This is a genomic window from Pseudomonas sp. RL_5y_Pfl2_73, assembly GCF_963970515.1.
Lineage (GTDB): Bacteria > Pseudomonadota > Gammaproteobacteria > Pseudomonadales > Pseudomonadaceae > Aquipseudomonas.
Genome location: NZ_CAXAPD010000006.1, coordinates 115,343 through 171,796 on the forward strand (window position 1 = coordinate 115,343; position 56,454 = coordinate 171,796).

At 60.7% G+C, this 56,454-nt stretch carries 55 protein-coding genes (2 of these 55 only partly in view); 20 read left to right on the plus strand and 35 right to left on the minus strand.

What is annotated here, in order from left to right:
* The 3 genes from AACY42_RS07940 to AACY42_RS07950 form a co-directional block, all read left to right on the plus strand.
* Positions 1–449, plus strand: the 3' portion of a protein-coding gene (locus AACY42_RS07940; RefSeq protein WP_339478389.1) for a circularly permuted type 2 ATP-grasp protein. Its footprint begins 2,038 nt before the window's first position; 449 of the gene's 2,487 nt are visible here — the last part of the coding sequence; its start codon lies off the left edge, out of view; the stop codon is at positions 447–449.
* Positions 449–1,342 carry a transglutaminase family protein gene (locus tag AACY42_RS07945; protein WP_339478390.1) on the plus strand — a complete coding sequence of 298 codons (894 nt, stop codon included), beginning with the start codon at positions 449–451 and terminating at the stop codon, positions 1,340–1,342. The genes AACY42_RS07940 and AACY42_RS07945 overlap by 1 nt, the downstream gene beginning before the upstream one ends.
* A 127-nt stretch (positions 1,343–1,469) precedes the next feature.
* Positions 1,470–1,847, plus strand: coding sequence for an NUDIX hydrolase (locus tag AACY42_RS07950; protein WP_339478391.1), 378 nt, complete (start codon positions 1,470–1,472; stop codon positions 1,845–1,847).
* A gap of 66 nt (positions 1,848–1,913) precedes the next feature.
* Here the strand turns inward: AACY42_RS07950 and AACY42_RS07955 are convergent, their stop codons facing one another.
* Together AACY42_RS07955 and AACY42_RS07960 are read right to left on the minus strand one after the other, a co-directional pair.
* Positions 1,914–2,102 (minus strand): hypothetical protein, encoded by a 189-nt coding sequence (locus AACY42_RS07955; protein ID WP_339478392.1) that lies wholly within the window; start codon positions 2,100–2,102, stop codon positions 1,914–1,916.
* A gap of 68 nt (positions 2,103–2,170) precedes the next feature.
* Positions 2,171–2,758, minus strand: coding sequence for an LOG family protein (locus AACY42_RS07960; RefSeq protein WP_339478393.1), 588 nt, complete (start codon positions 2,756–2,758; stop codon positions 2,171–2,173).
* A 340-nt stretch (positions 2,759–3,098) separates the two neighbouring features.
* Here AACY42_RS07960 and azu point away from each other — a divergent pair, with 340 nt between their 5' ends.
* Positions 3,099–3,545 carry an azurin gene (gene azu, locus AACY42_RS07965; RefSeq protein WP_339478394.1) on the plus strand — a complete coding sequence of 149 codons (447 nt, stop codon included), beginning with the start codon at positions 3,099–3,101 and terminating at the stop codon, positions 3,543–3,545.
* A gap of 176 nt (positions 3,546–3,721) precedes the next feature.
* Here azu and nadE read toward each other — a convergent pair whose 3' ends face one another.
* The 3 genes from nadE to AACY42_RS07980 form a co-directional block, all read right to left on the minus strand.
* Positions 3,722–4,549, minus strand: coding sequence for an ammonia-dependent NAD(+) synthetase (gene nadE / locus AACY42_RS07970; RefSeq protein ID WP_339478396.1), 828 nt, complete (start codon positions 4,547–4,549; stop codon positions 3,722–3,724).
* A 4-nt stretch (positions 4,550–4,553) separates the two neighbouring features.
* Positions 4,554–5,780 (minus strand): nicotinate phosphoribosyltransferase, encoded by a 1,227-nt coding sequence (gene pncB / locus AACY42_RS07975; protein ID WP_339478398.1) that lies wholly within the window; start codon positions 5,778–5,780, stop codon positions 4,554–4,556.
* A gap of 199 nt (positions 5,781–5,979) precedes the next feature.
* Entirely contained in the window at positions 5,980–6,888 is a 909-nt protein-coding gene (locus AACY42_RS07980; protein WP_339478400.1) for a LysR family transcriptional regulator, read from the minus strand.
* Between the two features lie 178 nt (positions 6,889–7,066).
* Between AACY42_RS07980 and amaB the strand changes: the two genes are divergently transcribed.
* From amaB to AACY42_RS08020, 8 genes are all read left to right on the plus strand, one after another.
* A complete protein-coding gene (amaB, locus tag AACY42_RS07985; RefSeq protein WP_339478401.1) occupies positions 7,067–8,557 on the plus strand; it encodes an L-piperidine-6-carboxylate dehydrogenase in 1,491 nt (496 codons plus the stop codon).
* Positions 8,558–8,710: 153 nt separating this feature from the next.
* Positions 8,711–9,994 (plus strand): L-pipecolate oxidase, encoded by a 1,284-nt coding sequence (gene amaA, locus AACY42_RS07990; protein WP_339478402.1) that lies wholly within the window; start codon positions 8,711–8,713, stop codon positions 9,992–9,994.
* A 371-nt stretch (positions 9,995–10,365) separates the two neighbouring features.
* Entirely contained in the window at positions 10,366–11,505 is a 1,140-nt protein-coding gene (locus AACY42_RS07995; RefSeq protein ID WP_339478404.1) for a branched-chain amino acid ABC transporter substrate-binding protein, read from the plus strand.
* Positions 11,506–11,668: 163 nt separating this feature from the next.
* Positions 11,669–12,583, plus strand: coding sequence for an ABC transporter permease subunit (locus AACY42_RS08000; protein WP_014336328.1), 915 nt, complete (start codon positions 11,669–11,671; stop codon positions 12,581–12,583).
* A 2-nt stretch (positions 12,584–12,585) separates the two neighbouring features.
* A complete protein-coding gene (gene livM / locus AACY42_RS08005; RefSeq protein WP_339478407.1) occupies positions 12,586–13,866 on the plus strand; it encodes a high-affinity branched-chain amino acid ABC transporter permease LivM in 1,281 nt (426 codons plus the stop codon).
* Positions 13,863–14,735 (plus strand): ABC transporter ATP-binding protein, encoded by an 873-nt coding sequence (locus AACY42_RS08010; RefSeq protein ID WP_339478409.1) that lies wholly within the window; start codon positions 13,863–13,865, stop codon positions 14,733–14,735. The genes livM and AACY42_RS08010 overlap by 4 nt, the downstream gene beginning before the upstream one ends.
* Positions 14,732–15,448, plus strand: coding sequence for an ABC transporter ATP-binding protein (locus AACY42_RS08015; RefSeq protein WP_339478411.1), 717 nt, complete (start codon positions 14,732–14,734; stop codon positions 15,446–15,448). The genes AACY42_RS08010 and AACY42_RS08015 overlap by 4 nt, the downstream gene beginning before the upstream one ends.
* An 849-nt stretch (positions 15,449–16,297) precedes the next feature.
* Entirely contained in the window at positions 16,298–17,062 is a 765-nt protein-coding gene (locus AACY42_RS08020; RefSeq protein ID WP_046064353.1) for an SDR family oxidoreductase, read from the plus strand.
* A 119-nt stretch (positions 17,063–17,181) separates the two neighbouring features.
* On the opposite strand, the gene AACY42_RS08025 is transcribed toward AACY42_RS08020, so the two are convergent.
* From AACY42_RS08025 to AACY42_RS08095, 15 genes are all read right to left on the minus strand, one after another.
* Positions 17,182–18,315, minus strand: a complete 1,134-nt coding sequence (locus AACY42_RS08025) for an AGE family epimerase/isomerase (RefSeq protein WP_339478412.1) — start codon at positions 18,313–18,315, stop codon at positions 17,182–17,184.
* Between the two features lie 172 nt (positions 18,316–18,487).
* Positions 18,488–19,060 carry a HupE/UreJ family protein gene (locus AACY42_RS08030; RefSeq protein WP_339478414.1) on the minus strand — a complete coding sequence of 191 codons (573 nt, stop codon included), beginning with the start codon at positions 19,058–19,060 and terminating at the stop codon, positions 18,488–18,490.
* A gap of 31 nt (positions 19,061–19,091) precedes the next feature.
* Positions 19,092–19,706, minus strand: coding sequence for an urease accessory protein UreG (gene ureG, locus AACY42_RS08035; protein ID WP_053155587.1), 615 nt, complete (start codon positions 19,704–19,706; stop codon positions 19,092–19,094).
* 9 nt (positions 19,707–19,715) lie between these two features.
* Positions 19,716–20,405, minus strand: coding sequence for an urease accessory protein UreF (locus AACY42_RS08040; RefSeq protein WP_339478418.1), 690 nt, complete (start codon positions 20,403–20,405; stop codon positions 19,716–19,718).
* Positions 20,402–20,902 carry an urease accessory protein UreE gene (gene ureE / locus AACY42_RS08045; RefSeq protein ID WP_339478420.1) on the minus strand — a complete coding sequence of 167 codons (501 nt, stop codon included), beginning with the start codon at positions 20,900–20,902 and terminating at the stop codon, positions 20,402–20,404. The genes AACY42_RS08040 and ureE overlap by 4 nt, the downstream gene beginning before the upstream one ends.
* Positions 20,903–21,126: 224 nt before the next feature.
* Positions 21,127–21,510, minus strand: a complete 384-nt coding sequence (locus AACY42_RS08050) for a DUF6124 family protein (protein ID WP_339478422.1) — start codon at positions 21,508–21,510, stop codon at positions 21,127–21,129.
* A 465-nt stretch (positions 21,511–21,975) separates the two neighbouring features.
* Complete coding sequence (locus tag AACY42_RS08055) at positions 21,976–22,539, minus strand: hypothetical protein (protein ID WP_339478424.1); 564 nt, start codon at positions 22,537–22,539, stop codon at positions 21,976–21,978.
* 161 nt (positions 22,540–22,700) lie between these two features.
* The gene (locus tag AACY42_RS08060) at positions 22,701–23,087 is read right to left on the minus strand and encodes a hypothetical protein (RefSeq protein ID WP_339478426.1); all 387 of its coding nucleotides are present in this window, start codon (positions 23,085–23,087) and stop codon (positions 22,701–22,703) included.
* Positions 23,084–24,490, minus strand: coding sequence for a PAAR domain-containing protein (locus AACY42_RS08065; RefSeq protein WP_339478428.1), 1,407 nt, complete (start codon positions 24,488–24,490; stop codon positions 23,084–23,086). Before AACY42_RS08065 ends, AACY42_RS08060 begins: the two co-directional genes overlap by 4 nt.
* A gap of 160 nt (positions 24,491–24,650) precedes the next feature.
* A complete protein-coding gene (locus AACY42_RS08070; protein WP_339478430.1) occupies positions 24,651–25,034 on the minus strand; it encodes a hypothetical protein in 384 nt (127 codons plus the stop codon).
* Positions 25,035–25,514: 480 nt separating this feature from the next.
* Positions 25,515–25,904 (minus strand): hypothetical protein, encoded by a 390-nt coding sequence (locus AACY42_RS08075; protein ID WP_339478432.1) that lies wholly within the window; start codon positions 25,902–25,904, stop codon positions 25,515–25,517.
* Entirely contained in the window at positions 25,901–27,310 is a 1,410-nt protein-coding gene (locus AACY42_RS08080; RefSeq protein WP_339478434.1) for a PAAR domain-containing protein, read from the minus strand. Before AACY42_RS08080 ends, AACY42_RS08075 begins: the two co-directional genes overlap by 4 nt.
* Positions 27,307–27,837 (minus strand): hypothetical protein, encoded by a 531-nt coding sequence (locus AACY42_RS08085; RefSeq protein ID WP_339478436.1) that lies wholly within the window; start codon positions 27,835–27,837, stop codon positions 27,307–27,309. The genes AACY42_RS08080 and AACY42_RS08085 overlap by 4 nt, the downstream gene beginning before the upstream one ends.
* Before the next feature lie 278 nt (positions 27,838–28,115).
* The gene (locus AACY42_RS08090; RefSeq protein WP_014336338.1) at positions 28,116–28,748 is read right to left on the minus strand and encodes a TetR family transcriptional regulator; all 633 of its coding nucleotides are present in this window, start codon (positions 28,746–28,748) and stop codon (positions 28,116–28,118) included.
* A 157-nt stretch (positions 28,749–28,905) separates the two neighbouring features.
* Positions 28,906–29,319, minus strand: a complete 414-nt coding sequence (locus tag AACY42_RS08095) for a hypothetical protein (RefSeq protein ID WP_339478440.1) — start codon at positions 29,317–29,319, stop codon at positions 28,906–28,908.
* 377 nt (positions 29,320–29,696) lie between these two features.
* On the opposite strand from AACY42_RS08095, the gene AACY42_RS08100 reads away from it, so the two are divergent.
* The gene (locus AACY42_RS08100; protein ID WP_339478441.1) at positions 29,697–31,772 is read left to right on the plus strand and encodes an AsmA family protein; all 2,076 of its coding nucleotides are present in this window, start codon (positions 29,697–29,699) and stop codon (positions 31,770–31,772) included.
* Positions 31,773–31,891: 119 nt separating this feature from the next.
* Here the strand turns inward: AACY42_RS08100 and AACY42_RS08105 are convergent, their stop codons facing one another.
* Both AACY42_RS08105 and AACY42_RS08110 read right to left on the minus strand, forming a co-directional pair.
* Positions 31,892–32,422 (minus strand): ferritin-like domain-containing protein, encoded by a 531-nt coding sequence (locus AACY42_RS08105; protein WP_339478443.1) that lies wholly within the window; start codon positions 32,420–32,422, stop codon positions 31,892–31,894.
* A gap of 227 nt (positions 32,423–32,649) precedes the next feature.
* Positions 32,650–33,570: a LysR substrate-binding domain-containing protein gene (locus tag AACY42_RS08110; protein ID WP_339478444.1), complete on the minus strand. Its 921-nt coding sequence runs from the start codon at positions 33,568–33,570 to the stop codon at positions 32,650–32,652.
* Positions 33,571–33,706: 136 nt separating this feature from the next.
* Here AACY42_RS08110 and AACY42_RS08115 point away from each other — a divergent pair, with 136 nt between their 5' ends.
* The 4 genes from AACY42_RS08115 (at position 33,707) to AACY42_RS08130 (ending at position 36,949) form a co-directional block, all read left to right on the plus strand.
* Complete coding sequence (locus tag AACY42_RS08115) at positions 33,707–34,345, plus strand: FMN-dependent NADH-azoreductase (protein WP_339478445.1); 639 nt, start codon at positions 33,707–33,709, stop codon at positions 34,343–34,345.
* A gap of 112 nt (positions 34,346–34,457) precedes the next feature.
* Positions 34,458–35,348 carry an esterase/lipase family protein gene (locus tag AACY42_RS08120; RefSeq protein ID WP_339478446.1) on the plus strand — a complete coding sequence of 297 codons (891 nt, stop codon included), beginning with the start codon at positions 34,458–34,460 and terminating at the stop codon, positions 35,346–35,348.
* A 96-nt stretch (positions 35,349–35,444) separates the two neighbouring features.
* A complete protein-coding gene (locus AACY42_RS08125; protein WP_339478447.1) occupies positions 35,445–35,717 on the plus strand; it encodes a PsiF family protein in 273 nt (90 codons plus the stop codon).
* A 218-nt stretch (positions 35,718–35,935) separates the two neighbouring features.
* Positions 35,936–36,949 (plus strand): AI-2E family transporter, encoded by a 1,014-nt coding sequence (locus AACY42_RS08130; RefSeq protein ID WP_339478449.1) that lies wholly within the window; start codon positions 35,936–35,938, stop codon positions 36,947–36,949.
* Between the two features lie 131 nt (positions 36,950–37,080).
* On the opposite strand, the gene AACY42_RS08135 is transcribed toward AACY42_RS08130, so the two are convergent.
* Positions 37,081–38,355: an Hsp70 family protein gene (locus AACY42_RS08135; protein WP_339478451.1), complete on the minus strand. Its 1,275-nt coding sequence runs from the start codon at positions 38,353–38,355 to the stop codon at positions 37,081–37,083.
* A 296-nt stretch (positions 38,356–38,651) separates the two neighbouring features.
* On the opposite strand from AACY42_RS08135, the gene AACY42_RS08140 reads away from it, so the two are divergent.
* From AACY42_RS08140 to AACY42_RS08150, 3 genes are all read left to right on the plus strand, one after another.
* Positions 38,652–39,590 carry a DnaJ C-terminal domain-containing protein gene (locus AACY42_RS08140; RefSeq protein ID WP_339478452.1) on the plus strand — a complete coding sequence of 313 codons (939 nt, stop codon included), beginning with the start codon at positions 38,652–38,654 and terminating at the stop codon, positions 39,588–39,590.
* A gap of 168 nt (positions 39,591–39,758) precedes the next feature.
* Positions 39,759–40,058: a chaperone modulator CbpM gene (locus AACY42_RS08145; protein ID WP_339478454.1), complete on the plus strand. Its 300-nt coding sequence runs from the start codon at positions 39,759–39,761 to the stop codon at positions 40,056–40,058.
* A 111-nt stretch (positions 40,059–40,169) separates the two neighbouring features.
* On the plus strand, positions 40,170–45,209 hold the full coding sequence (locus tag AACY42_RS08150) for an NEL-type E3 ubiquitin ligase domain-containing protein (protein ID WP_339478456.1): 5,040 nt from the start codon (positions 40,170–40,172) through the stop codon (positions 45,207–45,209).
* A 90-nt stretch (positions 45,210–45,299) separates the two neighbouring features.
* Here the strand turns inward: AACY42_RS08150 and ureC are convergent, their stop codons facing one another.
* From ureC to AACY42_RS08210, 12 genes are all read right to left on the minus strand, one after another.
* Complete coding sequence (gene ureC, locus AACY42_RS08155) at positions 45,300–47,000, minus strand: urease subunit alpha (RefSeq protein WP_339478458.1); 1,701 nt, start codon at positions 46,998–47,000, stop codon at positions 45,300–45,302.
* A 123-nt stretch (positions 47,001–47,123) separates the two neighbouring features.
* Positions 47,124–47,432: an urease subunit beta gene (locus tag AACY42_RS08160; RefSeq protein WP_339478460.1), complete on the minus strand. Its 309-nt coding sequence runs from the start codon at positions 47,430–47,432 to the stop codon at positions 47,124–47,126.
* Entirely contained in the window at positions 47,429–47,962 is a 534-nt protein-coding gene (locus AACY42_RS08165; RefSeq protein ID WP_339478461.1) for a GNAT family N-acetyltransferase, read from the minus strand. The genes AACY42_RS08160 and AACY42_RS08165 overlap by 4 nt, the downstream gene beginning before the upstream one ends.
* Before the next feature lie 7 nt (positions 47,963–47,969).
* Positions 47,970–48,503, minus strand: a complete 534-nt coding sequence (locus AACY42_RS08170) for a GNAT family N-acetyltransferase (protein ID WP_339478462.1) — start codon at positions 48,501–48,503, stop codon at positions 47,970–47,972.
* A gap of 9 nt (positions 48,504–48,512) precedes the next feature.
* Complete coding sequence (ureA, locus tag AACY42_RS08175; RefSeq protein WP_003197350.1) at positions 48,513–48,815, minus strand: urease subunit gamma; 303 nt, start codon at positions 48,813–48,815, stop codon at positions 48,513–48,515.
* 151 nt (positions 48,816–48,966) lie between these two features.
* Positions 48,967–49,818, minus strand: coding sequence for an urease accessory protein UreD (locus AACY42_RS08180; RefSeq protein ID WP_339478466.1), 852 nt, complete (start codon positions 49,816–49,818; stop codon positions 48,967–48,969).
* Between the two features lie 30 nt (positions 49,819–49,848).
* Complete coding sequence (gene urtE / locus AACY42_RS08185; RefSeq protein ID WP_339478468.1) at positions 49,849–50,547, minus strand: urea ABC transporter ATP-binding subunit UrtE; 699 nt, start codon at positions 50,545–50,547, stop codon at positions 49,849–49,851.
* A gap of 132 nt (positions 50,548–50,679) precedes the next feature.
* The gene (urtD, locus tag AACY42_RS08190) at positions 50,680–51,540 is read right to left on the minus strand and encodes an urea ABC transporter ATP-binding protein UrtD (protein ID WP_339478470.1); all 861 of its coding nucleotides are present in this window, start codon (positions 51,538–51,540) and stop codon (positions 50,680–50,682) included.
* Positions 51,537–52,616 carry an urea ABC transporter permease subunit UrtC gene (urtC, locus tag AACY42_RS08195; RefSeq protein WP_339478472.1) on the minus strand — a complete coding sequence of 360 codons (1,080 nt, stop codon included), beginning with the start codon at positions 52,614–52,616 and terminating at the stop codon, positions 51,537–51,539. The genes urtD and urtC overlap by 4 nt, the downstream gene beginning before the upstream one ends.
* Positions 52,616–54,118, minus strand: coding sequence for an urea ABC transporter permease subunit UrtB (gene urtB, locus AACY42_RS08200; protein ID WP_339478473.1), 1,503 nt, complete (start codon positions 54,116–54,118; stop codon positions 52,616–52,618). The genes urtC and urtB overlap by 1 nt, the downstream gene beginning before the upstream one ends.
* A 100-nt stretch (positions 54,119–54,218) precedes the next feature.
* A complete protein-coding gene (gene urtA / locus AACY42_RS08205; protein ID WP_339478474.1) occupies positions 54,219–55,484 on the minus strand; it encodes an urea ABC transporter substrate-binding protein in 1,266 nt (421 codons plus the stop codon).
* Between the two features lie 409 nt (positions 55,485–55,893).
* Positions 55,894–56,454, minus strand: the 3' portion of a protein-coding gene (locus tag AACY42_RS08210; protein ID WP_339478476.1) for a FecCD family ABC transporter permease. Its footprint extends 450 nt past the window's final position; only the last 561 of its 1,011 coding nucleotides appear in the window; the start codon falls outside the window, past its right edge; its stop codon occupies positions 55,894–55,896.

Genomic DNA, 56,454 nt, shown 5'->3' on the forward strand with positions numbered 1-56,454 from the left:
CGGCGTTTTTGCGCAGCGATGCAGTGTTCGACCAGGCTGGGTTGGAGTGGCTGCTGGAATTGGGCAACAGCAGCATCACCTATCGTTCGCGCTACCTGGCGGTGGCGCAACTGGTCCCGGTGCTGGACCTGTTGTTGCTGGACGAGCAGAACCCCCACGCGGTGCTTTTCCAGTTAAAGCTGGTGGCCCGCACACTCAAACGCCTGAACGACGATTTTGGCGCACCGAAGGAAACGGCCTTGCCAGAATTGGTGACGCGTCTTTCTCGCTTTGATTTGCGTTGCCTGGAGAATCCCCTGTTTGGTGAAGCCAGCCTGCGCGCAGCACTCGATGGGCTGGCCGACCTGTTGCAGGAAGTGGCCGATGTCGGTGGCCAGGTATCAGATCGCCTGGCCTTGCGCCATTTCGCCCACGTCGATGACGTCAGCCAACGCACGGTGTCCGTCTGATGAACGCCCGTTACCAGATTCTCCACGACACCCATTACCACTACGACAGCCCGGTATCCCTGGCCCAGCAACTTGCCCACTTGTGGCCACGGGCCTGTGATTGGCAGCGTTGCACCGAACAGCAATTGCTGATCAGCCCGGAACCGACGACCCGCCGTGACGAGCAGGATGTGTTCGGCAACCCGCTGACCCGCCTGGCCTTCGAACGCCCCCACGACGAGCTGCTGGTCAATGCCCGCTTGAGCGTCGAGGTACTGGCCCGCCCCGCGCTGGACTTCAACCTGTCCCCGGCCTGGGAGTCGACCTGTCGCGCGCTGACCTATAGCAGCCGACCGCTTGCGGCACCACTGCTGGAGGCGTGCCGTTACCGTTTCGAGTCGCCCTACGTGCACCTCAAGCGCAGCTTCGTCGAATTCTCCGAAAGCTGCTTTGCGCCAGGGCGACCGCTGATGATTGGCGTTCAGGCATTGATGGAGAAAATCTTCGAGGAGTTCACCTTCGATGCCGAGGCGACCCAGGTGGCCACGCCGCTGGTGGAGGTGCTGGAGCGGCGGCGGGGGGTGTGCCAGGACTTCGCTCACTTGATGCTGGCCTGCGTGCGTTCTCGCGGGCTGGCGGCGCGTTACGTCAGCGGCTACCTGCTGACCCAACCGCCACCTGGCCAACCCCGGCTGATTGGCGCCGATGCGTCCCATGCCTGGGTCTCGGTGTATTGCCCGGTATTGGGTTGGGTGGACTTCGACCCGACCAATAACGTACAGCCGGCCCTGGAACACATCACCCTGGCCTGGGGCCGGGATTTTTCCGATGTGTCGCCGTTGCGCGGGGTAATCCTGGGGGGCGGTGCCCATGATCCCGAAGTGCGGGTGACGGTGATGCCGTTGGAAGCATGAATTAATACGTAGGAGCTGCCGAAGGCTGCGATCTTTTGATCTTTTGATCCTTCGCTCCAGACTCAATTGGCAGGGGAAAGATCGCAGCCTCGTTGCACTCGACAGCTCCTACACAGCGAGACCCATTATGTTCCCGGTATCCATCAAAGGCGTGCTGCAATCCCCCCAAGGCCTGGTTGTACTGATGCTCAACGAGCGGGACGAATGGGAGTTGCCTGGCGGACGGATCGAGCTGGGTGAAACGGCGCCACAATGCCTGGCGCGGGAAATCGCCGAGGAACTGGCAGTGGAGGTGAGCGTGGGGGAGCCGCTGGATTCGTACTTGTTCGAGGTCATTGCCGGCAAGCACGTCTTCATCTCCACGTACCGTTGCCAGTTGCTGGGCGGTTTCGTGCCGACCATCAGTCATGAGCACAAGGAGATCGGGCTGTTCGCGCCGGACCAATTGCCGGTGAACCTGCCTGCGGGTTATCGCCTGTCGATCATCAAGGCGCTGGGACTGTGAGGGCCGGCAGCGAGACCGCCAGCCCGAGACAGTAGGGCCGGATCGGATCATCGGGCCCTGGGGATGTCAGGCGTCGGGTGCCTGGTCTTTCGGTGCATCACCACCATCATCTTCTGCCGCCACTTCGCCTTCGTCATCCGGGTTCAGTGCCGCTTCTTCAGCTGTGGCTTTCTTGCGCTGCAGCTTTTCCTCTTTCTTCTGCTCCTTGGCCAAGTCTCTCTGACGTTTGGCGAAGGAATAATTGGGTTTGGCCATGGGCGATCCTCTGGGGTCGAAGGTGAGGTTGAGCGGCGCATATTCTGCCCTGTATCGGGGCCGAGCCGTTAGCTGGGTTTTTGTTCGGCCCACTTTGGCTGCACGGACGGTTGCCATTCGTCCAAGGCATCGAGCAGGTTCTGCGCGGATTCGCTCACTTGCAGCATGTCACGATGGGGCGCGCGGACGAAGCCTTCGCCGACGATATGATCGAGAAAAGCGGTGAGCTTGCTGTAGAAACCGTTCACTTCCAGCAGCCCCAGCGGTTTGCCGTGGTAGCCGAGTTGGCCCCAGGTCCAGACTTCGAATAACTCCTCCAGCGTGCCGAGGCCACCGGGCAGGGCGATGAAGGCATCGCTGAGTTCGGCCATGCGCGCCTTGCGGGCGTGCATGCCGTCCACCACTTCCAGGCGGGTCAGGCCGCTGTGGCCGATTTCCTTGTCCTTGAGGCTTTGCGGGATGATGCCGATGACCTCGCCGCCGGCTGCCAGGGCTGCGTCGGCGACGATCCCCATCAGGCCGACGGCACCGCCGCCGTAGACCAGGGTCAGTTTTCGTTCCGCCAATGCTCGCCCGAGGGCCTGCGCCGCTTCACGATACGCGGGATTGGTGCCAGTGCTGGCGCCGCAAAATACACAAACAGAAGCGATGGACATGCTTTACTCCGTGGTCAGTCACCGCGCCAGAGTAAAGCCTGGCCCGTGTTGCGCAAAGGATTTATACCTCGCGCTGGGGCTTTTCGTAGGTGCCGCTGGCGCCACAGGCGTAGGCGGCGAGCAAACTGCACAGCAGGCTGTTGAGGTTCATGACGATCGCTCCAGTAGGTGATGGGGCTGATGATAGGGGCGCCTCATACTTTCGGCTGGTTGATTCTGTCCATCAGGTTGATAGCCTGAAGTTGTATACAATCTTTGACTCAGGTCATAGGAACTTGCCGGAAAATCAGGCAGTCTTTTCCTTTGACCGAATTTTTTAACCATGCCTTGGAGATTCATGATGTTCGCCAAACTTGTAGCAGTATCTCTGTTGACGCTGGCTAGTAGCCAACTGATGGCAGCGGAGTGCAAGATCACCGTCGACTCGACCGACCAGATGTCCTTCAACACCAAGGCCATCGAAATCGACAAGAGCTGCAAGACCTTCACAGTCGAGCTGAAGCACTCGGGCAGCTTGCCGAAAAACGTCATGGGTCATAACTGGGTACTGAGCAAGGAGGCTGACATGCAGCCGATTGCCACCGATGGCCTTGCTGCCGGTATCGACAAGAACTACCTCAAGGACGGTGATGCTCGCATCATTGCCCACACCAAGATCATTGGTGCCGGAGAGAAGGACTCGGTGACCTTTGATGTGTCGAAACTGGCTGCCGGTGAGGCGTACGGTTTCTTCTGCTCGTTCCCGGGACATATCTCGATGATGAAAGGCACTGTTACCCTGAAGTAATCGCCGAGGCATAAAAAAAGCGCCCTCATTCAGGGCGCTTTTTCATGCCTGGCAGATTTCCCCTGTGGGAGCGAGCCTGCTCGCGAAAGCGGTGTGTCAGTCAGCAATGATGTCGCTGATGCGACGCCTTCGCGAGCAGGCTCGCTCCCACAGGGATTGTCACACCGTCGCGGTGGTTACGGGGCGTAAGGCATCACCCGCTTATGCTCAGTCTTACGATAGGTGTCACAAATGATCCTGGCCGCCTCTTCACGAACCGGTTGCCCATGCAGAAACGCATCGATCTCGGCATAGGTCACGCCGTGGGAGGCTTCGTCCGGCTTGCCTGGGGACAGGTCCTCAAGGTCGGCGGTGGGGACTTTTTCCACCAGCGACTCCGGCGCGCCGAAGTCTCGGGCAATGGCCCTGACCTGGTTTTTCACCAGGCCGCTGAGCGGGGCCAAGTCACAAGCGCCATCACCGAACTTGGTGAAAAAACCCATGACCGCTTCGGCGGCATGATCGGTGCCAATCACCAGGCCGTGCTCGGTGCCCGCGATGGTGTATTGCGCCACCATGCGCATCCGCGCCTTGGTATTGCCCAGCACGAAATCCCGCGAGACCGCTGCCTTGCCTTCGAACGCCGCGACTTGATCGGCCAGGGCCTTGACCGCTGGACCGATGTTGACGGTATGGCGCTCGTCCGGGTCGATGAAGTCCACGCAGGCTTGCGCTTCATGTTCGTCGAACTGGGTTTCGTACGGCAGGCGCACGGCGATGAACTTGTAGGCGGCGTTACCGGTGTTCTCCCGCAGTTCGCGCATGGCACGTTGGGCCAGCAGCCCGGCGGTCAACGAGTCAACGCCACCGCTGATGCCCAGCACGAGGGACTTGAGCCCGGAGTTGACCAGGCAATCCTGGATAAAGCCCACCCGCCGGGCGATTTCGGCCTTGAGAGCGGCGTCATCGGCGAACGGTGGCTGGACCTTGAGCTGTTCAGCAATCTCACGCTGTACGGCTTGCATGAATTCACTCCTTGCTTGATGTGTCTGAAAGGGCGGCAGGTACTTGGAAAACATGTCGCATATAGGCGACGAAATTCGGGTCTTTGCAGTGGGTCTTGCCGGGCTCGTCTGAAATCTTGGCCACGGGTTGCCCATCACAGCTGATCATTTTAAGCACGATGCTCATCGGCTCTACACCCGGAATGTCACACGTCAGGTGGGTGCCAATACCGAAGCTGACATTAATGCGACCATGCAATGCCCGAAAAATCTCCAGGCATTTGGGCAACGTCAGGCTATCGGAGAACACCAGGGTCTTGCTCATCGGGTCGATGCCGAGCTTGTGATAGTGGGCAATGGCTTGTTCGGCCCAGATCACCGGGTCGCCCGAGTCATGGCGCAAACCGTCGAACAGCTTGGCGAAGAACAGATCGAAATCCTTGAGGAAGGCGTCCATGGTGATGCAGTCGGTCAGGGCGATCCCCAGCAAGCCTCGGTACTCGCGTACCCAGCAATCGAGGGCGGCGATCTGGCTGTCGATCAGTCGTGGACCCAATTGCTGGTGGGCCATGATCCACTCATGGGCCATGGTGCCCAGGGGCTTCATGTCCAGCTCCCGGGACAGGTGCACGTTACTGGTGCCGACGAAGCGCCCGGGGAAATCGTGCTTGAGCACATTGACCACTTCTTCCTGGACGCGGAAGGAAAAACGCCGGCGGGTGCCGAAGTCCGCGACTTGCAGTTCGGACAGTTCTTCGGCGCTGGCGTTGGCGCTCAGCCAGTCGAACTTGCGGTAAAGCTGCTCCCGCGCCTGTTCCAGGACGATTTCACGATAGCGATAACGATTGCGCACCTCGCTGACGATGGCCAGCAGCGGCACTTCGAACAGAATGACGTGCAGCCACGGCCCGCGCAGGCGGATGAACAACTCGCCGTTTTCGATACCGGTGTGCACGTAGCGCAGGTTGAAGCGAAACAGCCCCAGGAAGCGCAGGAAGTCCGGCTTCAGAAAACTGATGCGCTCCAGGAAACCCAACTGGTCGGCGCTCAGGCTCAACTCGGCCAGACGCTCGATCTGAAAGCGGATCTCCGCCAGGTACGGGCGCAGGTCTTCGCTGTTGCGGCAGCGAAACTCCCATTCGACTTCGACGTTGGGGTAGTTGTGCAACACCGCCTGCATCATCGTCAGTTTGTAGAAGTCGGTGTCGAGCAGGTTCTGCACGATACGATCGGCAAATACGCTCTCGCTCATAGGGGTCTCCAGACAGGCCGCAGCCGTGGGTAGCGAGGTTCGGCGGGTTGTAGTCAAAGGGCTAGTGGCGCATAACCGTGGTGGGTATTGCCAGTGTTTTTTGGTCGCAGCGTCCTCTGTTGTGATGAGCGTTATTTGTGGGAAGGGGATTTATCCCCGCTGTGAGAGCCAGATTCTGTGGGAGCAAGTTCGCGGGGGGTTATGCCGGTCTATCCGGGCTGTCGATCTGCTCCAGCATCCACTCCACAAAAAGTCGCACCTTGGGCACTTCCGCCGAATGTTCCGGATAGGCCAGGTAATAGGCGTTGGTGCTGGGCATCGCGTGCGGCCAGGGGATGACCAGTTTGCCGTCGGCCAGTTCTTCTTCCACCAGAAATCGCGGCAGCAGGGCGACGCCGCAGCCGACCTGGGCGGCCCGGATGCACATGTAGAAAGTTTCGAAACGCGGCCCGTGGTAGCTGTGTTCGGTGTGATAGCCCTGGTTGTCGAACCAGTCGTGCCAGGCTTGGGGGCGCGAGGCGTTTTGCAGCAGCACCAGCCCGGCCAGTTGGGTCGGGTCGGTGAAGACCTGTTCAGGGAGGCTGCCGGGCGCGCAGACCGGTACCAGTTCTTCGCCAAACAGCTTCAGGGATTCGGTGCCGGGTCGCGAACCGTGGCCGAAATAGAACGCCAGGTCGCTGCGCCCTTGCAGCAAGTCGTCGGCCTCCTGCTCGCTGCACAGGTCCAGGTGAATGGTCGGATGTCGCAATCGCCAACCCTTCAAGCGTGGAACCAGCCAGCGTGCGCCAAAGGTCGGAGGCGTGGAAACGCGCAGGACTTCGGTGTCGCCGCCGTAGGAGCGCAGGTAATGGGTAGACATCTCCACCTGCGTGAGGATTTTTCGCACTTCCCCCAGGTACAAATCACCGGCGGGCGTCAGCTGCAAGCGTCGGCGCACGCGCCGGAACAGCAGGTGCTGCAGCAACTCTTCCAATTGCGCGACTTGTTTGCTGACGGCGCTTTGGGTCAGATTCAGCTCTTCGGCGGCACGGGTGAAGCTCAGGTGGCGGGTCACCGCTTCGAAGCATTGCAGCGCCGTGATCGACGGCAAATAGCGTTTATTGATCATGATGAGGCCTTATTTCTTGTGGCTCTGCTTATCCGGTCATGGCCAGCATGAATAAACGGAATGATATCTCGCTTAAAGGTCGTTTGTTGGCAAGTCTCGGGCCAGCTACAACTACAGGTCTGATCAGCCGTATTCGTCCGGCTGCCAATCCTTTGTCTTTTGTGTGAGGAAATTTTCCATGGTTGCTGCATTGCTTGATCGCCTGGGCGTCGACTCGACCCTGTACCAGAACGGCACACAACCGGTGCATTCACCCATTGATGGCAGTCGTATCGGCGCCGTGAACTGGGAAGGCGCGGCTGAAGTCGAGCAGCAGGTCAGCCGTGCCGAACACGCCTTCGACCTGTGGCGCCAGGTGCCAGCCCCGCGTCGTGGCGAGCTGGTGCGTCAATTCGGCGACCTGTTGCGTGTGTACAAGGCCGACCTCGGCGAGTTGGTGTCGTGGGAAGCCGGCAAGATCACCCAGGAAGGCCTGGGTGAAGTGCAAGAGATGATCGACATCTGCGACTTCGCCGTCGGCCTGTCCCGCCAGCTGTACGGCCTGACCATCGCCTCCGAGCGTCCGGGCCACCACATGCGTGAATCCTGGCATCCGCTGGGCGTGGTCGGGGTGATCAGTGCCTTCAACTTCCCGGTGGCGGTCTGGGCCTGGAACACCACGCTGGCCCTGGTGTGCGGCAACGCGGTGATCTGGAAACCGTCGGAAAAGACCCCGCTCACCGCCCTGGCGTGCCAGGCGTTGTTCGAGCGCGTGCTGAAAAATTTCAGCGACGCACCCCCGTACCTGAGCCAGGTGATCATCGGCGGCCGTGATGCTGGTGAAGCGCTGGTGGATGACCCGCGTGTGGCCTTGATCAGCGCCACCGGTAGCACCCGCATGGGCCGTGAAGTGGCACCGAAGGTCGCCGCGCGTTTCGCCCGCAGTATTCTGGAACTGGGCGGCAACAACGCCATGATCCTGGCGCCGAGCGCCGACTTGGACATGGCCGTGCGCGCCATCCTGTTCAGCGCCGTCGGCACCGCCGGCCAGCGTTGCACCACCCTGCGCCGGCTGATCGCCCATGAATCGGTGAAGGAAGAAATCGTCACCCGCCTCAAGGCTGCCTATTCGAAAGTGCGTATCGGCCATCCGTTGGAAGGCAACCTGGTCGGGCCGCTGATCGACCAGCACAGCTTCGACAACATGCAGGATGCGCTGGAGCAGGCCTTGAGCGAGGGCGGGCGCGTATTTGGCGGCAAGCGCCAGCTTGAAGAGCAATTCCCGGATGCCTATTACGTCTCGCCAGCCATCGTCGAGATGCCCGAGCAGAGTGATGTGGTGCGCCACGAAACCTTCGCACCGATCCTGTACGTGGTCGGCTACAAGGACTTTGCCGAGGCCTTGTGCCTGAACAATTCCGTGCCCCAGGGCCTGTCGTCCTGCATCTTCACCACCGACGTACGTGAAGCCGAGCAGTTCATGTCGGCCGTGGGCAGCGACTGCGGCATCGCCAACGTCAACATTGGCCCGAGCGGTGCCGAGATCGGCGGCGCATTCGGTGGCGAAAAAGAAACCGGCGGCGGTCGCGAATCCGGCTCCGACGCCTGGCGTGGCTATATGCGCCGCCAGACCAACACCGTGAACTACTCGCTGGAGTTGCCGTTGGCGCAGGGGATTACCTTCGACTGAGGTCGAGTCAACGAAGAGTGCTTCTGTGGGAGCGAGCCTGCTCGCGAAAGCGTCGGATCAGACAATATGGATGTTGGCAGATAAACCGCTTCGCGAGCAGGCTCGCTCCCACATTGGATTTTGTGTTTGTTGGGTTTCTGTTGGAGTCTGGCAATGCCGTTACGCGAAGAATGTCTGTGGGAAAAACTGACGCCGCAAAGGCCCGAAAACAGCGCGCTCACCGGCGAAGTTACGGCCGACGTCTGCGTGATCGGCGCCGGTTTTACCGGGCTGTCGGCGGCGGTGCATTTACTCGAACAGGGCAAGCGCGTGGTTGTGCTGGAGGCTCATCGGGCCGGACATGGCGGATCGGGGCGTAACGTCGGGTTGGTCAACGCCGGCCTCTGGATCCCGCCGGATGACATCGAGGCCGGGTTCGGCGAGGCGGTGGGCAGCCAGCTCAACCGCATGCTGGGGGCCGCGCCGGCCCTGGTGTTCAGCCTCATCGATAAATACAGCATTGATTGTCAACTGCGCCGCGAAGGCACCCTGCACATGGCCCATAACGCCCGGGGCGAGGCAGACCTGCGCAGTCGCGAAGAACAATGGAAACGCCGTGGTGCCCCGGTGGAACTGCTCACCGGCCAGGCCTGTGTCGATGCCACCGGCACGTCGAAAATCGCCGCGGCATTGCTCGACCGTCGCGCCGGCACGCTCAACCCGATGGCCTATACCAGTGGGTTGGCCAAGGCAGCCAGGGACCTTGGCGGCCAGTTGTTCGATCACTCACCGGTGACAGGCCTGGAGCGTCAAGGCCCGCGCTGGTCGGTGCAGACTGCCCAGGGTTCGGTGCTGGCCGAGCAGGTGGTAATTGCTTCCAATGCCTACACCGAGGGCGACTGGACCGAACTGCGGCGCAATTTCTTCCCCGGTTATTACTATCAGGTCGCCTCGGTCCCGCTGACCGACGTGGCCGCCCGACGCATTCTGCCGGGCGGACAGGGTTCGTGGGATACCCGCCAGGTGTTGAGCAGCATCCGACGGGACAAGGACGGCCGTTTGCTGCTGGGCAGCCTGGGCAACGGCAACCGCAAGCCGACCTGGTTCCTCAAGGCTTGGGCCGATCGGGTCCAGCAGCACTATTTTCCTTATCTCAAGCCGGTGGAGTGGGAGTGCACCTGGACCGGTTGTATTGCCTTCACCCCCGATCACCTGATGCGCCTGTTCGAGCCCGCTCCTGGGCTGGTGACCGTTACCGGTTACAACGGCCGGGGTGTGACCACCGGTACGGTGGTCGGCAAGGCGTTCGCCGACTACCTCTGCCACGGCGATGCCCAGGCCCTGCCGATCCCGTTCGCACCCATGCGGCCATTGGCCGGGGTGGGGTTGCGCAGTGGCTTGTATGAGGCGGGTTTTTCGCTGTATCACGCGGGCCAGTGCCTGCGGATCGTCATTTGAGTGTTGAAAAATGTTGCTGGAATCCACGTTTTCCGACGTAGCGTCTAGCCTGTTATGGTGCGGGTTGTAGCAATCGCGCACCGACAGTGTGCAGTTCGGTGACGTGGGTTGTTACACAGTGGTTGCACGCCGTTTCGTGCGATGGTTGCAATGATGGCTCACGGAGGGTTTCACCCATTTAAATAAAAGGTTGCACCTAGTGCGGTTTAGACGGTTGCACGCCCTATGAAAAAGGGCTCGAAACAGTCGAAATAACAATAAAGCAGCGACTTTTTTCAGAATAAAAAACCGATGGCACGGCCCTTGCTCTGAGCTTTATCAGTGAAATGAAGTCGCAGTGCCAACTAAAAAAAACCTTGGAGCACCACCTCATGTCCCAGACGTTTTACAAGAAAGGTTTCCTGGCCCTCGCAGTGGCAGCTGCGCTGGGTGTTTCTGCGTTTGCTCAAGCTGAAGTGAAATTTGGTGTGGCGGGGCCGATGACCGGCGCCAACGCTGCATTTGGCGAGCAGTACATGAAGGGTGCTCAGGCGGCAGCCGATGCCATTAACGCGGCGGGTGGCGTCAACGGTGAGGATATCCTGCTGGTCAAGGGCGATGACGCCTGTGAACCTAAGCAGGCCGTGGCCGTGGCCAACCGATTTGTCGACCAGGACAAGGTTCTGGCGGTGGTCGGTCACTTCTGCTCCTCCTCCACCATCCCGGCGTCCGAGGTCTACGGCGATGCCGGCATCATCTCCATCACCCCAGGTTCCACCAACCCGCAGGTCACCGAGCGTGGCCTGAGCGCGATGTTCCGTATGTGCGGTCGTGACGACCAGCAGGGCATCGTCGCGGGCGACTACATCGTTGACGTGCTCAAGGGCAAGAAAGTCGTCGTCCTGCACGACAAGGACACCTACGGCCAGGGCCTGGCGGATGCTACCAAGGCGCAGTTGGCCAAGCGTGGCGTGGAACCGGTGCTGTACGAAGGCCTGACCCGTGGTGAGAAAGACTTCAGCGCCGTTGTCACCAAGATCCGTGCGGCCGGTGGTGCCGACGTGGTCTACTTCGGCGGTCTGCACCCGGAAGCCGGCCCACTGGTTCGCCAGTTGCGTGAACAAGGCCTCAAGGACGTGAAATTCATGTCCGATGACGGCATCGTCACCAACGAACTGGTCACCACCGCCGGCGGCCCGCAATTCGTCGACGGCGTATACATGACCTTCGGCGCCGACCCGCGCCTGCTGCCAGACAGCAAGGCCGTGGTGGACGCGTTCCGTGCCAAGGGCACCGAACCGGAAGGCTATACCCTGTATGCCTACGCCTCGGTTCAGGCCCTGGCTGCCGGTTTCAACGGCGCCAAGAAAAATGACGGCGAAGCCGCGGCTGAATGGCTCAAGGCCAATCCGGTCCAGACCGTGATGGGCAAGAAGGAGTGGGATTCCAAGGGCGACCTGAAGGTCTCCGACTACGTGGTTTACCAATGGGACAAGGACGGCAAGTATCACCAGCTGGAAAAACAGAAGTAAGGGCCGAAGCGAGCGTCCACGCCTTCTTCAGAGCCGGGCAAGCCCCGGTTTCCAAGGGGCGCGCGCCGGTCGCGGCTGACATCGCTCCGACGTAAATCTGTATTTTCCTTAGAAGAACCGCACACCCCAGGGTGTGCAGGTTCTCACTGCGTGAGATTGCGTTATGGATGGTATTTTCCTGCAGCAACTGATCAATGGCCTGACCCTCGGGTCGGTCTATGGTCTGATCGCCATCGGCTACACAATGGTCTACGGCATCATCGGCATGATCAACTTCGCCCACGGTGAGGTTTACATGATTTCCGCTTACCTGGCGGCAATCAGTCTGGCTCTGCTGGCTTACTTCGGTATTGAATCCTTTCCGCTTATGATCCTCGGCACGCTCGTGTTCACGGTGGTGGTCACCGGGGTCTACGGCTGGGTCATCGAACGCGTTGCCTACAAACCCCTGCGAAACTCCACCCGCCTGGCACCGCTGATCAGTGCCATCGGCATCTCGCTGATTCTGCAGAACTACGCACAGATCAGCCAGGGCGCCCGCCAACAGGGTGTTCCGACTCTGCTCGAAGGCGCCATGCGCGTCGACATCGGCAGCGGTTTCGTCCAGCTCACCTACACCAAGATTTTCATCCTGATCGCCGCATTCGCCGGGATGGCCTTGCTGACCTACATCATCAAGTACACCAAGCTCGGACGCATGTGCCGCGCGACCCAGCAAGACCGCAAGATGGCGTCGATCCTGGGGATCAACACTGACCGGGTCATTTCCTACGTGTTCATCATCGGCGCGGCCATGGCGGCCCTGGCCGGTGTGCTGATCACCATGAACTACGGCACGTTCGACTTCTATGCCGGCTTCATCATCGGCATCAAGGCGTTCACCGCGGCGGTACTCGGCGGTATCGGCTCCTTGCCTGGGGCGATGCTCGGCGGGATCATCCTCGGCATTTCCGAGTCGCTGTTCGCCGGTCTGATCAACTCTGACTACAAAGACGTGTTCAGTTTCTCGCTGCTGGTGCTGATTCTGATTTTCCGTCCCCAAGGCCTGCTGGGTCGCCCACTCGTGGCGAAGGTATAAGTATGTCTGCTGCCAATAAACCGCTTGATATCAAACAGAGCGTCATCGACGCGATCCTGGCCGGCCTGATCTCGCTGATCGTGTTCGGGCCCATTGTCGGCGTGGTGCTCGACGGCTACAGCTTCAACCTGCAACCGGCCCGTGTGGGCTGGCTGGTGGCGATCGTGATGGTTGGGCGCTTTGCCTTGAGCCTGTTTCTGCAAACCCCCAAGGGTCTGAATATTCTCCAGGGTTTCGAAAGCACCAGTTCCGGCGTGCATGTGCTGCCCCCGGACTACAAGTCGCGCCTGCGCTGGATCATCCCGGCGCTGATCGTGATTGCGATCGTGTTCCCGTTTTTTGCCAACAAATACGTGCTTACGGTGGTCATCCTCGGCCTGATCTACGTGCTGTTGGGCCTGGGCCTGAACATCGTGGTCGGCCTGGCGGGGCTGCTGGACCTGGGTTACGTGGCGTTCTACGCCATCGGTGCCTATGGCCTGGCGCTGGGCTACCAATACCTGGGGCTGGGGTTCTGGACGGTGTTGCCGCTGGCGGCGATTGCGGCGGCGATGGCCGGGTGCATATTAGGATTCCCGGTGTTGCGAATGCACGGTGACTACTTGGCCATCGTGACCCTGGGCTTTGGCGAGATCATTCGCCTGGTACTCAACAACTGGCTATCGTTCACCGGCGGACCGAATGGCATGCCGGTGCCGTCACCGACCTTCTTCGGCCTGGAGTTCGGTCGGCGAGCGAAGGAGGGCGGTGTGCCGTTCCACGAGTTCTTCGGCATGGCCTACAACCCCAACGTCAAATTCCTGTTCATCTACATCGTCCTGTTCATCACCGTGCTGCTGGTGCTCTATGTCAAGCATCGCCTGACCCGTATGCCGGTCGGACGTGCCTGGGAAGCCTTGCGCGAAGACGAAATCGCCTGCCGTTCCATGGGCCTGAACCATGTGTTGGTCAAACTCTCGGCCTTCACCATCGGCGCGTCCACGGCGGGCCTGGCCGGGGTGTTCTTTGCCAGTTACCAGGGTTTCGTCAACCCGTCTTCGTTCACGTTCTTCGAGTCGGCGCTGATCCTGGCCATCGTGGTGCTGGGTGGCATGGGTTCGACGGTTGGCGTGGTGATCGCCGCGTTCGTGCTCACCGTGGCGCCGGAGTTGCTGCGCAGTTTCTCGGAATATCGGGTGCTGCTGTTCGGCGTGCTGATGGTGTTGATGATGATCTGGCGCCCACGCGGCCTGATCCGTATCAGTCGCACGGGTGTGACGCCGCGTAAAGGAGTAGCGCCATGAGTGAAGTCGTACTCCAGGTCGAAAACCTGATGATGCAGTTCGGTGGGATCAAGGCCCTCAGCGACGTCAGCCTGCAAGTCAAACGCAACTCGATCTTCGCTCTGATCGGCCCCAACGGCGCCGGCAAGACCACGGTGTTCAACTGCCTGACCGGTTTCTACAAGGCCTCGGGCGGCAAGATCGAGCTCAACGTGCGTGGCGAGCAAACCAACGTCATCAAGTTGTTGGGCGAGGCGTTTCGCCCGACGGACTTCGTGTCGCCGAAATCCTTCGCCAGCCGGCTGTACTACAAGATGTTCGGCGGCACCCACCTGGTGAACCGCGCTGGCCTTGCGCGTACCTTCCAGAACATTCGCCTGTTCAAGGAAATGTCGGTGCTGGAAAACCTGCTGGTGGCGCAGCACATGTGGGTCAATCGCAGTCTGGTGGCGGGCATCCTCAACACCAAGGGCTACCGCAAGGCTGAAAGCGACGCCCTGGACCACGCCTTCTATTGGCTGGAAGTGGTGGACCTGGTCGATTGTGCCAACCGTCTCGCCGGTGAGCTTTCCTATGGTCAGCAGCGGCGCCTGGAAATCGCCCGGGCCATGTGCACGCGTCCGCAGATCATCTGCCTCGACGAACCGGCCGCCGGCCTCAACCCTCAGGAAACCGAAGCGCTGAGCGCGATGATCCGGCTGCTGCGCGACGAGCACGATCTGACCGTGGTGCTGATCGAACACGACATGGGCATGGTAATGAGCATTTCCGACCACATCGTGGTGCTGGACCACGGCAACGTGATCGCCGAGGGCGGTCCCGAGGCGATTCGCAACGATCCGAAGGTGATCGCGGCTTACCTGGGTGCCGATGAAGAGGAACTGGTATGAGTGGACCTATCCTCGAACTCAAGGAGCTGGACGTGTTCTACGGGCCGATCCAGGCCCTGAAAAAAGTCTCGATGCACGTTGGTGAAGGTGAAACCGTGAGCCTGATCGGCTCCAACGGTGCCGGCAAGTCCACGCTGCTGATGTCGATTTTCGGCCAGCCGCGTGCGGCGGGCGGGCAGATCATTTACCAGGGCGTGGACATCACCCACAAGTCGTCGCACTACATTGCTTCCCACGGCATCGCGCAGTCACCGGAAGGACGGCGGGTATTCCCGGACATGACCGTCGAGGAAAACCTGCTGATGGGCACCATTCCCATCGGTGACAAGCACGCCAGTGAAGACATGCAGCGCATGTTCGAGCTGTTTCCACGGCTCAAGGAGCGCCGCAACCAGCGGGCCATGACCATGTCCGGCGGCGAGCAGCAAATGCTCGCCATCGCCCGGGCTTTGATGAGCCGGCCAAAGTTGTTGCTGCTCGATGAGCCGAGCCTGGGGCTGGCGCCGATCGTGGTGAAGCAGATCTTCGCCACCCTGCGTGAGCTGGCGTCCACCGGGATGACCATCTTCCTGGTGGAACAGAACGCCAACCACGCCCTCAGGCTGTCGGACCGGGCCTATGTGATGGTCAACGGCGAAATCCGCCTGACTGGCACAGGCAAGGAGCTGCTCGCCAACGAGGAAGTGCGCAACGCCTACCTGGGCGGACATTGAGGCGGCTGTTGCAATGAAAAAAAACCGGCGAGTGATCGCCGGTTTTTTTATCTTCTGGACACACCACAAATCCCCTATGGGAGCGAGCCTGCTCGCGATAGCGGCGTGTCAGCCACTCTCCATGGCACTGACAGACAGCCATCGCGAGCAAGCTCGCTCCCACAGGTTTTTTATGCGTTTTTGCAATTGTGGACAACAATCCTGAGCCCCTGCGAAACCGCGACATAAAGTCGCCGCAAATAGTTGTTTTGTCACGGTTTTGACTTGTCCCCGTTTGCTGTGGAACTGGCTGTGGGTAACGTGGGAGTAGCTGGCTGCAAGCCTTTGAATACGTGGCTTTCAGGGCTGTGATCGTTTTTTGATCAGGTGTTTTTGGTCAAGGGGGAGTGGCTGTTGTCAACACTTTTATGAGCACCGAAATGGGCTCGAAAGTCGCTGGGCAAGCCTGTGGATAAGTCTGTGATTAAACTCTGGAAAGACCGCGCTGAGCACCGTCGTTACTGGCTTGGAGCCATCGCCCATCTAACGTTGGCTTATAGCAGATAACTTGCGCTGCACAACCCCACTTGCAGGGTCAAGCGAAAAAATTTTCCAAATACCCCGCAAAGCCTTACACACAGCGGCTTGCGGGTTTTGCACTTGCCCCCGATTACTGTGGACGTGCCTGTGGATAAGGTGCGGGCAACCGGCTGCGGCCCTTGTTTGACAAGGCTTGGCGCAGATTGGTTGTTTTATGAGCAGTCGTGGGGCAAAAGCCGTGCGCAAGCCTTGCCCCTACCGTGCCGGGGCGGGCATGCTGTGGGCCGATTTCCATTCAATGGCTGTTGAAGTTCAAGCAAGGAGAACACGATGTCTGACACCCTGTTTATTACCGGCGCAACGTCCGGTTTTGGTGAAGCCTGTGCCCGTCGTTTTGCCGAGGCGGGTTGGAAGCTGGTGCTGACCGGTCGTCGTGAAGAACGCCTTAATGCCCTGTGTGCCGAGCTGTCGAAGCAGACCGAAGTCCATGGCCTGGTATTGGATGTGCGTGATCGCAAGGCCATGGAAGAGGCCATCGCCAACCTGCCGCCATCCTTCGCCAAATTGCGCGGGCTGATCAACAACGCCGGCCTGGCCCTGGGCGTCGACCCGGCACCCAAGTGCGACCTCGATGACTGGGACACCATGGTCGACACCAATGTGAAAGGGCTGCTCTACAGCACTCGCCTGCTGTTGCCGCGCCTGATCGCCCACGGCCGTGGGGCCGGGATCGTCAACCTGGGCTCCATCGCCGGCAACTACCCGTACCCGGGCAGCCACGTGTATGGCGCGAGCAAGGCGTTCGTCAAACAGTTCTCCCTGAACCTGCGTTGCGACCTGCAAGGCACGGGCGTGCGGGTGAGCAATATTGAGCCGGGCCTGTGCGAGAGCGAGTTTTCCCTGGTGCGCTTCGGTGGCGACCAGGAGCGCTACAACGCGACCTACGCCGGCGCCGAGCCGATCCAGCCACAGGACATCGCCGATACGATTTTCTGGGTGCTCAATGCGCCAGCGCACATCAACATCAACAGCCTGGAGCTGATGCCGGTGAGCCAGACCTGGGCCGGGTTTGCCATTGAGCGCAACAAAACATAAGACCGCGTTATCGTTCATCGCGGGCAAGCCTTGCTCCCACAGGTTTGACTCACCTCTGGGGAGCAGGTCTGCCCTGATCCCTGTGGGAGCAAGGCTTGCCCGCGATAGCGGTTTGCCAATCAGCCTAGATAGTCGGCCAGCCCGCGATAGCAAGTCAGCAGGTGATACGGCGTGGTGGACGGCATGTCCCGGCGGCTGACAGCGCCGTCGGCGTCCAGGCATTCGTTCCAGCCCTTGGCATGCAGGAAATGCTGCTTCAGCGCTTGTAATTGACGCAGCAACAACGCCTGGCTGCCCGGGCGCAGGGTGAGTGCCCGCAAGTACTCCGCTTGGGCCCAGATGCGTTGGGTGGCATCGCGCGGGCCCGCCTGGGATCCCAAGGCCAGCATTGCACACACAGCACCGGAGTCCGGGTCGACGCCGCGTTGTTCGGTATGGCCGAAGCTGTGCGCCAGGGCTGTGTGCAACTTGCCGTTGCGCAACAGGGGCGATGAGGCCAGCAAGTAATACCATTCGAACTGGTGCCCCGGTTCGAACCAGTTATCCACAGTCTTGAGCGGCTTCTCCATCATCACGCGTTGCTGCGGCTCGATGAACTGCTTGGACATCCCGTCGCACAGGCTCAGCAACGCCTGGCGGACGTTGGCGTCTTCGCGGACCGACAGGGTGGCGAGGAACGCTTCGGCCAGGTGCATCAAGGGGTTTTGCAACGGGCCGGATCCGGTCGTTGACCAATCGCGCTTGAGGCTGGCCTCGTAGAGACCGTCTGCACTGGCAAAACGCTTGGCAATGACCTCCAGGCTCGCGTTGAGCACCGATTCCACCAGCGATTCGCGGACCTTGCCCCAGTAATGGGCGCAGGCGAACAGGATAAAGGCGTGGGTGTAGAGGTCTTTGCCGGTGTCCAGCGGCGCGCCTTGCGGGTCGATGCTGTAGAACCAGCCGCCGTGTTCGGCATCGTGGAAATGACGCTGCAGCGAGCGAAACAGTGCACTGGCCCGTTCCTCGGCCTGGGGCACTTCGCCGATCAGGCTGGCGAACACATACAACTGGCGCGCACAGGCCATGGCGCGGTAGCGCTGGGGGGGCAGCGGCACATGCTCGGCATCCAGGGACTCATAGGGCAACGCCAGTTCGGCATTCCAGCCCGGGCCTTGCCACATCGGCACGATCACGTCGTGAAAATGCTGACGCACCGTTGCGAACAGGGCGGTCAATTCAGGCTGGGGAGCGGGGCGGGAAGCATGAGGCATTGGCGGACGTCGTCACGGCTGGGGGCGATTGCGCGACATGGTAGCAGAGTGGCAGGCCTGGGGAGATGGGGCGGCTGTCAGGCCGCCTTCGCGAGCAAGCCCGCTCCCACAGGGATCGATCAAACTGTGAGCGGGCTTGCTCGCGAAGGCGCCTTTGAAGGTGTCGGAAAAATTAGCCGGCCAATAACCACACCCCAGCCGCCGCCGAAGCCGCCCCGGCCAATCGGACCAACGGCGCCGCCGCTCGCGGCAACACCCGTACCAGGGCAAACCCGGCGCCATGCAGCGCCGCTGTCGCCGCGACGAAGCCCGCCGCATAGGCCCATGGGCTCGACATGTCCGGTAGTTCCAAGCCGTGGGCCACGCCATGGAACAGCGCAAACAGTGCCGTCGCACCGACCGCCAGGCTCAACGGCGGACGTACCGCCAGTGCCACCGCCAGGCCCAGGGCGAGTACCGAGGCGGCGATCCCGCTTTCCAGCGCTGGCAGGTCCAGGCCTTCAAAGCCCAGCAGGCCACCGAACAGCATCGTACCGATGAAGGTACAGGGCAGCGCCCAGCGCGCGGCACCTTGTTGTTGTGCGGCCCACAAACCGACCGCCAGCATCGCCAGCAAATGGTCGAGCCCACCGATGGGGTGGCCGAGCCCGGCAACCAGGCCATTGTCGCCATGGCCGGGATGGGCAAAGGCCAGGGCCGGGGTCAGCAGCAGGGCGAGGGCGCCGAGGATGCGTTTGAAGGTCATGGATAAGCTTCCTTGTGGTCAGTCGGAAAGATCAGGCGGCGGTCAGCAGACCCTGGCGCTCGATGAAGGCGATGATGTCGTCCAGGCCCTGGCCGGTCTTCTGGTTGCTGAACACGAAGGGCTTGCCGTTGCGCATCCGCCGGGTGTCGCTGTCCATCATTTCCAGAGATGCACCCACCAGCGGTGCCAGGTCGATTTTATTGATCACCAGCAGGTCGGATTTACAGATGCCCGGCCCGCCCTTGCGCGGCAGCTTGTCACCGGCCGAGACGTCGATCACATAGAGGGTCAGGTCCGACAATTCCGGGCTGAAGGTCGCCGACAGGTTGTCGCCGCCTGATTCCACCAGAATCAGGTCCAGGCCCGGGAAGCGCCGGTTCAACTGGTCCACCGCCTCCAGGTTGATCGACGCGTCTTCGCGAATCGCCGTGTGCGGGCAGCCGCCGGTTTCCACACCGATGATCCGCTCCGGCGCCAGGGCCTCGTTGCGTACCAGGAAGTCGGCGTCTTCGCGGGTGTAGATGTCGTTGGTGACCACTGCCAGGTTGTAGCGTTCACGTAGCGCCAGGCACAGGGCCAGGGTCAGGGCGGTCTTGCCGGAACCTACCGGGCCGCCGATACCGACGCGCAGAGGTTGTGTATTCATGAGTGTCTCCTAGGAACGGAACAGGCGGCTGTACTGGCGCTCATGAGCCATGCACGCCAGGGACAGGCCAAAGGCGGCGCTGCCGTAATGGTCGGGGTCGATGTTCGAGGCGTCGTGCTGAGCCTGTTGCAGCAGCGGCAGCAGTTCGCTGGTCAGGCGCTGGGCCGCTTGCTGACCCAGGGGCAGGGTTTTCATCAGCACCGCCAGTTGGTTTTCCAGCCAGCTCCATAGCCAGGCGGCGAGGGCGTCTTGGGGGGCGATATGCCAGGCGCGCGCCGCCAGGGCCCAGCACAAGGCCAGGTGCGGCTCGCTGCGTTGTTGGAGACTGAGCTGTTCAAGAAAGCCGCGCGCGGCACCGTCGAGTTCCGGCAGGCCGGTGAGCAGTTGCTGCAACGAGTAGCCCATCTGCCGGCTCTCCTGATACAGCTCGCGGGTTTCCCGGCTGGCGCGGTGTTCTTCGCAATGAAGCAGCAGGGCGTCCCAATCGTCAGCGGCTGCTGCGCTGCAGTGCGCTAGCAGCAAAGGCGCTTCGAAACGCGCCAGGTTCAGCAGCAGTTGATCGCTGATCCAGCGCCGGGCGTCGTCGCAATTCTTGACCAGGCCGTTGTCCACCGCCATCTCCAGCCCCTGGGAATAGCTGTAGCCGCCAATCGGCAATTGCGGGCTGGCCAGACGCAGCAGCGCCCAGGCCGGGTTCATGTGCGCACGCCAAACTGATGCAGGCGCGGCGCGTAGTTGAAATCTTCGTCGCCGTGCCGGGAGTGATGGTGACCGCCGCCATAGGCGCCGTGTTCCGGCTGGAACGGGGCTTCGATGGATTCGGCGCGGGCGCCCAGTTGCTCGAGCATCGCCTTGAGTACGTAGTCGTCCAGCAGGCGCAACCAGCCATCGGCCACTTGCAAGGCGACATGGCGATTGCCCAGGTGATAGGCGGCGCGGGTCAGTTCGAAGGCGTTGGCGCAGGTGACATGCAGCAGTTGTTCGGCGCGGGCGCAAACGCGCACGATGCGCCCGTCTTCAGCTTGCAGGCATTCGCCGTCGTACAGCGGCGGTTGGCCTCGCTCCAGGAACAACCCCACGTCTTCGCCCTCGGCACTGAAACAGCGCAGACGGCTTTTGCTGCGGGCGTCAAAGGTCAGGTGCAGCTCGGCGTCCCAGCGCGGTTGAGTGTCGATTCTGCGGTGAATCACCAGCATCGGAGTGCTTCCAGCAATGAACAGTGCTGTGTTTAGAGCAAGGGGCTTGCCAACCGAAGAAGGTGTAGGAAATAGCCAGGATGGCGTTTCAGGGCGGGGTGGATGGCGTTCCATAATGGTGCGCGTCGAGTTGTCGCGCACCATTTTGCGGCTGACACAAAAAGAACCTGTGGGAGCGAGCCTGCTCGCGAAGGCGTCGGCTCAGCTTGCATCAAAACAAAACGCTATCCCTTGGCACCAGGCGCCGCCATCTCCCTGGTTTCCAGATGATCCAACGCCCGCTCAACCAACAACTGCACCCCATCGGCCATCCGGCTGATTGCCAGGGCGACGCAGCGGCGTGAATCGTCCACGTCGTCAGCCAGGTCGGCGGCGATGGTGCTGATGGAGAGCAGGTCTTCGGAGGCGTTGGCGAGCAGGATTTCGGTGTCGATGTGGGGGGACACGATGAAGAGCTGGTTTTTGTCAGGTTCGGGCGGTGAGGCGGGCTTGGGCTTGAGGTAGTAATCGAGGGCGCGGGTGGCGGCGTCATCGAGCTTCTTTTCTTCCTGCGCTTGGACGCGGGACTTGTGGCTGTTTGGCGGGGGATTCGGAGTTGCTTTGAACATAATGAAAATCCTGGAAGTGGAGCCGGCACCCTCCGATTGCACGTCGAAAAATGGGTGGCAGCTGTACGTAGGTGTGCAAGACCGGTCCAGGAACCCGGCAGACCCGAAGATCTCCCACGCGCAGCCGCCATAATAGTCAGCGAGCATAGAAAAATGCTCGGCGAATAGCCATAACGAATACGCTCCTAGATCGGACTTGCACGTCCGTATCACCGTTTTTTGCGATGACGAACAAAGGTTAGCGGCGCTCGAGAGCGCTGCCTAGTTCATGAACAGCCCGGCGTGTTGAAGGAAATGTCCGAGGGTTTGGCGGGGAAAAGCACCAAAAGATCGCAGCCGTCGGCAGGTCCTACAGAAATTGCCTAGCGGCTGCCGAAAGGTGCGATCTTTTGATTTGAGGGTTCGTGGATTGTTGCCCTTCGGCCCACATGATTTCCTGACCATTGCGGTCAGCGTTGACCTGCTTCAAGGTACCAACAGAGTTCCAGAGATACAGAAAAACCAAATGACACAGCCCAATGCAATCCATGCGAAATTGGCAAGGGTGATTTTGGTGTTCTGACGCCCCTCTGGATCCTGTTCCAAATGGTTGATAGCGGCCTGAACGCGAAGTTGACAATAGGTACCAAAAGCAAGCGATGCCAACCCGATAGGAAAGAAAACTTTGGGTTCTGTCGCAACCAGAACTACATAAGTATTCACGCCTACATTCAACAATGCGCAGAGTATGAGCAAATACGGATGCCAGTTATAGTGTCTGTTTGCGATGCGCAACCGTCGATCTATCTTTATGTACAGCGAATAGATAAAAAATAAACCGAATATCGTACGAGCTACAGGCCAGATTCTCTCGCCTGTAGCAGTTCGATAGGTTTTCCAGTTCTTGTAGTTCCAGTAGATAAAATAGTAGCCAAAGGTCAGGAATGACATGATGATCAACTTGTCTTTGGAGACCACGTAAAACGTTGGAGCCACGTTATTGATTTTTTTGTTGGTAATACATGTGGTGTTTTGGAAAGGCGCATTCATAAGCAGTCGAACACCTTGTTATTTATATTGAACAATAGCTCTCGGGATAGCTTGCAATACCAGCATTCTTTCGGATGTCGTACCAGCCGCTCCGCGCAGGGAGACGTCTTTCCTCTGTAAACCCGATCACAAGGCACAGGTCAACCTATGGAACGGGAAGACTAAGCGAGACCAAACTTAACGAACATGGCAAGAATAATCATTACCGATAGAAGTGCGATAACACACCACTGCAGTACTACTAGCTTACGCTTAAGGCTCGCGGGAAAAGTATTTATGTCTTCGGCACTTAGTCCGCCTCTTTTGAGGTAGAAATTGGGAAAGGTGATGAGTCCGGAAATCCCGCCTACCAGCATCAATTTACCCCAAGGACCACCATGGCGCAGTGATGCGATCGTCATGACGGCCGAACAATTTTTCAAGTGATCCAATATTAGGTCCATTTTTTTGTAAGCCAAGTACAGACACATTCCAATCCAAATGAAAATTCCTCCCAAATCAATTATCCCGACGACCATAAATATTTTCTCAGAAAAGCTCACAGTCATTGGGCAGCCTCATAGATAAGTTCTCCCGTTTTTTCGCCCAGTGTTCCTCCAAGGACACCCCCCGCAAGCGACCCTGTTCCGACCACCAGAACACCGCACCCCACCATTGCCAACCCTCCTGTCGGCACACTTAACCCGATACAGATCGCTCCAACCACGGGCCCTGTCAGGGCGGCGCCTGCCGCCACACCACCTGCCACTCCACCAGCGAAGCTGCCAGTCTCAGTGAATTTAACTTTCTTACAAGCCTGCGCACTATCTGCCGTGCAAACATCCTGAACCTTCATGTACGAAGCCCCACCACCAATAATCGGGCCAATCCACCCCCCGTACTTGATGATTTTGGCCGCTTTGGAAACACCCTCGATATGAGTCGCATAACCTGGAATCTGACCTGCGCCACCAGCCTTGGTCCAACGATGGACCAAATTGCGACTGGAGATGCCCAAGGCGCTTTTCAGGTTCGGATGATCTGGCAGGCCGATGCCCTTTCGCGTCAGGGTGGTCAGATGGATGTCGAGCCTTGAGAGTAGTTGTTTGCGCTCTGCAAAAAAATCCGGCGACCGTAGGTGGCCATCGCGCCGGAAAGTACGTTGATGCAACGCCTCGATATCCCGCAGAACGGTTTTAACGTCCTCCAGGTTTTTGGCGAAGATGGCCTCACCCACACCGATGGCAGTCGAGCCCTGGGCCAGGAACGTTTCGATTTCGTCGCGATGCCGAGCCATGAAGTCGGCCTCATCCGCGCTTAGCGGTTCAAGGGCGTCGTTGATCCATATCGCTGTTTCCATCAACAACGCCTCTTCGCGGGTGCATAGGTGATTGTTCGGATCGCTCAGCACGATCATCGAACCGGCCTTGACCACATCGCGATAAGGATTGAGCGCGCGGAATTTGCGCATCACCGCCGGGTCGGGTGACGGGAACAACGTGGCCTCCAGCGCTTCTCGGGTCACGCTTTTGGGCACAACGTAGAAGCCCGGTTCCTGGTGTTCTACGCGGGTAGATGTTGGGGGCGGCGGGTTGCTCGATAGGGCGAAGCCCGAGTGGCGCGGCGTAGAGGGTGCGCTGTTCATAGATTGGGAAGCCGATCCAGCGGCTCGGCTGGCTTGCGGTGCAGCGTCGGCTGTTCTGTAGGTGGCCGAGTGCAGCGATGGAATCAACTGAGCATTACAAGGGCAACTGCTGACGCTGTCCAACGTGCCAGCGTTACGCCGGCCATTGCTGGTCATGCCCGAGATGCCGCCCACAATCTGATAAGTCTTTCCGTCCTTGCCACAAGAAACCGGATCACCTTCACGAGCACGGGCGATACCATTCATTCTGTTGTGCGCATCCCCATCCATGACTTGGCCGCCGCAGGTGGTTTGGTCACCCAGTCCAATGTAATAGCCCCTGATCATTAGATTTTCTCCTCCATCGAAACGATGAATGAGACGTTGCGGCGCGGGTGAGTCGCTATCCCGGCGGTGTGGGCATTTGGAGCGAATAGGAAACTTCGCACAGAGGGATGTGGCGTTTCCTACGAAAGCCCTCCCTCGACAGACCGGATCCCTCATTAAGCTATTCGAACTTCAACAGCAGGCATACAAGCACCATCCAAACTATGGAAGTTAGTACGATCAATACAAAAACAACGAGAAGGCGCTTCAGGCGAGGTGGAAAGTTTTGGATGTCGGTAGGGTCTACGTCACCATTGAGAATATTTGCCCTCGGAAACACCACCATCCCGGCAATTTTCACGATCAGTACGATTCCCCCTACCCAGCCTTGACCCCGCCATGCGGGGCCCCAGAGATGGATGTAGCGGCTGTTATCCAAGGCCTCCATCATGCCGTCCAGATGCCGACGGCTCAGATACATAGTGAAAATCAAACTTACGAAGCTCAACAGGATTGGGCCGCCATTCAAAATGAGCAGGGCCCACACGGGCCAACCGCTGATCATGGCGGTACGGCCTCATACAGAATCTCGCCTACGATCTCCCCCCTTTGACCGCCAACGGTCGTACCTACCCATGCACCAGTCCCCACCACTGCTGCAACACACAGGACACTCCCAATGCCGCCTGTGGGAACCCCTAGCGCCAAGCAAACAGAGCTGCTAGCCAAAGAGGCTCCTGCGCCACCAGCCCAGCCACCAAAGGCTGATCCGAGAAATTTACCCCCTTCAGTAAACCTGACCCGCCCACAAGTTTCCCCAGATCCCCCGGAACAAACCTCTTGAATCGCCAGCAACGAAGACACCCCGCCAATCCCAATACCGATATACCCACCTGACTTCATGTACTTCGCGGCCCGGCTGGTCGCCTCCACATGCGTGGCATACCCCGGTATCTGCCCCGGTGCTCCGGCCTTGTTCCAGTGATGCATCAAGCTTTGGCTGGGGAGGCCGAAGTGTTAGCAGCTGGGATTTGTGTTTATTCAGTCATCTGAGCTTGATCAGCACGGCTACGATGCCCATCCATGCCAAAGTAAAAGCCATCAACGTTCTATCAATGATGAGAAGACGTTTCAGATAGGGTGGGAAATGTTTGACATCAACGGGGTCCACATCCCCGATGCGGATATACGCATTTGAAAAAATCACCATCCCGGCAATTTTACTCAGCAGCACAAATCCCCCAAAGTAGCCTCGATTTCGCCAAGCGGGAGCCCAAAGGTATATGAAGCGGCTGTTTTTCAAGGCGTCCATCATGGGGTTCAAATGATGGCGAATTAGGTACAAACTGAATGTCAAGCACGCAAGGTTCATAGGGATCATAGCCAACACAATCCAGTCAGACAGCGAAGAGTTCCAGAACTCCCCCAGCGTCATGGCAAAGCTATCTCGTACATAACGTCACCTATTTTTTCGCCTCCCATACTTCCAACAGCTGTACCCGCCCAAGCACCAACGCCCACTACGGCCGCGACACAAATCACACCTCCGATACCAGTAGAGGCTCCAAGCGCCAAGCAAAGCGGCCCGCTGGCTGATAAACCTAAATTTCCACCCCAAGCGCCACCAACGGTAGATAGGCCGAATTTCCCTCCTTCAGTGAACTTAATTCTCTCACAAGCCGCCTCAGAGCCTCCGTTACACACGTCCTGAACAGCTAATAACGAAGACACCCCACCAATCCCAATGCCGATATAACCGCCTATCTGCATATATTTCGCTGCATGACTGGTGCTCTCCACATGCGTGGCATACCCCGGTATCTGCCCCGGTGCTCCGGCCTTGTTCCAGTGGTGCACCAGACTGCGGCTCGAAATGCCGAGGGCGGTTTTCAGTTTGGGATGGTCGCCCAGCGTCGTATGGCCGCGCAGGCGGGTGGAATTCAGCAGGTGGGCATCCAGTTGAGCGAGCAGCAGCTTGCGCTCGGCGAAGAATTGCGGCGATCTAAGATGGCCGTATTGACGAAAGCTGTTCTGGTGCAAGCGTTCCATGGCCTGGAGCGTGTCGCGCAGGCTGGTCAGATGTTTTTCCATCATCACCGCGCTGACACCGAGCCAAGTGGAGGTCTGGCCGGTGAAGCTGGCGATCTCCGCCGCGTGGCGGTGCATGAAGTCGGCTTGCTCGGCGGTCAGGTCATCGAGCGCGGCATTCACCGTTTCCGCCGCCGCCATCACCTGCGCCTCTTCGCGGGTGCATTGATAGTTGTTCGGATCGCTCAGCACGATCATCGAACCGGCCTTGACGACGTTGCGATGAGGATTGAGTGCGCGGAATTTGCGCATCACAGCCGGGTCGGGTGAAGGGAACAACGTGGCTTCCAGCGCTTCGCGAGTCACGCTTCTGGGCACGATATAGAAGCCCGGTTCCTGGGGTTCTACGCGGGTAGATGTTGGGCGTGACGGGTTGCTCGATGGGGCTAAAAACGATTGGCGTGAAGCAGTTGGAGCGCTGGTCGCGGGCTGTGGAGCCGGCTGAGCCGCTCGGCTGGTTTGCGGTGCAGAATTCGCACCTTCATAGGTGGCCCAGAATACCGAAGGGATCAGTTGCGCTTTGCAGGGGCAGGTACTGTGACTATCCAGCGTACCGGCCATTTGCTTACCATGGCTGACCATGTGCGCTACGCCGCCCCTGATCTGATAGATTTTTCCGTCCTTTCCACACGAAACCCGGTCACCTTCGCGGGCGTGCAGCAGGCCGAAAATATTGATCCTACCATCGCCGTCCAGCACTTCCCCGCCACACGTGGTCTTGTCGCCCCGGCCGATGAAATAACCCTTGTTCATTGGGTGTTCTCCTTCATCTCATTCCGGCGCAGACGGCGGCCCTCAGCTGGCCCTACTGCGGGCAAAAAAACTTCTGCGTTCGACACGCCTTTGCGGACGATGAGAATCGCTATGTCTTGGGGGGGATTGATGATTTCGTCGCCATTGCTCAGACGGCTGTCGACCAGTGCAACATCGCTATTGCTTTCACCGGCCCCGGTGACGATCCGCGCCGTGCTGCCATCGGCATATGCGACGTGATCGCCTTTCTGGGCGGCGCGTAGCGTGCGGCCATCCATCTTGAATTCAAACGGTGATGAAGCTTGTTGGATCGTTCCGCCGTCTCGGGTCTGACTACCCTCGGCGGCCAGTCGGTAAATACCGAGTGGCGGATGGGCTTTGACGTAAGCCTGTTGTTGTCTAAGCCGTGTCGCGACTTCATCGACGCAACCCTCCAACCGATCCGGCTCAAAGTAGGGCTCGTCGAGATGGCTCAGGTATTCAGGAGAGGCTTCATTGGTGTGGAGGGATAGCACGGGTGCAGTCATTCTCATGGCTCCTATATACAAGGACGTCGTACGCAAGGCCGCGTTGACAGGTCTCGGAAGCGATGAATAAGACGATGAGCCGCTGATTGAGTGCAATTCCGGCGCGGGTGGCATTTGCAGCGAATAGGAAAGTTCGTAGGTCCAGATGCGCCTTTTCCTACATTACAGAGCATCTGTCGCGTGGTTTTTCGGGAGGCGGTGTGTCAGGTGAGCAATCAGGGGGCTGATACACCGCTTTCGCGAGCAGGCTCGCTCCCACAGAGGAGGCATGCAGACAGTTATTCGGTACTGCCCAGCCCTTGCCAATGCTTGAGGCCAATGAAGATGAACCGCAGTTGCTGAGTAATCTTTGCCTGGGGCGTGAGGTGTTCGGGGAGGGCTTGGGCGGGTGGGTCGATGATGTCCGGCAGGGTGGCGAATACGCTCTTGACGATGAGGTCGGCCATCACGCCTAGGGCGGCCAGGTCCAGGTGCTGCAACTTGGGCATCAAGGCCAGGTCGGCGGCCAGGTCCGAGCTGATGTCTTCGCGCAGTTGGGCGATGGCCTGGCGCACCGGCAGGGAGCCGCCGTATTGCTCGCGGGCCAGGAACAGGAACTGCGATCGATTGGCCTGCACCACATCGAGAAAGATCCGCACAGACGCATCGATAATGCCGCCCATGACGAATTCGTTGTGGCGTACCAGGCGGATGGTTTCGCGAAAGGTCTGGCCGACTTCGCTGACCAGTGCCAGGCCCAGTTGGTCCATGTCGTCGAAGTGCCGGTAGAACCCGGTGGGCACGATGCCGGCCGTCCGGGCGACTTCCCGCAGGCTCAGGCTGCCGAACCCCCGGCCGCACTCCATCAAATGGCGGGCTGCATCCATCAGGGCAATTCGGGTCTGTTGTTTCTGTTCGGCGCGGGGCAGCATCGCAAGGCGGGCTTCTGATTCACGGGAGCGATGCACTCTAGCAAATCGGCTTTGTCGACGTCGAACGGTAGAGAGGGATCAGACGGGAAAAACGAAGGGCTTGAAAAGTCAAAAGCCCGATTGCAGGAATCGGGCTTTTTTCTGGGCCACCATGGGCTCAGCTCACTATGCCGTTGCGTTCGATCGTGCGATCACCACCGCCTTCGGCCACGGTTTCGCCCAGTTTGGTGCGGGAAGACCCGTCTTCAGCGAGGGTCTGGCCAGGTGTGCGGTCAGAACCGTCTGCGGCGAGGGTCTGGCCAGGTGTGCGGTCAGAACCGTCTGCGGCGAGGGTCTGGCCAGGTGTGCGGTCAGAACCGTCTTCGGCAAGGGTTTGGCCAGGTGTGCGAGAAGAACCGTCCTCAACCAGACCTTTTTCTTCCAGACGATCACGGCCACCTTCGGTAACAGTCTGGCTGTAGACAGAGTGGCTGTCCTTGGCCTGTGGCGTGGCTTGTTCGGCAGCTGGCAATGCAAAGGCAGTCGAGGCCAGCAGTGAAAGGGACAGGCTCATCAGTAATTGGCGTTTCATGATCGTTGCTCCGTGGGAGGGCGATAAAGTGGGTACGACGGCAATGCTACTCTCGATAAGTCGATATAAAAGTTCATAAACGCAATGGTAATAATCAACGGAATTGATTGTTCTGGGTGAAGGCTCTAGAGCGGGCCTTTCCGAGGTGTGGTTTTGCACCTAGGTGGGTATTTTGTACCCATCGCTGCCTCGCAAATGTGCGGCTTCGGTAACAGTTTGTTGGCTGATCAGTCAGGATTCTTGCGTTTTTTTATGCCGTTCATCGGCACCAGTCGGCCGTTTTACCAGTCCAACCCTTCATAACGAACCGACTGCAGGTTCGTGTTTTCAGCGGCGTCGCGGTTGCGGACGCTGACTTGTCATCAGGAGCCTTGTGCATGACGCGCACCTCGAAAATCCTCGCCTGGAGCTTTGCCAGCCTTGTTGTCCTGCTGGCCGTGCTGGTCCTGGTCATCGCGTTCTTCGACTGGAACCGCATTAAGCCCACGCTCAATGCCAAGGTTGCCGAGGCGTTGCATCGCCCCTTCGCTATCCACGGTAACTTGGCGGTGTCCTGGCAGCGTGAGCCGGAGGAGGGAGGCTGGCGAGCTTGGTTGCCGTGGCCCCACGTGGTGGCCGAGGACTTGAGCCTGGGCAACCCGGATTGGTCGAAAACCCCGCAAATGGTCACGTTAAAACGTGTTGAGTTGCGCCTGTCGCCCTTGGCCTTGCTGGCCCGGCGGGTGGCGATTGCGCGTATCGACCTGACGGAGCCCAGCGCCAACCTGCAACGCCTGGCTGATGGGCGCGCCAACTGGACTTTCCAATTCGATCCGAAAGACCCGGACGTCGAGCCATCCAGCTGGGTGGTGGACATCGGCACCATCGGCTTCGACAAGGGCCACGTCACCCTTGACGACCAGGCGCTCAAGACCCGGCTCGACCTGTTGATCGACCCGTTGGGCAAACCCATCCCGTTCAGCGATATCGTCGGTGACAAGGTCGCCCAAAAAACTCAGGGCCAAGGTGCGACACCGCAGGACTACGCGTTCGCCTTCAAGGTCAACGGGCAGTATCACGGGCAAAGCCTGGCCGGCTCCGGCAAGGTCGGTGGCCTGCTGGCATTGCAGGATGCGTCACGACCCTTTCCGCTCCAGGCCCAGGCGAAAATCGCCGAGACCCACGTCGAACTGGCCGGCACCCTCTCCGACCCGATGAATCTCGGGGCCTTGGACTTGCGCTTGAAACTGGCCGGCAACAGCCTGGCTCATCTCTACCCGCTGACCGGCGTGACCCTGCCGGATTCGCCGCCTTATGCCACTGATGGCCGCTTGATCGCCAAGCTGCATGAGCCGGGTGGGGCGCTGTTTCGCTATGAGGCGTTCAACGGCAAGATCGGCGACAGCGATATCCATGGCGACCTGGCCTATGTCGCCAGCCAGCCGCGGGCGAAGCTCAGTGGCGCGCTGGTCTCCAATCAACTGCTTTTCAGCGATTTGGCGCCGCTGATCGGGGCCGACTCCAATGCCGAGCAAAAGGCCCGGGGCGGCACCAGCAAGCAGCCGTCCGACAAGGTCTTGCCCGTGGAAGAATTTCGCACCGAGCGTTGGAGTGTGATGGACGCCGATGTGAAGTTCACTGGCAAACGCATCGTCCATAGTGAGCAGTTGCCGTTCACCGATCTGTACACCCATCTGGTGCTCAACGATGGGCAGTTGAGCCTCGAGCCCCTGCGTTTCGGCGTGGCCGGTGGCCGTCTCGATGCGCAGATCCGCCTCAACGGGCACACTCAGCCCCTTGAAGGCCAGGCGAAGTTGACGGCGCGCGGCTTCAAGCTCAAGCAGCTGTTCCCGGGTTTTGAGCCGATGAAAACCAGCTTCGGCGAACTGAACGGCGATGCCGATATCACCGGCCGCGGCAATTCGGTGGCGGCGTTGCTGGGCACTTCCAACGGCACGTTGAAAATGCTCATCAACGATGGTGCCATCAGTCGTGAGCTGATGGAGTTGGCGGGGCTGAACGTCGGCAACTACGTGGTGGGGAAAATCTTTGGCGACAAGGAAGTGAAGATCAACTGCGCGGCGGCGGATTTCGATATCAAGACGGGCCTGGCGACCACGCGCCTGTTCGTGTTCGACACCGAGAACGCGATCATTTACATCGACGGCACGGCGAACATGGCGAATGAACAGCTGGACCTGACCATCACCCCAGAGTCCAAGGGCTGGCGCCTGATTTCCCTGCGCTCGCCGTTGTACGTGCGAGGCCCGTTCGCCAAGCCCGCCGCCGGGGTCAAGGCGGTGCCGCTGATGCTGCGCGGTGCCGGGATGGTGGCGTTGGGTGTGATCGCAACACCGGCCGCCGGCTTGCTCGCGTTGGTGGCGCCCAGCGGCGGAGAGCCGAAAGAGTGCGCGCCGCTGCTGGAGCAGTTGAAGGCGGGCAAGGCGCCGGTGACGGTCAAGCCGACCCGGTAGCCGAGCCTTGCAGTGATACTGCCGGCCCCATCGCGAGCAGGCTCGCTCCCACATTCGACCGAGTTTCTTCAGGAAGAATGCGGTCCCCTGTGGGAGCGAGCCTGCTCGCGATGGCGGTATTAGAGATCGGCCAGGAGATCGGCCATGTCATCGGCATGTTCTTCTTCCTGGGCGAGGATGTCTTCGAAGATGCGCCGGGTGGTCGGGTCTTTTTCACCGATGTACTGGATGATTTCCCGGTAGCTGTCGATGGCGATCCGTTCTGCCACCAGGTCCTCGTACACCATTTCTTTGAGGGTGTTGCCCGCCACGTACTGGGCGTGGGAATTGCGGGTCAACAGGTCGGGGTTGAATTCCGGCTCGCCGCCCAGTTGCACGATGCGTTCGGCGAGTTTGTCGGCGTGTTCGGCTTCCTGGTTCGCGTGCTCGAGGAATTCACTGGCCGCCACGCTGGCCTTGAGGCCGGTGGCCATGAAGTAGTGGCGCTTGTAGCGCAGCACGCAGACCCATTCGGTGGCCAGTGCTTCGTTGAGCAGGCGGACGACTTCTTGCCGATCGGCGCCGTAGCCTTCGGTCACTGCACCGTTCTGCACGTTCTGCCGTGCACGTTCGCGCAGGGTGGTTACATCGGATAAGTGCATGTCGCTCATCTCGTTCTCCTGGAGGCTGATCCGGTGGGAGCGTCACGCTCTGATGGCGCGATCACTTCTTTAGGTGGGAGTGATGGGCGAAGCAAAAAGTTTTATGAAATACCCCGTGTAGGAGCTGCCGAGTGCAACGAGGCGGCGATCTTGTCCCCGACAATTGAGTCATGAGCGAACGCCAAAAAAGCAAAGTCAAAAGATCGTCCGAACGCGGTCCGAGCCTTCGGCAGCGGCTACGCCTGCGACATCGCAAACACCGGGGGGAACCCCGACAGCCGCGCTTCCTCCCCTAGCCACTGGAAGAACGCCCGCACCGGCGGATGGCGTTCGCGGCCCGGGACGCACAGGGCGCTGTAGCCGGCGCCATTGACCTGAACGTCCGGGCGATAGCCCACCAGCAAGCCGCTGGCGATGCTTTCAGAGACCAGAATATTGCTCGCCAGCACTAGGCCCTGGCCGGCAATCGCCGCTTGCAAGGCGTAATGCTCCTCGTCGTACTCGCGCATGCATGGCTGCCGGGTAAGCCAGGTTTCCCCGGCCTGGGCGCACCAGGCATCCCAACCGTGGGCGTACAGCTTGGAGTTGTGCCAATGCACGCTGATCAGCGTCGGCACCTGCCGGGCCGCCAGGGCCACCTGTTCAGGCGAACCATAGACCCCGAAGCTTTCATCGAACAGGCACATGCCGTACAGGTTCGGGTAGGTGTCCAGGCTGTAGCGCACCACCAGGTCGACGCTGGCGTCCTGGTGCAGGTCGATCACCTCGCAGTGGGTGTCCAGGCGCACGTTGATGTTGGGGTGGCGTGTATAAAAACGCCCCAGGCGAGGCACCAGCCACAGGGCGGCAAACGCTGCAGTGGTGGACAGGGTCAGGTGACTGGTGCTGCGTTGCGGGCGCAGGGTGTCGACGCTTTGCGCCACTTCCAGCAACGCCCCGTGCAGGCTGTGAAACAAACGTTGCCCGCCGTCGGTGAGGCGTACCTGGCGTGGCAGGCGTTCGAACAGCGCCAGCCCCAGCCAGCTCTCCAGGGATCGAATCTGATGGGAGACCGCGGTAGGTGTCACCGACAACTCCGCTGCTGCCGCCTTGAAACTGAGCAGCCGCGCGGCTGCCTCGAAAGCCCGCAGGGCGTTAAGCGGCAGGTTGGCGAACATCCTAATTCTCCTGAAATACGATGGGTGAGATTAATTCATCCAAATGAACTAACGCTCATTTGTCTGTCAGCGGCAGCGAGCTTCAAGCTACAGGGAAAAAGCAGTGTTGATTGTAGCCGTATAAAAGGAGATTAAGATGAGTAAAATTCTTGTGGTGCATGGCAGTCCCCGTGGTGAACGCTCTCATTCCCGGCGTTTGACCGAGGCCTTTGTTTCGGCGTGGCAGGCCGCCCATCCGCAATCCCAATTGACCCGTCGCGAAGTCGGTCGGACGGTGATTGCGCCGGTCAACGAAGCTTTCATCGCCGCGGCGTTCTACCCCGAGCCCCAGGCGCGACCGTTGACCATGCAGGCGGACCTGGCCCTGAGCGATGTCTTGGTCGGGGAGTTGCTAGCCCATGACCGATTGGTGATCTCCGCGCCCATGCACAATTTCAGCGTGCCCAGCGGCGTGAAGGCCTGGATCGACCAGATCGTGCGCATCGGGCTGACGTTCAACCACAGCCTGGATAACGGCGTGTCGCACTACGAGCCGCTGGTGTTGGGTAAGAAGGCGCTGATCGTGACCAGTCGCGGCGATTTCGGTTTCGGGCCCGGCGGCCAGCTGGAAAGCATGAACCACGCCGACACGCTGTTGCGCACCGTCCTGGGGTTTATCGGCATCACCGATGTGACGGTGGTGGCGGCAGAAGGCGAAGAATCGGCCGAGCGCAGCTTTGCGTTGTCCTGCGCCGAGGCCCAGGAGCGTTTGCTGGCGCTGGCGCGGACGTTCTGATCGGCCCAACGGGCGCAATCTCTGGCCATGGGGCCATGGCAGTGACACGGGTGTCATAGACAGGTCATCATCAGTACCGATGCTGACCCCTCTTGATCACAAGGATGTCGCCATGTCGCAACGCTGCGCCACTCGTTACCCGCTGGTACTGGTCCCGGGGATGTTCGGGTTCATACGCCTGGTGCTGTATCCGTACTGGTATGGGATCGTCTCGGCGTTGCGTCGCGGCGGGGCCGTGGTCGTGGCGGTGAAGGTTTCGCCGCTGCACTCTTCCGAGGAGCGCGGCGAGCAATTGCTGGCGCGGATCGAGGAGATCCTGCGGCAAACCGGTGCGCCGAAAGTCAACCTGATCGGCCACAGCCAAGGCAGTCTCACCGCCCGCTATGCAGCCGCCAAACGCCCGGACCTGGTAGCGTCGGTCACGTCGGTGGCCGGCACCAACCACGGCTCAGAACTGGCGGATTACCTGCAAGCCCACTACCCCGCCGACAGCGCCAAGGGACGCGTGCTCAGTGCCGTGCTGCGCCTGATCAACACCTTGATGAGCCTGCTGGAAACCGGTTATCGCGGGCCGAAGCTGCCGGTGGATATTCACGCTTCCCATGCCTCCCTGACCACCGCCGGGGCGGCACTGTTCAACCAACGTTATCCACAGGGTCTGCCGCTAACCTGGGGCGGCAATGGACCGGAAGAGGTCAATGGCGTGCGATATTACTCGTGGTCCGGCACCTTGCAGCCGGGCAAGACTGACAAGGGGGGCAACCTGTTCGACGGCACCAACCGCAGCTGCCGTTTATTTGCTCGTACGTTTGTTAGGGAGGCGGGGCAGTGCGACGGTATGGTCGGACGCTACAGCTCGCACCTGGGCACAGTGATCGGCGATGACTATCCGCTGGACCACTTCGATATCGTCAATCAATCGCTGGGGCTGGTGGGCAAGGGGGCCGAGCCGATCCGGTTGTTTGTCGAGCATGCCGAGCGGTTGAAGGCTGCTGGCGTGTAGCTCAGGCACAGAGGATCCACCTGGTGAAGGTGTAACAGGTTTTGTCTACACTGCACTTCATCGCCACACCCTCGTGTGGCAGCCAGGAGAACCACCATGAAGACGCTGCGTGTGCCTTTGTTGATGATCGGTTTATTGCTTTGTTCCCAGGGCTTCGCCGAAACGGCGCAGCAGTCTAAGATGACCACCTGCAACGCCGACGCTACCGCCAAGGCGCTCAAGGGCGACGAGCGCAAGGTCTTCATGAGCAACTGCCTCAAGGCTACCCCGCAGGAGCGCATGAAAACCTGCAACGTCACGGCCACCGAGCGGGCTCTGAAGGGGGACGCCCGCAAGGCGTTCATGAGTGAGTGCCTGAAGAAAAAATAAGCGTTGAATCCATAACTCTATCGCGAGCAAGCGCGCTTCCACAGTGGGTTTGTATTGTCCGGCCCAGGGTGGAAGCGCGCTTGCTCGCGATGAGAGCGACACAGCCACTGCAAAAAACACCTGAACTGCGACCAAGGTCGGCCGACACAATCCCTAGTGCTGCCAGCGGATCGCTGGCAGACTGCCGATCCTTTTACGCCGTTTTGTCCTGAGGCTGTATGCCAACGTTTTCTCAGCGTCATGTGTTGTTGGTGATCAGTTGGGTGATCATTTTTGGTGGGCTGTTGCTGGTGTTGCCGCTGCGCCTGTTGCCGAGCCTGCTGGCCGGGCTGCTGGTGTTCGAACTGGTCAACATGCTCACCCCGCAGTTGCAACGCCTGATCGAAGGCCGCCGCGCTCGCTGGCTGGCGGTGGCATTGCTGGGCACGCTGGTGGTCAGTGCGCTGACGCTGATCTTCGCAGGTGCCTTCAGTTTCCTGTTACATGAAGCGGAAAACCCTGGCGCGTCCCTGGACAAGTTCATGACCGTGGTCGACCGTGCCCGTGGGCAATTGCCGCCGTTCATCGACGCTTACCTGCCGGCCAGCGCCGCCGAATTCCGGGTGGCGATCGGCGACTGGGTGAGCAAACACCTGAGCGACCTGCAACTGGTGGGCAAGGACGCGGCCCACATGTTCGTGACGCTGCTGATCGGCATGGTGCTGGGGGCCATCGTTGCCCTGCAACGCATCCCCGACCTGACCAAGCGCAAGCCCCTGGCTGCAGCGCTGTTCGATCGTCTGAACCTGCTGGTCAAGGCGTTTCGCAACATCGTGTTCGCCCAGATCAAGATTTCCTTGCTCAACACCTTCTTCACCGGGATTTTTCTGGCGGTGGTGCTGCCGCTGTTCGGCATACATCTACCCTTGGCCAAGACCCTGATCGTGATGACGTTTTTGCTGGGGCTGCTGCCGGTCATTGGCAACCTGATGTCCAACACCCTGATCACCATTGTCGCCATGTCACTGTCGATCTGGGTGGCGGTGGCGGCGCTGGGTTACCTGATCGTGATCCACAAGCTCGAGTACTTCCTCAACGCCCGCATCGTCGGCGGGCAGATCAGCGCCAAGTCCTGGGAGTTGCTCATGGCGATGCTGGTGTTCGAAGCCGCGTTCGGCCTGCCGGGAGTGGTGGCGGGGCCGATTTATTATGCGTATCTCAAGAGTGAGTTGAAGCAGGTGGGGATGGTTTGATCCGGTAGGCGTCGCCTGTTCTGGCGCCATCGCGAGCAGGCTCGCTCCCACAGTTGACCGAGTTCCTTCAGAGGGAATGCGATTCAATGTGGGAGCGAGCCTGCTCGCGATGGACGCGCCGCAGAACTGGATCAGACCTGAGTGCCGTACCGCTTCATCGCCTCGATCGCCAACCCGCTGCCGATACTGCCGAAGATATTGCCTTCCACATGCCGCGCCTGGGGCAGCATCGCCGAGACGCTGTTGCGCAGCGCCGGAATGCCGCTGGAGCCGCCGGTGAAAAACACCGTGTCGACCTGATCGACCCGCACGTTGGCATCGTTGAGCAACTGCGTGACGCTGCCGCGTACCCGCTCCAGCAAGCCGTCGATGGCCGACTCGAACAAGGCCCGGCTCAGGTCCACGCTCAGGCCCGGCTCGATCCGGTCCAGCGGCACGTGGCGTTGGTCGGATTGAGTCAGCTGGATCTTGGTTTCTTCCACTTCCATCGCCAGCCAGTGCCCGGCGCGCTGTTCGATCAGCTTGAACAGCCGGTCGATGCCGCCGGTGTCTTCGATGTCGTAGCGCATGCTGCCCAGGGCCAGGGTGGTTTTTTGCGAGTACACCGCGTTGATGGTGTGCCAGGTCGCCAGGTTCATGTGGTGGCTGGTGGGCATGTAGGCGCCGCTCTTCATGCGGCTGCCGTAGCCAAACAGCGGCATCAGGCCGGCCAGCGAGAGCTGCTTGTCGAAATCGGTCCCGCCGATGTGCACGCCACCGGTGGCGAGGATGTCGGCGTGGCGGTTGTCGTGTGTGCGGCGCTCGGGCGACAGGCGCACCAGAGAGAAGTCCGAGGTGCCGCCGCCGATGTCGACGATCAGCACCAGCTCCTCTTTCTCGATGGTCGATTCATAGTCGAATGCCGCCGCGATGGGCTCATATTGGAACGAGACTTCCTTGAAACCGATGGCGCGGGCGACGTCCACTAAAGTGTTTTCCGCTTCCTGGTCGGCCATTTCATCGTCGTCGACAAAAAACACCGGGCGACCCAGCACCACTTCTTCGAACTCCCGACCGGCGGTGGCTTCGGCACGTTTCTTCAACTGGCCGATGAACAGCCCCAGCAGATCCTTGAACGGCATGGCCGTGCCCAACACGCTGGTGTCGTGCTTGATCAGCTTGGAGCCCAGCAGACTCTTGAGCGAGCGCATCAGCCGGCCTTCGTAGCCTTCCAGGTATTCGTGCAGGGCCAGTCGGCCATACACCGGACGGCGCTCCTCGAGATTGAAAAAGACCACCGAGGGCAGGGTGATCTTGTCGTCCTCCAGCGCGATCAACGTTTCCATGCCGGGGCGCAGCCAGCCGACAGTGGAGTTGGACGTGCCAAAGTCGATGCCACAGGCACGGGCCGGGGATGCGTTTTTCATGTCTTTCGGGTTCCAGTTGAAAAAACGGCCGCGCAGTGTATGTCAGTGCGGCGCGGATTCGAAGGCCGGTTATCTGCTAATTCGCAATCGTTGGCCTTGAAAGACGGCATCGCACCCCCAAACTTGCTGGCATGAGCCTGGTAGCACAGGGCGGGCACAAGAACCGCCGCCGGCTGCCGATAAACTTCTGAAGCGCCGCCCGTTCACAAACCTTGAGATTGGTCAAACTCCGGGGCTTGTATTACGAGCATGCTGTGCATGGCGGCGCTATATCGATAACGGATGGTGATCCTTCAATGGACTTCAAAGACTATTACAAGATCCTGGGTGTTGAGCCGACGGCCGACGACGCCACGATCAAGGCCGCCTATCGCAAACTGGCGCGCAAGTACCACCCGGATGTGAGCAAGGAAAAGGACGCCGAGACCCAGTTCAAGGACGTCTCCGAAGCCTATGAAGCGCTGAAAAGCGCCGACAAGCGCGCCGAATACGACGACCTGCGCCGCTACGGTCAGCACGGCCAGCCGTTCCAGGGCCCGCCGGGTTGGCAGAGCCGTGGCGGTTTTGACGGCCAGGACACCGGCGACTTCTCGGACTTCTTCAGTTCGATCTTCGGCAATCGCGGACCGGGTTTCGGTGGTGGGCAGTCAGGTCGCAGTGCCGGCCGTCGAGGACAAGACGTGGAAATGGAATTACCGATCTTCCTGGAAGAGACCCTGTCGAGCGAGTCGAAAAAGGTCAGCTTCCAGGTGCCGCAGTACAACGCGGCCGGCCAGCATGTGAGCAACACCAGCAAAAGCCTGAACGTGAAGATCCCGCTGGGGGTGACCGACGGCGAACGCATCCGCCTCAAGGGCCAGGGTGCGCCGGGCGTCGGCGGCGGTGCCAATGGTGACTTGTACCTGATCATTCGTTTCGCGCCGCACCCCAAGTTCGACGTTGAAGGCCAGGACTTGATCATCACGTTGCCCCTGGCGCCGTGGGAATTGGCGCTGGGCACTGAAGTGGCGGTCCCGACCCTCACCGGCAAGATCAACCTCAAAGTCCCGGCCGGCAGCCAGAATGGCCAACGCATGCGCGCCAAGGGCCACGGTCTGCGTAACAAGGCCGGCGAGCGCGGTTACCTGTTCGTGCAACTCAAGGCCGTGATGCCCAAGGTCAGCGACGAAACGGTCAAGGCGTTGTGGGCGGAACTGGCGAAGAAAGCCGTGTTCGATCCGCGGGAGAACTTCTGACAGCGCCCCGTTTCTGTTGGTAGGAGCTGTGTAGGAGCTGACGAGTGAAACGAGGCTGCGATCTTTTGATCTTGATCTTTCGCTCTAAACTCAATGGGTAACGGAAAGATCGCAGCCTCGTTTCACTCGTCAGCACCTACACAGTAAAAGCATTGGGAGAAGCAGACCATGAGCAACCCGATCATTGAACTGAACCTGGTGGAATTCTGTGAAGCCGCCGCATTGGCCGATGTCCATGTGATCGAAATCGTCGAGCATGGCATCCTCGAACCCCACGGCGCGGCCCCGACGGATTGGCGTTTCACCGATTACGAACTGACCCTGGCCAAGCGTGCCGCGAAGCTGCGGCACGACCTGGACCTGGAATGGGAAGGCGTTGCCCTGGCGCTGGACCTGCTGGAGGAAGTCCAGCAATTGCGGGACGAGAACCGGCGGCTGCGCCGGCAGCTGGGTCGTTGGGTGGACTGACAGCGGCGCTCGTGCCCGTTATGTCTTGTCGAAATAGCGATAAATAGTTACCGCACTCTTCGAGCGCGCGCTGGTTAGGCTCGGGTTTTCCAGCATCAAGGACGACCCGATATGTCAGAACCCATTCTTCCCCCCGTGAGGCCTGAAGCCCGCGGCCTGCACTTGGACCTGCTCAAAACTCGTATTCCCGGTTGGTACAGCGGGGCCATCGTGCAGCGCCAGCAGGCGCTGAGCGAGCATGCGCTGGAACTGCCAGACTGGTATGTAAAGGCCTCCCACGAAACCAGGGCCAACCTCAAGAGCCGTCATTCGCGCTACCGCGAGACCTTGAACCAGGTCGATAACACCTTGGGCGATATCCGGGATGTTCGTGCCTTTGCCGAGCCGCTGCTTAAGCAGGCGATTGAGGCTGAGTTCAAGCAGGAGCTGAACGTCCACCAAGTCTATTTCGTCCGCAAGTACGGACGCCAAGTTCGCAGTGATTTCTTTGGCGCGCTCGTCCTGGATAACGGAGAGCGTCATTTCAATCAGTACGAATACCACGGCGCTTCGCTGTTGGAGACCGCGCTGGGCAACTTCGAACCTGACGAAGAAAACCAGCCAGGTTGTGCCGATTGCACGCTTATCACCACTCAGCGCCCGTTTTATGGTGGGGCGGTCGAGCCTTCCATCAGTGCCTTTCGCGCGGGGGCGTTGTCGATTGCGCCCCAAGCCTTTGCCAAGCTATGTCGCACGTTGGACCTGGGGCGCCAGTATCAAGAACACATCAACGCTATCGTACGGCCGGCAGATGAGGTGTCACGCAACCCGTTGGACCGCCAACTGCGCGATCATCACCGGCAAGGTTTGGCGCTGAGCATGGAGCTCGCCTGGGCAAAGGGGGATATCAGTCGGGCGGCTTATCGAATGTTGCAACAGGTGGTCGGCGACCAGGACGCAATCACCTTGGACGACCGCGCGGTGACCTTCACTTCGCTGAACGTTTTCGACATCGAGTTGGTTGGCCCGGTGCTGATCGGACCGGAGCGTGAAAACAGCCGGCGAGTCGAGCGGCTCGTGGCCTACCTTCCCGGTGATCCCGAGCAGCCGCTGAAGGAGTTTGCTTCCAGCGCCGACTTCATGGCTGAAACGCGGCGGCGCCTGCACGGCATCACCTATCGGCGCTTTTTCAGCCGTTTTGTGCCGCTGCGCAAGCAAGGCGTTTTTTTCGAGCAGTTCAACCGGTTCTACCAACCCTCTGAGCAGGCAGAGGACCAGGTCGACTACCCGCTCAAGCCGAACCTGCGGCGGCTGCCCATGGGCACTTCGCCCATTCCCGCCCCGTTGTGGGAGTCCTTGCGGCGACGGCAGATCCAGAAGATCCAACTCGACGCACGGGCGGTAGCGGTGCCCACCGGTGATGAAGACAAGAAAGCCCGTCTGGCGCGCCAGGAAAGTTATTTGAATGCGGTCATCGATGTGCTCAACCTGGGAGCGTTCGTCGTGCCAGGGCTGGGGCCGCTGATGTTGACGGTTGGGGCGGTACAGATGTTCAACGAGGCCTTTGAGGGCATCGAAGCGTTCGAACGGGGGGAGACCAAAGAAATGTGGGCACATTTTTCCAGCGTCGCCCTCAATACCGCGTTCGTGGCCACGGGCGCCGCGGTGCTGCCGCATATCCAATGGTCCAACGCCGTGGATCAGTTGGAACCGGTCCAGTTGGACAACGGCGAATCGCGGCTGTGGCGTCCCGACTTGACCCCTTACCGGAGCGATCTTGTGCCGCCCGCGGGTGCAGTGCCGGACGCTCGAGGTTTGCATCGGGTCAACGGCCGTCAGGTCCTGGTGCTGGATGGCCAGCACTATGAAGTGCAGCGGGATCCGTCCACGCAGCGGTATCGCATTCGGCACCCCTCCCGACCGGATGCCTATCAGCCCGAGTTGACGGACAACGGCAGCGGCGCGTGGAACCATGAACTGGAGCACCCCTATGGCTGGGAGGGCGCGAAGTTGATAAAGCGGCTAGGGCATCGGGTCAAGGATTTCAGCGCGGCGGAACTGGAGCAGATTCGCATCGCCAGCGGCACCCCTGACGATGTGCTACGACGTGTACACGTGGAGGGCGCGCCGATGCCGGCGTTGCTGGCCGATACGATCACGCGCTTCGACATTTGTCGGCAAATCGAGGTGTTGACCGGGCAACTGCAAAGCGAAGACGCGCTGCAATACGACAACGCCGAGCCGATGGCCCAGTTGCACTTGCTCACCCGTTATGGCCCGTGGCCAAAGGGGCTGCAGCTGGAGGTGCTCGATCACTCGGGCAGGCGTCTGTGGCAATTCGCCCCCGGGCCTGAAGGTAACGCCGCAGCCCAGGGGGGCAGCCTCGCCGAAGCGAACGTGCGGACGCCTTCGGTGTTGAAAAACCTGATCGAGGCGGTGGATGCCGCCGGCGGCGACCTGTTGGCGGATGCGCGCCCGGCCATGGCGAAAACCGACATGCCGGCCCGAGTTCGCCAGCTCAGGAAAAAACTCGCGGAGATCGTGGTGCGTGAGAAAGCGGGTTTGTTCAATGACTATTATGGCAAGGAGGACTTCTCGAACGACCCCCGTGCGACGTTGATCAAATCCCGCTTCCCTTCGGTCCCCGCCGGGGCAATCGACCAGATGCTGGCCCATGCCAGCCCGACTGAAACAGAACACATGGCTGCATGGGATTTCGCCAATGCAGCCCAGACCAAACCCATCCCGTTGCGTATCGCCGAAGAGCTGCGTCATTTCCAGCGGGCCGTGCGGATGAACCGAGCCTACGAGGGGTTGTACCACGAGCCGTTGGCCACCGCCGATACGTCGCGGTTGGCGCTGGCGACCTTGAAAACCTTGTCGGGTTGGAGTGATGCGGTGCGCATCGAGTTGCGCGAAGACGACGTGACCGGCGTATTGATCGACGCGATCGGGCCGCAGGACGCGCAGCAGATCAAATACGTGGTCAAGGATGAGGAGGCCTACAAGTCTTTCGACGACCAGGGCAACGACCTGAGCCACTGGGGGAGCCTCTACGATGCGTTGCTGCGTGCCCTTCCGGATGCCGAGCGCCAGGCAATCGGCCTGCCGTCGATCCATCAAGCAGACCTGTTGAAACAGACCATTGGTGCCGCCCCATTGAGCCGGGATTCCCTGGCGAGCCTCTTGAAGCTGCCACCGATCAAGCCCTGGTTCAAATCGCCGATGCGCCTGGCCTCGGGCCAGCTCGGCTACCCGTTGGGGGGGCTGCGCGAACTGTTGGGGGTGGGGCGTTCACCGCAAAGCCGGGTCCTTGAGCTGTACCCGGACTATACCGCGCAAGAAGTCGAGGCTTTGCTGGATTCATTGGGCGGGGGAGCCGTCAAGGAACTGAAGCGGCGTAAGGTCGAGCTGAATATGCTGCATCGGGATCTGGACCGTTGGGCCAACACGCCGGCTTGGCGTGAGGTGGGGCGTCAGCGTTACGTGGATGTGGACCCGCAAGCCAGGCGAGCGCTGGCTGAGCGCATCAAGCGTTGCTGGCGGCGCCAGGCTCCGGTGGTATCGGCGATGGACGGCAGCAGGGTGGGATATGAGTTGAGGATTAGCCAACAGTATGTGGGAGGCCTTCCCGACCTGACCGCCGATTTCAGCCATGTGGTCTCACTGAGGTTGAATGATATGGGGCTTACAACCGCGGACAGTGAAAGTTTCCTCGCCAGTTTTTCTTCCCTTCGCTGGTTGGATATGACCCGCAACAGGCTGACTCATCTTCCCGCCACGCTAGAGGCGATGAAGGGCCTGACCAAGCTCGATCTGGGATCTAATCAGATATTTCTGACACCCCAAAGCGTCGTAACGCTACAAAGCTTGACCCGACTGAAAGTACTCAATCTGGAGTTTAATCCGCTGGGAAGCTTGCCGGATTTCAGTTTTTTGTCCGATCTGAGGGGCCTGTATTTGAAGGGCACCGGCATTAGTGTCTGGCCCAGCGGCCTCAGTGAGCTGCCTCTGGATCGGCTGGATTTGCGCGACAACCAACTGACCCAGGTCCCGGACAATCTGATTGATCCGCCGGCAGAGCGTGCTCGCGCCACCGCTCGCCTCAATGGGGTGACGCTCTTGCAGGGTAATCCGTTGAGCGAGCTGACCGAGCAGCGCTTGGGCGATTACTGGACGAACCTCTCGCTGTCGCATCCGCAATGGCTGGCTTTGCGTGGGTACGGTGCGTTTGGGCCTGCCTCTACCGGCAGGCCGTCAAGCGTGCAGCAGTGGTTACGCAATTTGCCGGGAACCGAGCTAGAGACAAAGAAAGCTTTGTGGCAAAGCCTGGCAAATGAACCGCAGTCCAAGGAGTTGTTTCACCTGTTGAATCGATTGGCCGGTTCTTACGAGGGCCAGGAAAACTATTCGGACCTTCAGGCTCGTGTTTGGCAGATGCTTGAAGCGGCCAGGGATTCCACGCAGTTGCGTCGTGAACTGTTTGAACTGGCCGGCGCCCCGGCGTGCGTGGATCGGGCGTCGTTGTCGTTCAGCTACCTGGAAATCAGGTTGATGATTCACAACGCCATGGCTACGGCGGCGGCAGGGGACGAGGCGGCGACGTTGGTTCGCCTGGCGAAGGGGTTGTTTCGCCTTGATGAGGTGGAGCGCATCGCCCAGCAGGATATCCAGCAGCGGCGTGATGCTATCAATGCCCGTCTCGATCTCACGGCCGCGAAGAAGGTCGAAAAAATAAAGAAGATAGAAGAGGTCGAGGTTCGTCTGGCCTATCGCGTGGGTCTGAAGGCGCGACTGGAGCTACCGAAACAACCCTCAGGCGCACGGTTTGTCTCGATGGGACAGGTTACGGGTCCGATGCTCGATGCGGCGGCCGCCCTCGTCTTGGCGCTGGACGATACGCCTGCGCAATTCCAGTCGCTGGTGAGCCGGGATTTCTGGATCGACTACCTGAGGCAACAACATTCGGCGCCCTTCCAGGCGCTGACCGACACGCTCATCGCCAAGCAGATTGAACTGGATGAGGCGAAGGTCGCCGGCACCCTGGAGGCGACCGACTATGCCTCTCAATCCGAGGCGTTGGCCTTGCAGCATGGCATCAAGGAGGCGGAGCTGATTCAGTCATTGACTCAATCGGAACTGGACGCGCTGAAGGAAAGTACCGAATTGTAGGTTGAACCCGCTCGGTCATTTCAGGGCAGTGAATCTCTGTGGCGAGGGCGCAAGCGCCCTCGCCACAGCATGTTCGGCAAGCGATCCCACTCAGAACAGGAAATAACGCTGCGCCATCGGCAGCACTTCGGCCGGTTCGCACCATAGCAACACACCGTCGGCCTTGACCTGGTAGGTCTGCGGATCGACGTCGATGCTCGGCAGGTAGTCGTTGTGGATCAGGTCGGTCTTCTGCACATCGCGGCAGCCTTTGACCACGGCGATTCTTTTCTTCAGCCCAAGTTGTTCCGGTAACCCCGCCTCGGCGGCGGCCTGGCTGATGAAGGTCAGGCTGGTGGCATGCCGCGAGCCGCCAAAGCTTGCGAACATCGGTCGGTAGTGCACCGGTTGCGGTGTCGGGATCGAGGCGTTGGCATCGCCCATCAGGCTGGCGGCAATCGCCCCACCCTTGAGAATCAAGGTCGGCTTGACGCCGAAGAACGCCGGGCGCCACAGCACCAGATCAGCCCACTTGCCCACTTCGATGGAGCCCACTTCATGGCTGATGCCATGGGTGATCGCCGGGTTGATGGTGTACTTGGCGATGTAGCGCTTGATACGGAAGTTGTCGTTGCCTTCGCCGTCGCCGGGCAGGGCGCCGCGTTGCTTCTTCATCTTGTCGGCGGTCTGCCAGGTGCGCGTGATGACTTCGCCGACGCGGCCCATGGCCTGACTGTCGGAGCTGATCATCGAGAAGGCGCCGAGGTCGTGGAGAATGTCTTCGGCGGCGATGGTCTCGCGGCGGATACGGCTTTCGGCGAAGGCCACGTCTTCGGCAATGCTCGGGTCCAGGTGATGGCAGACCATCAGCATGTCCAGGTGTTCGTCGATGGTGTTGCGGGTGAACGGCCGGGTCGGGTTGGTGGAGCTGGGCAGCACGTTGGCGAAGCCGCAGGCCTTGATGATGTCCGGCGCGTGACCGCCACCGGCACCTTCGGTGTGGTAGGTGTGGATGGTGCGGCCCTTGAAGGCGGCGAGGGTGGTTTCCACGAAACCCGATTCGTTGAGGGTGTCGGTGTGGATCGCCACCTGCACGTCGTACTGGTCGGCCACGCTCAAGCAGTTGTCAATGGCGGCCGGGGTGGTGCCCCAGTCTTCGTGCAACTTCAGGCCGATGGCGCCGGCCTTGACCTGCTCGATCAACGGCTCTGGCAGGCTGGCGTTGCCCTTGCCGGTGAAACCGATGTTCATGGGGAACGCATCGGCGGCCTGGAGCATGCGCGCCAGGTGCCAGGGACCGGGGGTGCAGGTGGTGGCGTTGGTTCCGGTGGCCGGCCCCGTGCCGCCGCCGATCATGGTGGTGACGCCACTCATCAGCGCTTCTTCGATCTGCTGCGGGCAGATGAAATGGATGTGGGTGTCGATACCGCCGGCGGTGAGGATCATGCCTTCGCCAGCGATCACTTCGGTGCTGGCGCCGATGGCGATGGTCACGTCGGGCTGGATATCCGGATTGCCGGCCTTGCCGATGGCCGCGATGCGTCCGTCCTTGAGGCCGACATCGGCCTTGACGATCCCCCAGTGGTCGATGATCAGCGCGTTGGTGATCAAGGTGTCCACGACCTCGGCGGCCAGCAGTTGACTCTGGCCCATGCCGTCGCGAATCACCTTGCCGCCGCCGAACTTCACTTCTTCGCCGTAGGTGGTGAAGTCCTTTTCCACTTCGATCCACAACTCAGTGTCGGCCAGGCGGACCTTGTCACCGACGGTGGGGCCGAACATGTCGGCGTAGGCTTGTCTCGAAATCTTCATGTGCTTTCCTGATCGTTCCCACGCTCTGCGTGGGAATGCCGCCATGGACGCTCTGCGTCCGCTTGTGTGACGCGGAGCGTCACGGGATGCATTCCCACGCAGAGCGTGGGAACGAGCTGACGCTTAGTCCAATTCGCCCATGACCCGCCCGGCAAATCCGAACACCCGGCGATGCCCGGCCAGGTCCACCAGCTCCACTTCGCGGCGCTGGCCCGGTTCGAAGCGCACCGCGGTGCCGGCCGGGATGTTCAGGCGCATGCCACGGCTGGCGGCGCGGTCGAAGGTCAGGGCGTCGTTGGTCTCGAAAAAGTGATAGTGCGAGCCGACCTGGATCGGCCGGTCGCCGCTGTTGGCAACGTTCAGCGTGAGCGTGCGGCGGCCTACGTTGAGTTCGATGTCGCCAGGCTGGACCTGGTATTGCCCTGGAATCATTGCGGTTGCCCCAAAGTCTTGTAGTAAATGGCGGTCGGTGTGTAGGTCCCGTCCGGGCTCTGGCAGTAGTCCGGCAGTTCGCCGACGCGGATGTAGCCCATGGCGCGGTAGAACGCTTCGGCCTCGGAGCCGGCCTCGGTGTCGAGGTACAGCAGGCCGCGCTTGTGCTGATGGGCGCCGAGTTCCAGGGCGCTCATCAATTGTTGGCCCAGGCCCCGGCGGCGGGCCTCGCCGCGGACCAGCAGCTTCTGCACTTCGGCCCGGTTGAGGCCGTTGGGTTTCTGGCACAGGCCTAGCTGGACGCTGGCTTGCACCTGTTCGTCCTTGACCACTACCCACAGCAGCAGGTGGCCCTGGTTGAGGCTGGCCTGGACCTCGTCGAAATAGGCACGTGCCTGGACGGCATCGAGATCGGCCATGAACCCCACGCTGGCGCCGTACCCGACGGCGTCGAGCAACAGATCGATCAGGCCCTGGCGATAATGCGCAAAGCTTTCAGCGTGGACTCGACGCAACTGGGCAGCGTTCATTGGCTTTTCACTCCTTGTTGACGGCAGGCGGTAGCGCCCCGGGATTGAGGATCAACTGCATGAAAGTCAGGTCCAGCCAGCGGCCGAACTTGGTACCCACCTGGGGCATCTGCCCGGTGGTGACGAAACCGGCCCGCTCGTGCAGGCGGATCGACGCCGTGTTGCCGCTTTCGATGGCGGCGACCATGACGTGTTTGCCGCAGGCCCCGGCCCGCTCGATCAGTGCATTCATCAACAGCGGGCCGAGACCATTGCCGCGCTGGTCGCTGCGCACGTAGACCGAATGCTCCACGGTGTGCCGGTAACCATCGAAGGGGCGCCAGTCGCCGAACGAGGCATAGCCGAGCACGTTTTCATCGGCATCGACGATCACCAGTACCGGGTAACCCTGGGATTGCCGGGCGCTGAGCCAGGCTTGGCGATTGCCCAGGTCCACCGCCTGTTCGTTCCAGATCGCCGTGGTATTGAGGGCGGCGTCGTTGTAGATGTCGCGGATCGCTGGCAGGTCCGGGTGTTGGCCGTCACGAACGTGGGGAGTCATGGCACGGCCTCAGGCGATGGGCTGGTGGACGGTGACCAGTTTGGTACCGTCGGGAAACGTCGCCTCGACCTGAATCTCGGGGATCATTTCCGGGATACCTTCCATCACCTGCTCGCGGCTCAGCAGCGTGGTGCCGTAGTGCATCAGCTCGGCGACGGTCTGGCCGTCACGGGCGCCTTCGAGCAGGGCCGCGGAAATATAGGCCATGGCCTCCGGGTAGTTGAGCTTCAGGCCACGGGCCAACCGTCGTTCGGCGACGAGGCCGGCGGTGAAGATCAGCAGCTTGTCTTTTTCGCGTGGAGTCAGGTCCATGTGCAATCCATAAGGGCAGATAAAAATTACAGATCCTTGAATACAGCCCCTGTGGGAGCGAGCCTGCTTGCGATAGCGGTGTGTCAGTCAACATGTAGGGTGAATGTTCCATTGCTATCGCGAGCAGGCTCGCTCCCACAGAAAAGCAGATTCAGGTACTCCAGATTCTCGGTGGTACGGCCTCTCGCCCCAGCATTGCCGGGCGTAGTAGTCGCCACAATTCAATCAACCACCCCCGCGCCAGCAACGCCTCGCTCGCCAGGCAGCGGGCCACGACCAGGCCGGGCAATTGGGTCAGGTCGCCGCGCACGGCATGGCCCAGGGATCGGCAACGTTCCAGCAGTTCGCTGTCGATCTCGCCGGTCACCAGCAACGTGGCAAACACCGGGTCACCGCCCAGCCCGATGGGCGAGTCGAGCAACCCATCACCGCCCACAATGCGCTGGCGTTCATGCCACAGCAACTGGCCGTCGCGGCGAATGTCCAACCGTGACTGAAAGTGCCCCAGGTCGAACCGCTCGCCGCTGGCCGGTCGGCCGAGGGCAACCATGTCCCAGTAGAACAGGCGCCCGTCGCCTTGCAGGTCGATGCAAGTGCTGAGTTCGGCCCGGGCCGCGCTGAAGACGATGGTTTCCTGGGGCAGCCATTCCAGGGTCGCGCCCGGGGCCACGCTCAGGCTCAACTGCTGGTACGCCGGGCCGGCGGCGCGATACCACTTGGCCGCGCCGGGGCTGGTCAACTGCGCCCAGGCGCCAGGGCCGACGTGGGCCGAGATGTCCAGTCGGTCACCGCCGGCAATCCCGCCGGGCGGGTGGACGATGATGTGCTGGCACACTTCGGGCCCTTCGGCGTACAAGTGCTTCTGCACCCGCAGCGGGCCTTTATGGCGGCGCTGTACCGGGCGCGTGCAATCGCCGAATCGGGCGTAACCCAATTCCAGCTCGGCATGCCAGCTGGGGCTGAACAGGGCCGAAGGTGCCAATGAAGAGACAGGTAGATTCATGATTTCTGATTATCGTCAGGACGCTAAAGACTAGATCGTAACCAGCCCGCGCACACCCTCGGTTTCCATATTTTCTCCACGGCCCTGCTGCACGATCTCGCCCCGGGACATCACCAGGTACTGATCGGCCAGCTCGGCGGCGAAGTCGTAGAATTGCTCTACCAGCAAAATCGCCATGTCGCCCCGGGCCGCCAGTTTCTTGATCACCACGCCGATCTCCTTGATCACCGAGGGCTGGATGCCTTCGGTGGGCTCGTCGAGAATCAGCAGGCGTGGACGGCTGGCCAGCGCCCGGCCAATGGCGAGCTGCTGTTGCTGGCCGCCAGACAGGTCACCGCCACGCCGCTGTTTCATTTGCAGCAGCACCGGGAACAATTCGTAGATAAACGCCGGCACCTCCTTGGCTTCGGAGCCGGGAAACCGCGACAGGCCCATCAGCAGGTTTTCTTCCACGGTCAGCCTTCCGAAAATCTCCCGGCCCTGGGGCACGTAGGCAATGCCGGCATGCACCCGTTGGTGTGGCTTGAACGCGGTGATGGGCTTGCCTTCCCAATTCACCGCACCTTCCTTGGCCGGCAACAGCCCCATCAGGCATTTGAGCAGGGTGGTCTTGCCCACGCCGTTGCGCCCCAACAGGCACGTCACCTCGCCGACCTTGGCGTCGAACGACAGGCCCCGCAGGATGTGGCTACCGCCGTAGTACTGGTGCAGCTTGTCGACTTGCAGCATCTCCAAATCTCCTAGAACCCCTGTGGGAGCGAGCCTGCTCGCGATAGCGGTGGGTCAGCTTGCATTGTTGTCGAATGTGCCGCCGTCATCGCGAGCAGGCTCGCTCCCACATAAAAGCCAACTTCTATCGCCTCAGCGACCGAGATACACCTCGATCACCCGCTCATTTTCCTGCACCTGTTCCAGCGACCCTTCTGCCAGCACGCTGCCCTGGTGCAGCACGGTGACGTGGTCGGCAATCGCGCCGACAAAGCCCATGTCGTGTTCCACCACCATCAGCGAATGCTTGCCCGCCAAGGACTTGAACAGCTCGGCGGTGAAGTCGGTCTCGGCGTCGGTCATGCCCGCCACCGGCTCGTCGAGCAGCAGCAATTGCGGGTCTTGTACCAGCAGCATGCCAATCTCCAGGAACTGCTTTTGCCCGTGGGACAGCAGCCCCGCAGCGCGGTTGACCGAGGGGGTGAGGCGGATGGTCTCGAGCACTTCGTTGATACGGTCGTGTTGCTGTCCAGTGAGTTTTGCCCGCAGGCTGGCCCACACCGACTTGTCGGTCTTGAGCGCCAGCTCCAAGTTCTCGAACACGCTCAACGCTTCGAACACCGTGGGCTTCTGGAACTTGCGGCCGATGCCGGCCTGGGCGATCGCCACTTCGCTCATGCTGGTCAGATCCAGGGTTTCGCCGAACCAGGCCTTGCCGTGGCTGGGCCGGGTCTTGCCGGTGATCACGTCCATCAGGGTGGTCTTGCCGGCGCCGTTGGGGCCGATGATGCAGCGCAATTCGCCGACGCCGATGTACAGGTTCAAAGCGTTCAAAGCCTTGAAGCCGTCGAAACTGACGCTGATGTCTTCCAGGGTCAGGATGGTGCCGTGGCGGGTATTCAGGCCCACGCCGGCGGCTTGGCCGAGGCCGATGGCGTCGCGACTGCTGCCCTGGTCTTTGTTGGGTTCAAGGATGGGTTCGAGCATGAAGTCGGCCGTCGGGGTGATTCTCATTGTCCGCCTCTCTTTTTTAGCAAGCCGATCACACCTTTCGGTAGATACAGCGTCACAACGATGAACAGTGCTCCGAGGAAGAACAGCCAATATTCAGGAACCGCCACGGTGAACCAGCTCTTCATGCCATTGACCACGCCGGCGCCCAGCAGCGGCCCGATCAGCGTGCCGCGTCCACCGAGGGCGACCCACACAGCGGCCTCGATGGAGTTGGTCGGCGACATTTCGCTGGGGTTGATGATGCCCACCTGCGGCACGTACAACGCCCCGGCCAGGCCACACAGCACCGCACTCAACACCCAGACGAACAGCTTGAAACCTCGGGGATCGTAGCCGCAGAACATCAGGCGGTTTTCCGCGTCACGCAGGGCCGTCAGCACCCGGCCAAACTTGCTGCGGGCCAGACGCCAGCCGATGAACAGGCTCGCCACCAGCAACACCACAGTGGCGAAAAACAGCACCGCCCGGGTGCCCGGCTCGGTGATGCCAAAGCCCAGGATCGAGCGGAAATTGGTAAAGCCGTTGTTGCCGCCAAAGCCGGTTTCGTTGCGGAAAAACAGGAGCATTCCGGCGAAGGTCAGGGCCTGGGTCATGATCGAGAAATACACGCCCTTGATCCGCGAGCGGAAGGCGAAGAAACCGAATACCAGCGCCAGCAAGCCCGGCGCCAGCACCACCAGGCACATCGCCCAGAGGAAACGGTCGGTGCCGGCCCAGTACCAGGGCAACTCGGTCCACGACAAGAAGGTCATGAACGCCGGCAAGCCATCGCCGGCAGTCTGGCGCATCAGGTACATGCCCATGGCGTAGCCGCCCAGGGCGAAGAACAGGCCGTGGCCCAGGGAGAGCAAGCCGGCGTAGCCCCAGACCAGGTCCAGTGCCAGGGCGACGATGGCGTAGCAGAGAATTTTGCCCACCAGGGTCAGGGTGTAGGCCGAGACATGCAGCGGATTGTCCGCCGGCAACAGTGACAGCAACGGCAGGCTCAGCAGCACGGCCAGGATCACCGTGCCGACGACGAGGGTGACTTTGGGGCCGGCCTTTTGCGTGGCCGTGAGCATCAGGGGCTGGTTCATCAGTCGATTACCCGTCCTTTGAGCGCGAAGAGGCCTTGCGGACGCTTCTGGATGAACAGAATGATCAGCGCGAGGATCAGGATCTTGCCGAGCACGGCGCCGATCTGTGGTTCTAGGATCTTGTTGGCGATACCCAGGCCGAACGCGGCGAACACGCTACCGGCCAACTGGCCGACGCCGCCGAGCACCACCACCAGGAACGAGTCGATGATGTAGCTCTGGCCCAGGTCCGGACCGACGTTGCCAATCTGGCTCAAGGCCACGCCGCCCAACCCGGCGATGCCCGAGCCGAGGCCGAAGGCGAGCATGTCCACCCGCCCGGTGGGCACGCCGCAGCAGGCGGCCATGTTGCGGTTCTGGGTGACGGCGCGCACGTTCAGGCCCAGGCGGGTCTTGTTCAGCAGCAGCCAGGTCAGCACCACCACGAACAGCGCGAAGGCAATGATCACGATGCGGTTGTACGGCAGCACCAGGTTCGGTAACACCTGGATCCCGCCCGACAACCAGGCCGGATTGGCGACTTCGACGTTCTGCGCGCCGAATACCAGGCGCACCAGTTGGATCAACATCAGGCTGATGCCCCAGGTGGCGAGCAGGGTTTCCAGTGGGCGCCCATAGAGGTGACGAATCACCGTGCGCTCCAGGGCCATGCCGATGGCGGCGGTGATGAAAAATGCCACCGGCAGGGCGATCAGCGGATAGAACTCGATGGCGTTCGGGGCGAAGCGCTGGAACAGCAGCTGCACCACATAAGTGGAGTAGGCGCCCAGCATGAGCATCTCGCCGTGGGCCATGTTGATCACCCCCAGCAGGCCGAAGGTGATCGCCAGGCCGAGGGCGGCGAGCAGCAGGATCGAACCCAGGGACATGCCGCTGAAGGCTTGGCCCAGCAACTCGCCCACCAAGAGTTTGCGTTTGACCTGGCTGAGGCTGGTTTCAGCCGCGGTGCGCACAGCGGCATCGGTTTCGACGCCGGGTTCGAGCAAACCTTCCAGGCGCGTGCGGGCCAGTGGATCGCCGGTTTCCCCCAGCAGGCGGACGGCGGCCAGGCGCACGTTCGGGTTGCTGTCCACCAGTTGCAGGTTCGCCAGCGCCAGGCTCAGAGCGGCATGCACGTCTTCGTCCTGCTCGCCGGCCAGTTGCCGATCGAGAAGGGTCAGTTGCGCGGGGCGCGCGCTTTTTTGCAGTTGCTGCGCCGCACCCAGGCGTACGCGGGCATCGACGGCGAGCAGTTGATGGCTGGCGAGGGTGTTTTCGATCAGCCCGCGCAAGCGGTTGTTCAGGCGCAGGGTCTTGGGTTGACCCTCGACGGTCAACTGGCCCTGTTGCAGGGCGTTGATCAGTTCAACGCGCTCAGGCTCCGGCTGCGCGGCCCAGCTTTCCAGGAGTTTGGCCTGCTGGGTCGGGTTGGCGGCGACGAAGTCTTCGGCGTCGCCGGCGTGGGCCTCCAGTGGCAACAGCAGCACCAGGGCGAGGATGAGGCGGTAAAGGGCGGTGGGCATATTGTTGGCCTTGCGCAAACTTTCTTTTGTGGGAGCGAGCCTGCTCGTTCCCACAAGGGGTGGGTGTTGACCCCTAGACCCAGGGCCGACACCCATGGGCTCAGTTGCTCTTCACCGCATAGTCGGGCTTCTTGTCGTTGCCGGCGATGAACGGGCTCCACGGTTGCGCGCGGATCGGGCCTTCGGTCTGCCAGACCACGTTGAACTGACCGTCGGCCTGGATCTCGCCGATCATCACTGGCTTGTGCAGGTGATGGTTGGTCTTGTCCATGGTCAGGGTGTAGCCCGATGGTGCGGCGAAGGTCTGGCCGGCCAGGGCTTCGCGGACTTTGTCGACGTCGGTGGACTGGGCTTTTTCCACTGCTTGCGCCCACATGTGGATGCCGACATAAGTGGCTTCCATCGGGTCGTTGGTCACTGCTTTATCAGCGCCTGGCAAGTTCTTGGTCTTGGCGTAGGCTTTCCAGGCGTCGACGAATGTCTTGTTTGCCGGGTTATCCAAGGATTCGAAGTAGTTCCACGCCGCCAGGTTGCCTACCAGTGGCTTGGTGTCGATGCCGCGCAGTTCCTCTTCGCCCACCGAGAACGCCACAACCGGTACGTCGGTGGCTTTCAGGCCCTGGTTCGCCAGTTCTTTATAGAACGGTACGTTGGAGTCGCCGTTGACCGTGGAAATGACTGCGGTCTTGCCACCAGCCGAGAACTTCTTGATGTTGGCGACGATGGTCTGGTAATCGCTGTGACCGAACGGGGTGTAGACCTCTTCGATGTCCTTGTCTGCCACACCTTTGGAGTGCAGGAACGAGCGCAGGATCTTGTTGGTGGTGCGCGGGTAGACGTAGTCGGTGCCCAGCAGGAAATAGCGCTTGGCGCTGCCGCCTTCCTCACTCATCAGGTATTCCACCGCCGGAATCGCCTGCTGGTTCGGTGCTGCACCGGTGTAGAAGACGTTTGGCGACATCTCTTCGCCTTCGTATTGCACCGGGTAGAACAGCAGCCCATTGAGCTCTTCGAACACCGGCAGCACGGATTTACGCGACACCGACGTCCAGCAGCCGAACACCACGGCGACCTTGTCCTGGGTCAGCAACTGGCGGCCCTTTTCGGCGAACAACGGCCAGTTCGACGCCGGGTCCACGACCACTGCTTCAAGCTGCTTGCCGTTGACCCCACCCTTGGCGTTGATCTCATCAATGGTCATTAACGCCATGTCCTTGAGGGACGTCTCGGAGATCGCCATGGTGCCGGACAGCGAATGCAGGATGCCGACCTTGATGGTCTCGGCGGCCTGGACGGTCCAGGTCATGCCCATCGCGGCAATGCTTGCCGAGAGTGTAAAAGCCTTGATCAAGCTACGACGCTTCATTGTGCGATCTCCGTGGTCTTTTGAGTTTTTTTCGAGGGCAGATGCAAACGCTGAAAGCGCTTTTGCAAGGGGTGTGCCCGGTCGGGGGAAGGCTTTGAAATGCGGGGTTGGCGCGGGGGGTGAGGGCGCGAATGCACCATGAGTGAACGCGATGCGGGGGCTGGTGCGAGGAGGAGCGCCACATTAGTGCGTGCGCGAAGAGCTGGGATACGTTGCTTGTGAATACCAACCTGTGGCGAGGGAGCTTGCTCCCGCTGGGCTGCGCCCGTAGGCGCTGTCGAGTGCAACGAGGCTGCGATCTTTCCCCAGACACTTGAGTCTCAAGCGAAAGATCAGAAGATCGCAGACTTTGCCAGCTCCAGGGCCCAGCGGGAGCAAGCGCTCTCCCACGGATGGTGTGCCTCTGCGTCTATCGGCGGCGCATCAGGCCGATGAAGAACAGCCCGCCAATGGCCGCGGTAGCGACACCAATCGGCAAGTCTTCCGGGGCGATCAACGTCCGCGCCGCGACGTCCACCCACACCAGGAACAGGCTGCCAAGCAGCACGCAGGCCGGCAGCAACCGACGATGCTCGGCGCCCACCAGGCGCCGGGCAATGTGCGGCACCATCAGCCCGACAAAACCAATCGAGCCGCTGATGGACACCAGCACGCCGGTCATCAGCGAGGCGATCAAGAAGATCCACAACCGCACCTTCGCCGCGTTCAGGCCCAGGGTCACGGCGGTCTGTTCGCCGGCCATCAGCGCGTTCAGCGGCCGGGCCATGCCGAGCAGCAACACCAGCCCCAGCACCACACTGGCCGCTGGCACCACCAGCAGTTCCCAGCGGGCCAGGCCCAGGCCGCCGAGCATCCAGAACATCACCGCTGAACTGGCGCGATGGTCACCGAGGAACAACAACAGGTTGGCGGCCGCCATCATCACGAAGGACACCGCCACGCCGCACAGCAACAGGCGATCACTTTCCAG

Coding starts and splice junctions, on each gene's coding strand:
- AACY42_RS07945 (WP_339478390.1), top strand. CDS start 449: ATGAACGCCCGTTACCAGATTCTCCACGACACCCATTACCACTACGAC.
- AACY42_RS07950 (WP_339478391.1), top strand. CDS start 1,470: ATGTTCCCGGTATCCATCAAAGGCGTGCTGCAATCCCCCCAAGGCCTG.
- AACY42_RS07955 (WP_339478392.1), bottom strand. CDS start 2,102: ATGGCCAAACCCAATTATTCCTTCGCCAAACGTCAGAGAGACTTGGCC.
- AACY42_RS07960 (WP_339478393.1), bottom strand. CDS start 2,758: ATGTCCATCGCTTCTGTTTGTGTATTTTGCGGCGCCAGCACTGGCACC.
- azu (WP_339478394.1), top strand. CDS start 3,099: ATGTTCGCCAAACTTGTAGCAGTATCTCTGTTGACGCTGGCTAGTAGC.
- nadE (WP_339478396.1), bottom strand. CDS start 4,549: ATGCAAGCCGTACAGCGTGAGATTGCTGAACAGCTCAAGGTCCAGCCA.
- pncB (WP_339478398.1), bottom strand. CDS start 5,780: ATGAGCGAGAGCGTATTTGCCGATCGTATCGTGCAGAACCTGCTCGAC.
- AACY42_RS07980 (WP_339478400.1), bottom strand. CDS start 6,888: ATGATCAATAAACGCTATTTGCCGTCGATCACGGCGCTGCAATGCTTC.
- amaB (WP_339478401.1), top strand. CDS start 7,067: ATGGTTGCTGCATTGCTTGATCGCCTGGGCGTCGACTCGACCCTGTAC.
- amaA (WP_339478402.1), top strand. CDS start 8,711: ATGCCGTTACGCGAAGAATGTCTGTGGGAAAAACTGACGCCGCAAAGG.
- AACY42_RS07995 (WP_339478404.1), top strand. CDS start 10,366: ATGTCCCAGACGTTTTACAAGAAAGGTTTCCTGGCCCTCGCAGTGGCA.
- AACY42_RS08000 (WP_014336328.1), top strand. CDS start 11,669: ATGGATGGTATTTTCCTGCAGCAACTGATCAATGGCCTGACCCTCGGG.
- livM (WP_339478407.1), top strand. CDS start 12,586: ATGTCTGCTGCCAATAAACCGCTTGATATCAAACAGAGCGTCATCGAC.
- AACY42_RS08010 (WP_339478409.1), top strand. CDS start 13,863: ATGAGTGAAGTCGTACTCCAGGTCGAAAACCTGATGATGCAGTTCGGT.
- AACY42_RS08015 (WP_339478411.1), top strand. CDS start 14,732: ATGAGTGGACCTATCCTCGAACTCAAGGAGCTGGACGTGTTCTACGGG.
- AACY42_RS08020 (WP_046064353.1), top strand. CDS start 16,298: ATGTCTGACACCCTGTTTATTACCGGCGCAACGTCCGGTTTTGGTGAA.
- AACY42_RS08025 (WP_339478412.1), bottom strand. CDS start 18,315: ATGCCTCATGCTTCCCGCCCCGCTCCCCAGCCTGAATTGACCGCCCTG.
- AACY42_RS08030 (WP_339478414.1), bottom strand. CDS start 19,060: ATGACCTTCAAACGCATCCTCGGCGCCCTCGCCCTGCTGCTGACCCCG.
- ureG (WP_053155587.1), bottom strand. CDS start 19,706: ATGAATACACAACCTCTGCGCGTCGGTATCGGCGGCCCGGTAGGTTCC.
- AACY42_RS08040 (WP_339478418.1), bottom strand. CDS start 20,405: ATGAACCCGGCCTGGGCGCTGCTGCGTCTGGCCAGCCCGCAATTGCCG.
- ureE (WP_339478420.1), bottom strand. CDS start 20,902: ATGCTGGTGATTCACCGCAGAATCGACACTCAACCGCGCTGGGACGCC.
- AACY42_RS08050 (WP_339478422.1), bottom strand. CDS start 21,510: ATGTTCAAAGCAACTCCGAATCCCCCGCCAAACAGCCACAAGTCCCGC.
- AACY42_RS08055 (WP_339478424.1), bottom strand. CDS start 22,539: ATGAATGCGCCTTTCCAAAACACCACATGTATTACCAACAAAAAAATC.
- AACY42_RS08060 (WP_339478426.1), bottom strand. CDS start 23,087: ATGACTGTGAGCTTTTCTGAGAAAATATTTATGGTCGTCGGGATAATT.
- AACY42_RS08065 (WP_339478428.1), bottom strand. CDS start 24,490: ATGATCAGGGGCTATTACATTGGACTGGGTGACCAAACCACCTGCGGC.
- AACY42_RS08070 (WP_339478430.1), bottom strand. CDS start 25,034: ATGATCAGCGGTTGGCCCGTGTGGGCCCTGCTCATTTTGAATGGCGGC.
- AACY42_RS08075 (WP_339478432.1), bottom strand. CDS start 25,904: ATGACGCTGGGGGAGTTCTGGAACTCTTCGCTGTCTGACTGGATTGTG.
- AACY42_RS08080 (WP_339478434.1), bottom strand. CDS start 27,310: ATGAACAAGGGTTATTTCATCGGCCGGGGCGACAAGACCACGTGTGGC.
- AACY42_RS08085 (WP_339478436.1), bottom strand. CDS start 27,837: ATGACTGCACCCGTGCTATCCCTCCACACCAATGAAGCCTCTCCTGAA.
- AACY42_RS08090 (WP_014336338.1), bottom strand. CDS start 28,748: ATGCTGCCCCGCGCCGAACAGAAACAACAGACCCGAATTGCCCTGATG.
- AACY42_RS08095 (WP_339478440.1), bottom strand. CDS start 29,319: ATGAAACGCCAATTACTGATGAGCCTGTCCCTTTCACTGCTGGCCTCG.
- AACY42_RS08100 (WP_339478441.1), top strand. CDS start 29,697: ATGACGCGCACCTCGAAAATCCTCGCCTGGAGCTTTGCCAGCCTTGTT.
- AACY42_RS08105 (WP_339478443.1), bottom strand. CDS start 32,422: ATGAGCGACATGCACTTATCCGATGTAACCACCCTGCGCGAACGTGCA.
- AACY42_RS08110 (WP_339478444.1), bottom strand. CDS start 33,570: ATGTTCGCCAACCTGCCGCTTAACGCCCTGCGGGCTTTCGAGGCAGCC.
- AACY42_RS08115 (WP_339478445.1), top strand. CDS start 33,707: ATGAGTAAAATTCTTGTGGTGCATGGCAGTCCCCGTGGTGAACGCTCT.
- AACY42_RS08120 (WP_339478446.1), top strand. CDS start 34,458: ATGTCGCAACGCTGCGCCACTCGTTACCCGCTGGTACTGGTCCCGGGG.
- AACY42_RS08125 (WP_339478447.1), top strand. CDS start 35,445: ATGAAGACGCTGCGTGTGCCTTTGTTGATGATCGGTTTATTGCTTTGT.
- AACY42_RS08130 (WP_339478449.1), top strand. CDS start 35,936: ATGCCAACGTTTTCTCAGCGTCATGTGTTGTTGGTGATCAGTTGGGTG.
- AACY42_RS08135 (WP_339478451.1), bottom strand. CDS start 38,355: ATGAAAAACGCATCCCCGGCCCGTGCCTGTGGCATCGACTTTGGCACG.
- AACY42_RS08140 (WP_339478452.1), top strand. CDS start 38,652: ATGGACTTCAAAGACTATTACAAGATCCTGGGTGTTGAGCCGACGGCC.
- AACY42_RS08145 (WP_339478454.1), top strand. CDS start 39,759: ATGAGCAACCCGATCATTGAACTGAACCTGGTGGAATTCTGTGAAGCC.
- AACY42_RS08150 (WP_339478456.1), top strand. CDS start 40,170: ATGTCAGAACCCATTCTTCCCCCCGTGAGGCCTGAAGCCCGCGGCCTG.
- ureC (WP_339478458.1), bottom strand. CDS start 47,000: ATGAAGATTTCGAGACAAGCCTACGCCGACATGTTCGGCCCCACCGTC.
- AACY42_RS08160 (WP_339478460.1), bottom strand. CDS start 47,432: ATGATTCCAGGGCAATACCAGGTCCAGCCTGGCGACATCGAACTCAAC.
- AACY42_RS08165 (WP_339478461.1), bottom strand. CDS start 47,962: ATGAACGCTGCCCAGTTGCGTCGAGTCCACGCTGAAAGCTTTGCGCAT.
- AACY42_RS08170 (WP_339478462.1), bottom strand. CDS start 48,503: ATGACTCCCCACGTTCGTGACGGCCAACACCCGGACCTGCCAGCGATC.
- ureA (WP_003197350.1), bottom strand. CDS start 48,815: ATGGACCTGACTCCACGCGAAAAAGACAAGCTGCTGATCTTCACCGCC.
- AACY42_RS08180 (WP_339478466.1), bottom strand. CDS start 49,818: ATGAATCTACCTGTCTCTTCATTGGCACCTTCGGCCCTGTTCAGCCCC.
- urtE (WP_339478468.1), bottom strand. CDS start 50,547: ATGCTGCAAGTCGACAAGCTGCACCAGTACTACGGCGGTAGCCACATC.
- urtD (WP_339478470.1), bottom strand. CDS start 51,540: ATGAGAATCACCCCGACGGCCGACTTCATGCTCGAACCCATCCTTGAA.
- urtC (WP_339478472.1), bottom strand. CDS start 52,616: ATGAACCAGCCCCTGATGCTCACGGCCACGCAAAAGGCCGGCCCCAAA.
- urtB (WP_339478473.1), bottom strand. CDS start 54,118: ATGCCCACCGCCCTTTACCGCCTCATCCTCGCCCTGGTGCTGCTGTTG.
- urtA (WP_339478474.1), bottom strand. CDS start 55,484: ATGAAGCGTCGTAGCTTGATCAAGGCTTTTACACTCTCGGCAAGCATT.